This window comes from Mycolicibacterium chubuense (assembly GCF_001044255.1).
GTDB lineage: Bacteria > Actinomycetota > Actinomycetes > Mycobacteriales > Mycobacteriaceae > Mycobacterium > Mycobacterium chubuense.
Genome location: NZ_JYNX01000018.1, coordinates 1 through 56,792 on the forward strand (window position 1 = coordinate 1; position 56,792 = coordinate 56,792).

Consider the following 56,792-nt stretch of genomic DNA (forward strand, 5'->3'; position numbering starts at 1 on the left):
CATCCCGCGCAGCATGTCCTCGAGCATCCGGTCGCCGATCTTCCATTCCGCCAACGCGTCGATCTCGACGGGCATCCCGTCCTCGACGGCGTCGACGTCCCAGGGCAGCGTGTAATCGAGGGCCCGGAAGAAGCCCTTGACCGGATCCTTGAAGAAGGCGATGAGATCGTCGAGCACGACGTCGTCAGCCGGCGGCGTGGGCAGAGGTGCACCGATCAGTGGTGGCCTGGCGGTCCGCTCGGCGGTCGCGACCTTCGCGGCGGTCAGCGCGGTGGTGTCGAACGTGAACGGCTCGCCCGGCGGTGCGCCCAGCGCTCCCGGCGTGACGTTGCGAACATCGAACGGCTGCAACGGATGCCGGATGTGGACATGGTCGCGTACCGGTCTGGGTGTGGTGACGTCGAGGACGTCGAGCAGCTCGACGAGCGGCACCGCCGGCGGTTTGCGCTGCCCCGAGTACTCGTTGGCGCCGGTGTAGGTGATCACCAACCGCTCCGTGGCCGCGCCGATCGCGTCGAGCAGCAACTGGCGGTCCTCGGAGCGGCTGTCCCGTTCCCCGGTCATCGGATCGCGGGCGAGCGCGTCGTCGCCGTCGGACACGCCCTGGCGGGGGAACACCCCGTCGTCGAGCCCCACCAGGCACACCACCCGGTGGGGCACCGAGCGCATCGGCACCATCGTGCAGACGGTCAGCGTGCCGGTCCGGAAGTTGGCACGGGTGGGCCGGCCGGCGAGGTGACGGTCCAGCAGCGCCTTGACGTCGGCCAGGCGGAGCAGCGTCTCCGCCTGCGCGCCGGCGTCGGTGAGGATGTCGGCGAACTCCCGGTCGACCTGGGCGCCCTGCCACGCATCGGCGTCCGGGGCGGCGGTGAGCTGATCGAGCCCGGAGCGCAGCGCGGTCAGCCATGAACGCAGTGTCTTTGTGCCGCTGAGGTTCTCGACGCTGATGCGGAGAAGTTCGATGTACTCGGCCAGCCTGCCGGCCAGTTCCACCCGGTTGCTGCCGACGTCGTCGAGGGGCAGTGTGGTGTCCAGCCAGGCGTGCGCGTCTTCTGACATCGCGACCCCCACCAGCACCCGGTCGATGCCGAACCGCCAGGTGTTCTGCACGAAGTCGACGCCGTAGGGGTGCCGGTGCTCGCGGTCGAACCCCCAGCGGATGTTGGCCTCCCGCACCCAGTCTCCGATGGCGTCGAGGTCGTCGTCGGTGAAGCCGAACCGGAACCGGATCGGGGCCGCCTCGGCGAGGTTGAGCACTTCACTGGCGGTGGCGCGCCCACCGGCCAGCGCGAGCAACTGAGAGGCCACGCCCAGCAGCGGGTTGGTCTGGGTGAGCGCCCGGTCGGCCAGCTTGACGCGTAGCCGGTGGGCCGGATGCGCGCCCGTCACGACGTCGCCGAGACCGAAGCCCGCCACGATCAGCGGTGCGAAGGTCTCGATGTCGGGGCACATGACGAGGATGTCGCGCGGTTCGAGAGTGGGATCGTCGGTGAGCACACCGAGCAGTACCTCCCGCAGCACGTCGATCTGCCGCGCGGGACCGTGGCAGCTGTGCACCTGAACCGACCGATCGGCGCTGTCGAACGAACGACCCTGCGCGCGAACGGTGTTCGCGGCGATATCGGACTGCAGCCAGCCGAGCAGTGTCGCCGGACGATCGGCCGAGCCGAGAAACGTGTCCGATGCCGGGGCGGCCGGCAGTGCGCGCTGCAGTTCACGCAGATCGCGGCCCAGCGTCGCGAGCAGCGGGTGACCGACGGCGCGGTGCGACGTGTCGGTGCGCCGCGGCACCGGCCCGTGGCCTCCCCTCAGCGCCACCCACAGATCGTCGCTGGGGTGCGGCAGCCACAGGTGCAGCTCGTGGTGCGCGCCGAGCGCGTGCAGCAGTTCGATCTCGGTGAGCGGCAATCGGGTGTGACCGAACAGCGACAACCGGCTCGGCAGGTCGGTGGCGGAGTCCCGCAGCCGCGCAACGGCTTTGGCGTGCCGGACGGGCGGCGGGTCGGCGTCGACCCGAGCCAGCAGCGCGCGGTAGAGCTCCGGTTGCCACCTCAGGTCCGCGTCGAGCGCGTCGGTGCGGCCTTCGGCCCAGTCGACCAGCAGCTGCGGGCGCTGGCGGGCGTAGGAGGCGAACAGGCCGGCGATCCGGCGGGCGACGGCGTAGCGGCGGCCCTGACGCAGCTCCCTCTCCTCGCCCTGCTCGGTGTGGCCGAGGTGCGCGGCGAGCGTCGCGCACCACGGCTGGTCCAGCGAGCCGTCGATGACGTCGAGCAGCGGCCAGACCATGGCGTCGGGCGCCCAGGGGTCGTCGTCGGTGGTGTCGGTCAGTTCGGCGACCAGCGAGCGCGGGTGGCGGAACGTGATGCCGGCGCACACTCCGTCCTGACCGTCGCCGCGGCCCAGGATGTGGGAGAGCCGCTGACTCAGCCAGCGCTCGGTGCCGCGCGCCGAGACCAGCACGAGGTCCTCGGCGAACGGGTCGGGGGGTGGAACGGTCAGCATCGCGCCCAGGCCGTCGGCGAGGAGGTCGGTGCGATCGGCCCGATGGAGGTGTAGCGCCATCCCTGCACACACTAGTGCGTGGGTCGGATACCCGGGTGCGGGTCGGCACACCCGAGGGCGAGTGTGAAGTCTCGTTCACTGCAGCGCCCGCTGTCGGAGTATCGCCGTCGACGGCATGACGACACGTCGAAAGTTGAGAACCGGGCCCTGGGATGCACTGAGGCAGCCTGGCCAAAGACTACTTCGCGACGGTGAGCAACACGGCGCTGTCCTCGAGGGCTTCGAGACTGTGTCGGTGTGGGGGGATGATCACCAGGTCACCGGCGCGGCCCTCCCATGCGCTGTCGCCCGCACGGAGGAGCACCCGGCCGCTCAGCACGAACAGAGTCGCTTCGCCAGGGCTCTCGTGCTCGGACAGCGATGTGCCCGCGGTGAGGGCGAGGACCGTCTGGCGCAACGTCAATTCGTGACCGCCGTAGACGGTGCCGGCGCTGCGCCCGGTGGTTGCCGCTGCGGCCTTCTCGAGGTGTTCACGAGCGACGGCGTCCAGGGAGAGCTTGTGCATGGTGATCCTTCGGTCGGTGTCCGCTCGGGTCACGAGCGGGCGTGCCCCACCACTTTAACCAATACTGAGTTGGAGAAATCTTCCGCGTATCTAGTTTTCACAAGACATTGTTGTGTAAAATGGGGGCCATGACCTACGTGATCGGAAAGTCGTGTGTGGATGTGAAGGACCGCGCCTGCGTGGAAGAGTGCCCGGTGGACTGCATCTACGAAGGTGGCCGCGCGCTCTACATCCATCCGGACGAATGCGTGGACTGTGGAGCATGCGAACCAGTCTGCCCGGTGGAGGCGATCTACTACGAAGACGATCTGCCGGCCGACCAGCACGATCATCTGGTCGACAATGCGGCCTTCTTCTCCGACCCGCTGCCCGGACGCGAGGGCCCGCTCGGCTCGCCGGGAGGTGCGGCCAAGCTCGGCCCGTTGGCGGTGGATGCGCCGTTGGTCGCTGGGATGCCCCCGCAGGAGCAGTCGTGAGCGGGCGGCGCGCAGAGGTGCTGAAGGTGCTGCGGGCCGCCGACGGCCCGCTGAGTATCACCGCGATCGCCGGCGAGTTGGCGATACACCCCAATACCGTGCGCTTCCACCTCGATGCGCTGGCAGAAACCGGGCAGGTCGAGGCGGTCGAGGCCGGTCGCACCAAGCCCGGCCGCCCGCCCCTGATGTTCCGGGCGGTCGCGGGCATGGACCCGGCCGGACCCCGCGATTACCAGATGCTGGCGGGCATTCTCGCCGACGCGCTTGCCCGTCAGCCGCGGCCGTCGGCGCGGGCCATGGCGGCGGGGCGGGCCAGCGCCGAGCGTGTCGCAGAGCCCGCCCGCACGCGCAGTCGGCGCCAGGCCGTCGACCGACTCACCGGGCTGCTCGACCAACTGGGATTCGCCCCCGAAAAAGACTCAGCGGCAACGAAGTCCGATGAGATCCGGCTGCGCAACTGTCCGTTCCTGGAACTGGTCGACACCCGCAGAGATGTGATCTGCCCGATCCACCTGGGGATCATGCAGGGCGCACTCGAAGCGTGGGACGCGCCCATCACCGTCGACGCGCTCACTCCGTTCGCCGAGCCGGACCTGTGCGTCGCGCATCTCGTCTCGGCAGGCAGCGCGTCATGAGTACCGCGCACGCCGTTGCCGCCGCGGTCAGCTTCACGTGGCTGGGCATGGTCATCGCCATTTCGTTCATCGAAGCGCCGCTGAAGTTCCGCGCCCCCGGGGTGTCGCTGCAGATCGGCTTGGGTATCGGACGGTTGGTGTTCCGCGCCCTGAACACCGTCGAGGCCGTCCTGGCCGTGGTTCTGCTGATCGTCCTCGTGGCTGACCCGCCGTCGCCGACCGCCGCCGCCGCCGTATCGGTGGTCGTGGTGGCGTTGGCCGCGCAACTGTTGGTGGTGCGGCCGCGTCTGGCGCGGCGCTCCGATGTGGTCCTCGCCGGGCCGGCTGCTGCGCACGAGCCCGGCCAACCGACCCGCCGGTCGCGGGTCCACTACAGCTACGTCGGTTTGGAACTGGTGAAGATCGCCGCCTTGGTCATCAGCGGTGCCGCAGCGCTCGCAGGCGCCTGAACACCGAACAGCGCATGAGGAGAGAACCATGAAATCTTTTCCCCTTCGAGTGGTCACCAGCGTGGAGAGCGACCAGCCAAGCCCACACGGGCTGTGGGAGTCCGATCCCGACGCGATCGCCTGGGACTTCCTCGGATCCGAGTTCACCGGGCTCGCCTACGCCAACTGGCCGATCGAGCGCCGTGTGGGCGCCTATCTGACCCACAACGGCATGGCTCAGCTGTGGAACAACGGCGACGCTCATGCCGCCGTCCTGCACCGCGTGCTGGCGAACGTCGGCGCGGCCCTGCGCAATGGGACGCTGCCCACCGCCACCTGGGCGGGCTCGCGGTTGCACCCTCGGGCAGAGCGCATCGCGGTGTCCGGGTGAACTGCATGGCTGACGCGGCGTCGGCCGGCGCGGGTCGTCGCGATCTGGCCACCCGTAGGGACATCGAAGTGCTGCTGCGCCGCTTCTACAACGAAGCGTTCCGCGACGAGATTCTCGCCCCGCCGTTCGCCGAACTCGCTTCGCACGGGCTCGAACAACACCTTCCCGTCATGTGCGACTTCTGGGAGACCGTGCTGTTCCGGGCCGGGCTGTACCGGCGGAACGCGCTGACGGTCCATCGACGCATCCACGAGTGCACACCGCTGTCCGCGGTGCATTTCACGCGCTGGCTCGCCGTGTGGACCGCTACCGTCGACCAGATGTACCAGGGGCCTGTCGCCGAACACGCCAAGATCCACGCCGGCCGGATCGCCGCCGCCATGAACCGGCGCCTCACCGGTGTCGACGACCCGGGGCGGCCACATCGATCCCTTCGAACCGCAATCAAGGAGCAGCCATGCGCGTTCTAGTCGACCGTGATCGCTGTGAGGGCAATGCCGTCTGCGTGCGGATCGCACCGAAGATCTTTTCGCTCGACGACGACGATTACGCCGTGGTCAGCGCCGACCCACTGCCCGCCGACCAGGAGGCGCTCGTCGAGCAGGCCATCGCCGAGTGTCCGCGCGCGGCTCTGTCGCGCGCGGACTGAACCGGGTGCGCTGGATTCAGCCCCGTTCGATGACGTTGCCGGTGCCCGATTGCGAGGTCTGCGGGTCCCCGTTGCGGTAGGTCACCTTGTTGTCGAAGCCCGATGCGCCGATGGTGTCGGCCGATTCCACCGTGATCGTGTTGTCCATCCCCGATACCGTCACCGCCGCGCAGGAGCCCTGCACCTCGATGGTGTTGTTCATGCCGCTGATGCTCACGGTGCCCTGGTTGCAGACCACGGTCTGCTTCTTGTCGACACCGCCGATCGACAGCGAGCCACCGGCCTCCACGGTCAGCACCTCGTCGGAGGGGCCGACGCCCGGGATCGACGGCATGGACGGCATGGCCGGCAGCCCGGGGACGGACGGCATCGTGGGCATCGAGACCGGGCCGCCACCGCCGGACATACCGCCGGTCGAGGAGTTGCCCGCGAAGAAATAGACGACGACACCCACGATGCCCGCGACGACGACGACGCCGACGACGAGCGGGATCAGCCACAGCGCGGGCTGGTTGCGTTTGTGCACGACCTGCTGCGGCGGGGCGTAGTAGGGCGAGCCGTACTGGGGGTAGGGCGGGGCCTGGTAGGGGCCGGTGGGCGGGGCGCCGTACGGAGGAGGCGGAAGCGGCGCGGTCACGCCCATCTCGGTGGCACCGGCCTGCTCGGCGAGCGGTCGCTCCAGGTCGCGGATGCGGGCCTCAGGGTCCCCTGTTGGCTCCATGCGCCGATGCTCGCACACCGGGCGCGCGCGCTCAACGGATCTGACCAAACCCTGACCGGTTTGCTCCGCCCGCGGTTGGGGCGCTTCCGCACGTGGTACCCACAGGCCATGGTGGCACCGGGATTCCTCGCCATCGGCAGTGGTCCCGCCGGGGTCAGCGCGGCCGAGACGTTCCGCGCACGGCACCGGCACATCCCGGTGCGGATCCTGTCGACCGACCCGGCGCTGCCGTATGCCAAGCCGCCGCTGAGCAAACAGTATCTGTGCGGCCGGGCCGCCGAGCTCGACCTGCACAGCGCAGGATGGTTCGACCGCAACGACATCGACCTGATCCTCGGCGTCACGGTCGACCGCATCGACCTCGCGGCCCAGGAGGTCGTCACCGCCGGCGGGATGCGCTACCCGTACTGGCACCTGGTGCTGGCCTCCGGTTCCCGCGCGGTGCCGTTGACGGTGCCCGGTGCGGAGCGGGCGCTGCCGTTGCGGTCGTTCACCGACGCGGTCGCGCTGCGGATGGCGGCGCGGCACGCAGGCTCGGCGGTGGTGATCGGGGCCGGGTTGATCGGCTGCGAGGCGGCGGCCTGTCTGGCCGAATGCGGGGTCGACACCACGGTCGTCGCGCCGGAGTCGGTGCCGTTGGCCCGCCGCTTCGGCGTCGACGTCGGCGAGCGCGTGGTCAAGATGCTCTCCGATGCCGGGGTGCATTTCGTCGGGTCGGCGCCCGCTGCGGCGGTCGGGGACGGCGGGGTGACCCTCGCCTCCGGCGAGGAGGTCGAGGGCGAGCTCGTCGTCGCCGCGACAGGGGTCCGGCCCGACGTGCGGCTGGCCGTCGAGGCGGGCCTCGACACTCGCGAGGGCCGGGTCGTCGTCGACGAACACATGCACACCTCGGCGCAGAACGTCTTCGCCGCCGGAGACATCACGCTGGCACACAACGTCGCCGCCGGGCGCGCGGTGGCCGCCGAACACTGGCGCGACGCCGCCCAGCAGGGCCTGGTCGCGGGACTGACCGCCGCCGGCTACCCGGCGTCGTGGGACACGGTGCCCGGATTCTCCTGCACCATCGGCGCTTTCACGCTCAAGTACCGAGGCTGGGGAGCCGGCTGGGACGCGTGCTCGGTGTCCGAGCGGCGTCATGGGTTCACCGCCACGTACTCCGGTGCCGGCGCCGTCCTCGGAACACTGGACGCTACAGCCAGTCCCGCCGCTTGAACATCACGTACAGGACGAGCACCAGCACCACGATGATCGCCGAGCTGGTGAGGAATCCGGCGACGGTCTCGATACCGGGATAGTCGACGTTCTGGCCGTAGAACCCGGTGATCGCCGTCGGCACCGCGATGATGGCCGCCCAGCCGGTGAGTTTCTTCATCACGGTGTTCAGTCGCGCGTCCTGCAGCGACAGATTGGTCTCGAAGACGGTGGTGACCATGTCCCGCAACGACTCCGTCCACTCGGAGACCCGCAGCACGTGGTCGTACAGGTCGGCGTAGACGGGGTCCAACTCCGGTGCGGTCTTCGCGTCGAGCCTGCGATGCTGGATCGCCGAGACCACCTCGCGCATCGGCAGCACCACCCGGCGCAGCGCGACCAGATCCTTGCGCAACTGGAACGTCTTGCGCTGCAGTCCCTTCCGCGGAGTCTCTTCGGCGAACAGATCGTCTTCGAGGCTCTCGATCGCGTCGTCGAGCACCTGCACCGCGGTGAAGTGCCCGTCGACCACCACATCGAGCAGACCGTGGACCAGCGCGCCCACCCCGTACTCCTGGCCGCCGAGCTCGTCGAACCGGCGCGACACCTCGTCGATGTCGAAATGCGGTGACAGCCGGACGGTGATCAGCCCACGCGGCAGCACGAAACCCGAGATCCGTTGCACCTCAAGCAGCGACGGCGACGCGTCGCCGGGTGCGGTGTCGGGCGCCTCGGTCATCGTGACGCCGTACACGGTGAAGAACGTGTGGGTGCGGTAGACGACGGCCTTGGTGCGTTCGGCGTCGGCGAGCGCGTCTTCGACGGCCCACGCGTTCAGATGCAGTTCCTCGGCGAGGTCTTTGAGGATCGCGTGGTCGGGATCGTAGATGTCGCACCACACCAGGGTGTCCTCGGCGGCCAGGCAGTCGGAGATCGACGAGAACACGAAGTCGTCCTGGGGTTCGCCGTGTCGCCAGGTCCGGCCGCGCACGTGGGTCACGTGCCTACCCCAGGCTGAATTCGGTTGCCAGGCCGTCGATTCCGACCTGGATCGCGTCCAGGGCGGACTTGCGAGCCTTGAGCTTGGTGGCCAGGTGCGCTCCGGCGTGCAGCGTCGCCGCCGCCTCCGCAGCCACCTGCTGGGCGCGGGCGAGGACCTGGTCGGCCTCGACGATCTCGTCGAGCCAGCCGCCGGCGATCGCCTCGTCGCCCATGAATGTCGCGGCCAGTGCGGTGCCCCGCTCGAACGCCGCCGGGGTCAGCCGCATCCGCATGATCTCGATGGCCGAGATCGGGATCGTCATCCCGATGGCGACCTCGATGGCCTGGCAGCGCGACTTCGGCGCGCCGACGCGGTGATCAGCCGACAGCAGCAGGAACGATCCCATCGCGATCGCCGGTCCGGTGGCGGCGATGATCACCGGCACGGGGAACGTCAGCGTCCGCACCGACAGCCTGAACCCGCCCGCGAGCATGTCGTGCGCGGCGGCCGCGTCACCAGACTGGAACACCGCGAGGTCGAAGCCACCGCTGAACACCCGGGCGTTGCCCGCCAGCACGACGGCCCTGGCCTTGTCGGCCTCGGCCCGGTCCAGTGCCTCGTTGATGGCGCCCTGCATCGCCGGTCCCAGCACGTTGACCTTGCCGTCGTCCAGCGTGATGGTGGCGACGGAGTCGGCGAGTGCGTAGGAAACGGTGCTGGTCATGGTGGCTCCTGGGGGCGGTGGGTCGGGCGGATCGAAGGTAGCACCGGCGGGCAGGAGCGAAGCGACCCGGGAATAGCACCGGCGGGCAGGAGCGAAGCGACCCGGGAATATCACCGGCGGGAAAACCGGAAGCGACCCGGGAAACTACCCGCACGTGTAGGTGGCGGCGGCACGCGATGCACGTAGCCGACTACGCACGACTCCGGTCGTGCGCGTCCCTAGCGTTCCTGTCAGCGCGGCGGAACGAGGGGTCGCCGCGCTCCAGACGAAGGAGGACATCATGCGCGTCACCAGAAGGCAGTCGGCCGACGATCTCGGATCCGAGCGGCGCACCCGCCGCACGAGGAAGTCGAAGCGCCACGACGGCAACGGAATTCCGAAGCTCGGGCTCTGGGAGTGCGGGATCGGGTCGGGCTGGAAGTAGCGCTAGGACGCCGAGGCCAGTTCGGGTTGCGCGGCGGACGTCTCGATCGGCGATGGGGCAGCCATCAGACGTTCGCCGCGCGCCACCCAGTCCGGATCGGCCCACTCGATGCAGGCCGGGAGCCGGCGCCAGTACGACGGGTGCGCCCGCAGGTAGCAATCCACGCTGGCGTGCACGGCGGCGCCGGAGGGGATTCGGCGAAGGGAAACCGGGTGGGTGCTTCCGGCCAGTGCGTCGACGGCGCAGGGGGCAGGTGTCTGGTGACGGGCCGCGTCGGCGACCTCGAGCCCCGCGGCGACCGCGCCGTCGAGCACCCAGTCCAGCGCGATGTCCGCCAGCGGCGCGCAGGCGTGCCTGCCGCGGGTGATGTCGCAGTGCGCGCCGCGGAACCACACCTCCTCCACCTCGGGGAGGGTGTGGCCGAGCGGAACCGGGGCCACGCGCGCGTCGATGGCCAGCGCATGGCGCGCTGCGCCGACCCGGGAGAGCGGGTCGGGGCCGTTGCGGCGCGGAAGACCCGGCACGCCGACGGTGTCCCACAGCCCGAGGAATTCGACGCCGACCGACGCGTCGGCGCATCCGCTCAGCGCGGCGGCGAGTCGTCCGACGCGCTGCCAATCGGCCGGCTCCCGCGGGGTGCGGGGTACCGCGTAGGTGGCGAGCACGTACTCGCGCAGTTCGGGCGCCGGGGCGTCGGAGGTGGAGGACAGGACGCCGACGGTGCCCAGCAGTCGGGTGAGGGCCCGCGCGCAGTACCCGCCGCGACCGGCCCCGAAGACGAACACGCGGTCACCGGACTCCCAGTGCTCGGCGAGATATTCGTAGGCCTCCACCACGTGGGCACGTGCCACCTCGACCTCGCGGGCCCGTCGCCGGCGCAGGCTGCGCACGGGCGGTTGGTCGCCGGCGGTGCCGATCGACGACCAGACGATCTGTCGGTCGGAGCGGCAGAGCAACTCGCCGAGCGCCGCGGCGTTACCGCGATAGCCGGACTGGTCGAAGCACAGCGCGATGTTCTTCACGAGGACCCCCCGACGCGATCAAGCGGTGAGCGCTGTCTTAGGAGTTTGCCAGAATGGTGGCTCGTTGTCTTCGAATTGCCGCGTCAATCCCGCTGGTGGCCGCGGCATTCGCTCAGATCAGCTAAGTAAAGTGCGGGTCCTGCGCAATTGACGAATGCGTCAGGCACCCATCAGTGTGCGCCACTGCTCGAGGTTGCTGGCGCGGTAGACGTAGTTGGTGCGGCGCACGTCGGTCAGCGGCGCGCTGGGCTGCGTCGAATACCAGTGCCCCGGGAACACCGTCGGGTCGCCGGGCAACTGCGCGAGCGCCTCAAGACTGCGGAACATGTCGTCGACGTTGCCGCCCGGGAAGTCCGTCCGACCGCATCCGTCGAGGAACAGGGTGTCCCCGGCGACCAGCCGGCCGTCGAGCAGGAAGCACTGGCTGCCAGGGGTGTGTCCGGGGGTGTGCAGCAGTTCGATGTCGATGTCGCCGACGCTGACCGTGTCGCCGTGCCGATGCGCGGTCAGCTCGCTGCGGGCGATACCGGTGACGCGGGAGACCCACTCGGCTTCCTCGGTGTTGACGTGCACGGGCACACTGACCCGCTCCAGCAGCTCGGCGAGCCCCTTGAGCTCGAAGCCCATCATCGAACCGCCCACGTGGTCGGGATGATGATGGGTGACCAGCACCCCCGACAGCGTCATCCCGTCGGCCTCCAGCACGTCCACCAGATCCTGCGCGGCGTACGCCGGATCGACGACGACGGCGTCGCCGGTCTCCCGGTCCCCGATCAGGTAGGCGAAATTGCGCATCTGCTGGGCGATCATGTCGCCGGTGGCGAAATCGCGGCCCGAGAGCAGCTGTTTGAAGTAGAGGCGGTCGGAGTCGGCCATGCCGGTCAGCGTAGGCGGTCAGCCGCAGGGGCCGGTCGCAAGCCGACAGTGACCAGCCGTTTGGCGCCGCAATCGGTGAGAATGTACCCTCTTTAAGGCTCGTCGCTTGGCGATGCGCCGAGTACGCGAGACAGGCCCCCTTAGCTCAGTCGGTAGAGCGTTTCCATGGTAAGGAAAAGGTCAACGGTTCGATTCCGTTAGGGGGCTCGGTGGACCGCTGCACGGTCCGCGGGGCGGTGTAGCTCAGCTGGTTAGAGCGCACGACTCATAATCGTGAGGTCGGGGGATCGAGCCCCCCCACCGCTACAAGAACTAACGAGACGTAGAAGAAAGAGACGACTGCCGTGGCCTCCAGTACCGACGTACGGCCCAAGATCACCTTGGCGTGCGAGGTGTGCAAGCACCGCAACTACATCACCAAGAAGAACCGCCGCAACGATCCCGATCGCCTCGAGATCAAGAAGTTCTGCCCGAACTGCGGCAAGCACCAGGCCCACAAAGAGTCGCGCTAGGCGGCACGACCGGCCCGGGCGCCGTCGGATGCACGCCGCGCCGCGCCTGACTAGGTAGGTTCATCAGTCGTGTCTTTCTTGGACGAGTACGTCGGGTTGCACTACCGCCATCCCGACCATTACGTCGTCGGACGCGAGAAGATCCGCGAGTACGCCACCGCGGTCAAGAACGACGACCCGGCCTTCTTCGACGAGAAGGCCGCCGCCGATCTGGGCTACGACGGGCTGCTGGCGCCGCTGACCTTCATCTCGGTGTTCGGCTACCAGGCGCAGTCGGCGATGTTCGCCGCCGCCAACATCGGCATCACGGACGCGAAGATCGTCCAGGTCGACCAGGCATTGAAGTTCGTCCGTCCCATCAAGGCCGGCGACACCCTGCACTGCGACGTGTGGATCGAATCGGTCCGCACGGCCCACGGCACCGACATCATCGTCACCAAGAACATCGTCAGCAACAGCAACGGCGAGGTCGTACAGGAGTCCTACACCACCCTTGCGGGGCGGAGTGAAGAAGACGGAGAGAGTGGCTTTTCCCATGGCACTGCGTGAGTTCAGTTCGGTCAAGGTCGGCGATCAGTTGCCCGAGAAGGTCATCACGTTGACCCGGGCGGACCTGGTCAACTACGCCGGAGTCTCCGGTGACCTGAACCCGATCCACTGGGACGATGACATCGCCAAGCAGGTCGGCCTGGACACCGCGATCGCGCACGGCATGCTGACCATGGGTCTGGGTGGCGGGTACGTCACCTCCTGGGTGGGCGACCCGGCCGCCGTCACCGAGTACAACGTGCGCTTCACCGCCGTCGTCCCCGTCCCCAACGACGGCAAGGGCGCCGAGATCGTGTTCAACGGCCGAGTGAAATCCGTTGATCCCGAATCGAAGTCGGTGACCGTGGCGCTGAGCGCCACCGCCGGCGGCAAGAAGATCTTCGGCCGCGCCGTGGCCGTGGCCACGCTGGCGTAGGCGGGTCTGCACACATGGCACTCAAGATCGACATCAGGGGCATGGTCTGGAAGTACCCCGAGCCCTACGTGGTGGGGCACGAGCAGATCCGGCAGTACGCCAATGCGGTCAAGTCGTACGACGCGACGAGCCACAGCCTGGAGGCGGCGCGGGCGGCGGGTCACGAGGCGCTGATCGCGCCCCCGACGTTCATGTCCATCTTCGCGGTGATGATCCAACGGCACTTCTTCCAGCACAACGACCTCGGCTTCGAGACCCTGCAGATCGTTCAGGTGGACCAGAAGTTCGAGTTCCACCGGCCCATCAAGGCGGGCGACGAACTGGAGGGAACGCTGTACGTCGTCAGCGTCGACGAACGCTTCGGCGCGGACATCGTCACCACCCGCAACACGCTGATCGATCAGCACGGCGAGCTGGTCATGGAGTCGTTCACGACGCTGATGGGCCACAGCGGCGAGAATTCGATCTCAGCTGGGTGGGATCCCGAGACGGGTCAGGTGATGCGCAAGCCCGTCGTGCACGACATCGGTGACGACGTCGCCGACGAGCCCGCGCAGGCCGGAACGGATTAGTAACTCGGACCTGCGGCACGCTACACTCGGTCCTCGGGGTTTTCCCAGTTGAGCGCGCTGTCCGTCGGGGTTGTGTCACCGAACGGGGAGCGCGCGAATTGTGTGGGCCCTGCAGGGAACCCTCTAGGGGCGTAGCTCAACTGGCAGAGCAGCGGTCTCCAAAACCGCAGGTTGCAGGTTCAAGTCCTGTCGCCCCTGCTCAACTGAATACTCGACACGTGGGCCCGCTGGCCGGTTCTGGATACTGGACAGTGACCCACCAACCGGACGATCACGAGGGAGCACGCGGTGAGCGACGAGCGCGACGGTGCCAGCTCCGCAGGCACCGACAGCGGCGCGGAGACCGACGGCGGTGACGCGCGCGCGCAGACCGCGGTCGTGACGCGCCCGCTGCGACCCACTGGCAAGCGGTCGCGGCGCGGGGCGGTGGCCGAGGTCGACACCGAGGACACCGACACGGAGCCCGAGACCGACAGCTCCGGCGGCAAGGACGACGGCAAGGGCCCGAAGGCGAAGAAGAAGACCGCCAAGAAGCCCAAGGACGGCCCGTCCCGCAACCCGTTCGTCTTCATCTTCAATTACCTGAAGGAAGTCGTCGCCGAGCTGCGCAAGGTCATCTGGCCGAACCGCAAGCAGATGGTCAGCTACACCACGGTCGTGCTCGTCTTCCTGGTGTTCATGGTGGCGCTGATCGGCGGGGTCGACCTGGGCCTGGCCAAGCTCGTGACGCTGGTGTTCGGCTGACCTGAGTCGGCCCACGCCACGCAATGACATCTGAGAGAGGACTGACACGTGACTAGCTTCGACGGCGACACTGCCGCGAGCGTGTCCGAGGCGCGCGCCGAAGCGGCCGATCCGGCGGTCGTGATCGCTGACGAGGCCGCCGAGCACCTCGACGAGAGCACCGCGGCCGAAGCGGTCGAGGATGCGCCCCTGGACATCACCGACGAGGCCGCGGAGGCCGACGACGCCGCCGAGGCGCCGGCCCCCGAGTCCGACGAGGAAGAAGACCCGGCCGTCGCGCTCAAGAAGGAGCTGCGCCTCAAGCCGGGTGACTGGTACGTCATCCACTCCTACGCCGGCTACGAGAACAAGGTGAAGGCCAACCTCGAGACCCGCGTGCAGAACCTCGATGTCGGCGACTACATCTTCCAGGTGGAAGTGCCCACCGAAGAGGTCACCGAGATCAAGAACGGCCAGCGCAAGCAGGTCAACCGCAAGGTGCTGCCCGGCTACATCCTGGTCCGCATGGAGCTCAACGACGAGTCGTGGGGCGCGGTGCGCAACACCCCCGGCGTGACCGGTTTCGTCGGCGCGACCTCGCGGCCCTCGCCGCTGTCGCTCGACGACGTGGTGAAGTTCCTGCTGCCGCCCGCGGCCGCGAAGAAGCCCGCCAAGAGCACGGCCGGCGCGGCCGCGTCCTCCGAGGCGTCGATGGAGCGCCCCGAGATCCTGGTCGATTTCGAGGTCGGCGAGTCCGTCACCGTCATGGACGGCCCGTTCGCGACGCTGCCGGCCTCGATCAGCGAGGTCAACGCCGAACAGCAGAAGCTCAAGGTGCTGGTGTCGATCTTCGGCCGCGAGACGCCTGTCGAACTGACCTTCAACCAGGTCGCCAAGATTTAAGCCGGGCCCCTCGGCCGCGAGGAAGCCCACGAGAAAGAAGAAGGAACGCACGCAACCATGCCCCCGAAGAAGAAGGTCGCCGGGCTGATCAAGCTGCAGATCCAGGCCGGGCAGGCCAACCCCGCCCCGCCGGTCGGTCCCGCGCTCGGCCAGCACGGCGTGAACATCATGGAGTTCTGCAAGGCCTACAACGCGGCGACCGAGTCGCAGCGCGGCAACGTCATCCCCGTGGAGATCACGGTCTACGAAGACCGCACCTTCACGTTCGCGCTGAAGACGCCGCCTGCCGCGAAGCTGCTGCTCAAGGCCGCCGGAGTGCAGAAGGGTTCGGGTGAACCGCACAAGACCAAGGTCGCCAAGGTGACCTGGGATCAGGTGCGCGAGATCGCCGAGACCAAGAAGGAAGACCTGAACGCCAACGACATCGATCAGGCCGCCAAGATCATCGCCGGCACCGCCCGGTCGATGGGGATCACGGTCGAATAAGACGGCGTGATCTCACGTTGAGACTGCGGTGAGGGCAGCGGGATCCGGCGACGGACCGCCCTGAGCGCAGGATCGACGAAGTAATCCGTGGGAGAGCTGGCATCGGCTCGTCAACCACTGACTCTGAACACAGGAGAGAACAATGAGCAAGAACAGCAAGGCCTACAAGGAAGCCGCCGAGAAGGTCGACAAGACCCGGCTGTACACGCCGCTGGAAGCCGCGAAGCTGGCCAAGGAGACGGGCTCGAAGAAGCAGGACGCCACCGTCGAGGTCGCGATCCGGCTGGGCGTCGACCCGCGCAAGGCCGACCAGATGGTGCGCGGCACCGTGAACCTGCCGCACGGCACCGGCAAGACCGCCCGCGTCGCGGTGTTCGCCGTCGGTGACAAGGCCGAGCAGGCAGTGGCCGCCGGCGCCGACGTGGTCGGCAGCGACGACCTGATCGAGAAGATCCAGGGCGGGTTCCTCGACTTCGACGCCGCGATCGCCACGCCCGACCAGATGGCCAAGGTCGGCCGCATCGCCCGCATCCTCGGCCCCCGCGGCCTCATGCCGAACCCCAAGACCGGCACCGTGACCCCGGACGTCACCAAGGCCGTGAACGACATCAAGGGCGGCAAGATCAACTTCCGCGTCGACAAGCAGGCCAACCTGCACTTCATCATCGGCAAGGCGTCGTTCGACGAGAAGTCGCTGGTGGAGAACTACGGCGCCGCGCTCGACGAGATCCTGCGCGCCAAGCCGTCGTCGTCGAAGGGCCGCTACCTGAAGAAGGTCGTCGTCTCGACGACCACCGGACCGGGCATCCCGGTGGACCCGGCGGTGACCCGGAACTTCACGGAGGAGTAGGCGCCAGCCGGATCCGACCATTGGCGCGAGGAGTAGGCACGGAGGAATAGGCCTCCCAGGAGTGCTTCTCGACCACCGCAACCGTCCGGCCTGACCCGAACCGCCGCCCCCCACGAACGGGGGCTCAGGTGCGCGGGCCGGACTTCGGGGGTCGCATCCCCCAGTGAACCCCGAAGTGGTGGCCGAGAAGCACCCCCGCGCAGCAACGTAGCACCGCAGACCGCGCTCGGCGCGGTCAACGACGAAAACGCAGCTAACAAAAATCCCCCGGGCCGAGGCCCGGGGGATTTTTGTGCGTACAGGTCAGGCAGCGGCACCGGACTTCAGGTAGGTGACCAGGCTGACGTCGATCGACTCGTCGATGAAGTAGTACTGGCAACCCTTCAGGTACCGCATGTAGTGCTGGTAGTGCTCCTCGTCGGTGGCCGCGATGGCCGTCTCCTTGTTGCTCTCCAGCCGGTCGGCCCAGATGCCCAGGGTTTTGATGTAGTGGTTGCGCAGCGACAGCGTCTCGGGGACCACGAAGCCGGCCTTCTCGCCGTGCTCGACCATCATCTGCGTCGTGGGCAGACGGCCGCCGGGGAAGATCTCGGTGAGCATGAACTTGATGAACCGGGCCAGCTCGAAGGTGAGCTTCTTGCCGCGCGCGGCCAGGTCGTAGGGGTGGTACCCCACGCTGCTCTGGATCGTCATGCGGCCGTCCTCGGGGAGCACCTCGAAGCACATCTTGAAGAAGTCGTCGTAGCGCTCGAAGCCGAAGTGCTCGAACGCCTCGATGGACACGATCCGGTCGACGGGGGAGTGGAACTGCTCCCAGCCTTCGAGACGGACGTCGAAGGTGCGCTCGGTGTCGAGCTTGGCCAGCAGCTGGTCGCAATAGGCCTTCTGGTTCTTCGACAGGGTCAGGCCGATGACGTTGACGTCGTACTTCTCCATCGCCCGCTGCAGCGTCAGGCCCCAGCCGCAGCCGACCTCGAGCAGCGTCATGCCCGGCTTCAGGTCGAGCCGGTCGAGGTGCTGGTCGACGTTGGCGATCTGAGCTTCCGACAGCGTGACGTCAGGACCGGTGAAGAAGGCGCAGCTGTACTTGCGGGTCGGGTCCTGGAAGACGCCGAAGAAGTCGTCCGACAGGTCGTAGTGAGCCTGGATGTCCTCGAAATGAGGAGTCATATCCTTCGTGCCGGTGGATTGGTCAGACATGTCTCTCTACGTCCCTCTACTTCGTGTGCTTCATGAGATGGTGCGGTTGCGACGACCGTACCGAAGCGCGGCCCTGCCTTGCTGCAAACACGCTTCTCGGGCGACCAGCCTATCTGGTGGCCGGTCGCCCGATCCAATCCGCTCAGACGGGTTGTTTGACCAGGGTGAACTGGTTGACGTCGGTGTATCCCTTGCGGAACGAGTCCGCGCACCCGGTCAGGTAGTGCATGTACCGGTCGTAGACCTCTTCGGACTGGACGGCGATCGCCTCGTCCCGGTGTTCCTGCAGCGCGGCCGACCAGAGATCGAGCGTGCGCGCATAGTGGGGCTGCAGTGACTGTTCGCGGGTCAGCGTGAACCCGGCCTTGCCCGCGTGCTCGCCGACGAGCTCGATGGTCGGCAGGTATCCGCCGGGGAAGATCTCGGTGAGGATGAACTTGATGAACCGCGCCACGGAGAACGTCAGCGGAATGCCGCGTTCGATCATCTGCGGGATCGTCAGCGCGGTGATGGTGTGCAGCAGCATCACGCCGTCGTCGGGCAGCACCCGGTAGGCGGTGGCGAAGAAGTCGTCCCAGCGGTCCTTGCCGAAGTGCTCGAAGGCGCCGATCGAGACGATGCGGTCCACGGGCTGGTCGAAGTTCTCCCAACCCTCGAGCCGCACCTCCTTGGTCCGCGGGCTGTCGGACTCGGCGAAGATCCGCTCGACGTGCGCCTTCTGGTTCTCGCTCAGCGTCAGGCCGATGACGTTGACGTCGTAACGCTCGATCGCCCGCATCATCGTGTAGCCCCAGCCGCACCCGACGTCGAGCAGCGTCATGCCCGGCTCGAGACCGAGCTTGCCCAGCGCGAGGTCGACCTTGGCGCGCTGAGCCTCCTCGAGCGTCATGTCGTCGCGCTCGAAGTACGCGCAGCTGTACATCTGCGACGGGTCCAGGAACAGCCGGAAGAACTCGTCGGACAGGTCGTAATGCGCCTGGACGTCGTCGAAATGCGGCTTCAGTTGTTTTTTGGTCGAGGCCATGAGTGGCTCCTTGGGGACGCTGCCCGAAGAGGTTCTCCTGAAACGGCGGTCACGCGTGCCCGACAGGCATGCTACGTCTTTTCGGAAAACTGTGAATTGACGGAGACGCAGGTCACATGGCCTGGACAAACGTCGTCTCGAGTTCGCCGACGATGTCGTCCCACAGTGGTTCGGGAAGCTCGTGACCCATGCCGTCGAACAGCACCAGCCGGGCGCCGGGGATCGCGCGCGCGATGGCGCGCCCGCCCGAGGGCCGCATCAGCTTGTCCGCCTTGCCGTGGATGACGACGGTCGGCGCGGTGGTCTGCCGGTTGTAGCGGCGCAGACTGCCGCTGCCCAGGATCGCCGCGAACTGCCTGCCGACGCCGGCCGGGTAGTAGGACCGGTCATAGCCCTCGACGGCCTCGGCGCGGATCACGTCGTCAGGGCGGGGAAAGCCGGGGCTGCCGATGATCTTGGTGACCCGGACCGCATTGTCGACGATCGCGTCGCGGTCGCTGCCGGCCGGCTTGCCCAGCACCGCGAGCAGCTGCTGCGGGCCGGGCGGGGGCAGCGCCGCCTGGTTGTTGCTCGAGAAGATCACGCCGAGGCTCCTGGTGCGCGCGTGGTGGCGCGCCCCGAACACCTGGGCGATCATGCCGCCCATCGACGCACCGACCACATGCGCTCGGTCGATGTCGAGGTGGTCGAGCAGCGCGGCCGCGTCGTCGGCCATGTCCTCGAGCGTGTAGGCCGCCGGGCTGGCCAGCCCGACGAACGACCGCGCCATCCGCGGCAGCAGCGGCGCGCCGGAGTGGTGGCCGGGCAGCTTGCCGGACAGCCCGACGTCGCGGTTGTCGAAGCGGATGACCCGTAGGCCCCGGTTGACCAGCTTCTCGCAGAACCCGCTGCGCCAGAAGATCATCTGCGCGCCCAGGCCCATGATCAGCACGACCGCCGGGTCGCCCGGATCGCCCATGTCCTCGTAGTGGATGCCGATCTCGCCGGACGGGGCGGTACCGGTGCGGACCTGCATCAGGCGTCCAGCTCCTCGGTTGTCTGCTCCTCGCGCAAGCGCTCGTCGGCGGAATGTTCCCGGGACACTTCCACCATGAAGTTGGCGAAGTAGCCCGTCAGGGAGGGGTCGCTCATCATCTGCCACGAGGGTGCGAGCAGCTTCATGTAGCGCTCGACATAGAGGAACTGCTTGCCGATCAGCACCAGCTCCCGGGGCAGCTTGACGTCGTAGGCCTCGGCGAGCGCGGAGAGCTGCTTGCCGATCTCGGCGTAGCTCAGATCGCCGAGCGATGTCATCGTCAACGGGGTCGCGAACTTCTCCAGGTCCTTGGCGGCCTCCGCCTCCGGTTTGACGGTGCCCACAGCGCCCATCAGCACGACGATCTTGCCCGCGGCCGCGTGGTCCTTCTTGACCAGCAACGCGTACACCAGCTCACGCAGCAGCCAGCGGGTGCGGGGATCGATGCGGCCCATGATGCCGAAGTCGAAGAACACGATCTTGCCGTCGTCGTCGACATAGAGGTTGCCCGCGTGCAGGTCGCCGTGGAACAGGCCGTGCCGCAGCCCGCCCTCGAACAGGCTGAACAGCAGCGCCTTGACCAGCTCGGTGCCGTCGAAGCCCTTCTTGCGGATCGCCGCGACGTCGTCGATGCGGGTGCCCTGCACGCGTTCCATCGTCAGCACCCGCGCACTGGTCAGATCCCAGTACACCTGGGGCACCCGGATGTTGGCGCCCAGCGGGGACGCATGCATGTGGGCTACCCACGCGTCCATCGACTGCGCCTCGAGCCGGAAGTCGAGTTCCTCGGCGAGGTTGTCGGCGAAATCGGCGACCACATCCTGCGCGGACAGCCGCTGGCCCAGCTTGGCTAACTCGACCAGCCGCGCGCCGCGCTTGAGGATCTGCAAATCCGCGGCGACCCGGCGGCGGATGCCCGGCCGCTGGATCTTCACCACGACCTCCTCGCCGCTGTGCAGCGTCGCGTAGTGCACCTGCGCGATCGACGCCGAGGCGAACGGTGTCTCGTCGAACGTCTTGAACAGGTTGGCCGGGTCGTCGCCGAGGTCCTCGACGAACAGCTTGTGGATCTCCTTCGGGTCCGCGGGCGGCACCCGGTCGAGCAGGCTGCGGAACTCCCTGCTCAGCGGTTCGCCGAAGGCGCCCGGGCTGGACGCGATGATCTGCCCGAACTTCACGTAGGTGGGGCCCAGGTCGGCGAAGGTCTGCGGGATCTGCTTCACGATCTTCTGCTGCAGGGAGCCGCGACCGGTCAGTTTCGCGGCGACGCGCGCGCCGGTGCGGGTGATCTGCCACCCGGTGGCTCCGATGCGGGCCGCCTCGACCGGCAGCGGGACCCGGTCGAGTCTGGCAACCTCGCGATGTTGGCTGTTGTCGGCTTTCCGCGTGGTGCTCATATCAGCAGTGTCCCAAAAAGCCCCGGTCGGCGAAAAAATGTGTGCACCGGGTCACAGTGGCCCACTTGCCGCGGAAGCGCATTCCTGGTCGCGATTCCTGCGCTGCAGCAGCCAGGAACGCTATTCCGCGGGGGCTCAGGCGAACGCGTCCTCGAGTTCCTCGCGGGTGCGCACCGGGTCGGTGCCCGGCCGATAGGTCGGCAGGGTGTGCGGCACGGTCGTCCCCGCCGCGACCCGCGCCTTGGCCTGCTCGAACTCCGGCGCCGCACCCGCGGCGAGATGGACGCCGTTGATGATCGACCACACCAGCGCGCGCCGGGCGGTGCGCTCGACGATGTTCGGGTTGCTGTGCTGGATCAGCCCCTGCGCCCACGACGGCATGGTGTCGCGGACGGCCCAGTTCAGCGCCGCCTGCGGCAGCGGCAGATGCGGTCCCGTCGCCATCGCGGTGCCGTAGGTGACCGCGAGCTTGGGCAGATAGGACTTCAGGCAGTCCAGCGTCTCGGCCTTGGTGGTCGGCAGGTCGGTTCCGCCCAGCGCGTGCCCGACCCGCACGAACTCGCCGTAGTAACGATCGATCTTGTTGCCGCGCAACGGGTTCGGATGGTACAGCTCGTGCGCGGTGGCGATCCCCCACACCACGGTCGCGTAGTTCCAGCGCAGCCACTCGGGATCGTCGGCGTCATAGCGCGCGCCGTCGGGGCGGGTGCCCTTGATGGTGTGGTGCATCGAGCGCACCGCGGTGGCCAGCCGCTCGGCCGTCTCGGTGGAGCCGTACGCCGTCCCGATGAAGAACGCGACCGAATGTCCGAGCCGGGTCAGCGCGCCCTTCGGGTCGATCTGCGGCATCGGGTCGTCGCGGGTGTCGTCGCGAACGAGCCGGGAGTGGTGCACGCCCATCCAGTAGATCGACGGGTCGAGGCGCTCGAGGAAGGCCGCGCACTGCAGGCCGAAGATCAGCGCGTGCATGTGGGAGTGCACATGCCACACCGCGCTGCCCGGCCCGAACCAGCCGGGATCCCCGACGGGCGCGGCGAACTCCATGCCCTTGAAGAAGCGGCGCCGCACGTCCTGGTCGAAACGCTGATTGAGCATCTGGCCGACGAGCTGGTGCGGCAGGAACATCGCATCCTCCAATGTGGTCACAGGTGTGGCCAGAATACAGTTTGGCGACGGATGTGACCAGAACCGGGCCGGCGCGGCTTAGGCTGACCGGGTGTCGAGTCCCACCCGGTGGGCGGGCGTCCCGCTCACCGACCGCCGCGCGGAGCGGCGCGAGCTGCTGGTCGACGCCGCCTACCGGCTGTTCGGCGACGGCGGGGAGGCCGCGCTCGCCGTCCGCTCGGTGTGCCGGGAGAGCGGGCTGAACTCCCGCTACTTCTACGAGAGCTTCGCCGACCTCGACGACCTGCTCGGCGCGGTGTACGACCGCGTCAGCGCCGAACTCGCGCAGGCGGTCGGCGCGGCGATGGCCACGGCAGGGGAGTCGCTGCGGGCGCGCACCCGGGCCGGGATGGCTGCGGTGCTGGAGTTCAGCTCCGTCGATCCGCGGCGCGGGCGCGTCCTGTTCACCGACGCGCGCGCCAACCCGGTGCTGACCGCGCGCCGCGCCGCGACCCAGGACCTGCTGCGCGAAGCCGTGCTGACCGAGGGCTGGCGGCTGCATCCCGACACCGACCCCGTCGCCGCCATGGTCGGCGCCGCGATGTACACCGGCGCGATGGCCGAACTGGCCCAGCAGTGGCTCGCCGGACACCTCGGCGACGATCTCGACGTCGTCGTCGACTACGCGCTGCAGCTGGTGCTGCGCTGACTACGGCGTGACGGCCGGCGTCCACGGCTTGAGCCAGTCCGTCTCCGGCCAGCCCTCGACACCCGCGAGCAGCTCGTAGAGCGTGGCGCCGTCGATGCTCTCGCGGATGATGTCGCCGTGTCCGGCGTGGCGGGCCAGCTCCTCGATCATGTGGAAGAACACCCACCGCACCGACCACGCCGCCACGTCCCTGGGGAACCACGGCGCGTCCTGCGGCACCGGCACCGCCGCGCCGAGGTCGGCCGTCTCGACCAGCCGGATCGTCTCGGCATTCTGGGCGTCGAACGCCGCCAACACGTCGGCGAGCGTCTCGTCCTCGCGCATCCTGAACTCGTCCTCCCAGTCGGCGGCCCTCTCCTCCATCGGGCGGCTGTCGTCCGCGACGGCCTCGGGGGCGGCGGCGACGCGTTCCATCCACCCGCGCTGACACGTGGTGACGTGTTTGATCAGCCCGCCGATCGACAGCGCGCTCACCGACGGCGTGGCGCGGGCCTGTTCGTCGGTGAGCCCGAACGCGATCGCGTGGAACGCGTGCTGCTGCGCGGTGAGGTACTCCCGCAGACCGGCGCGTTCGTCGGCGATGGGTGGGGGCATGGCGGCCATGTCAGCTCTCCTTCGGGTGGGTGTGGGTGTAGAGGTCACGCAGCAGCGCGATCTCGGCTCCGTGGTGGATGACTTCGCGGGTGATGTGCAAGACGAGCGTGATCATCGGCGCCTGTGCCCACGGTCCCTCGGCGGGTCCGACCGGTTGCGCCAGCCGTGCCTCGTCCAGGCCCCGCACCCCCTCGATCCAGCGCCGGTAGGCGTCGTCGAGCTGAGTCAGAGCCGTGGTGGCGTCGGTGGCGTAGGACCAGCTCTGGTAGTCGGCCGGCGGTCCGCCGAAGTGCGCGTGGTTGCGCATTGCGAGTACGCCGACGATGACGTGCGCCATTCGCCACGCGATCGTGGTGACGGGCTCGGGTCGGGGCGCCGGGAACGCGAAATCGATGCCGCCGTCGCGGTGCACGGTCCAGCAGCCGGGCACCGGCGCCCAGAAGTACTCGTCGTCGGCGAGGCCGTCCAGGCGGGGCCGCAACTGGGACCGCCAGTGCAGATCGAGCTGTTCGGCCAGTTCGGACACCACATCGATGCTCATGGATGTCACTGTCGCACCCGATGCGGACAGTTTCTGTCCTCAATGTGGGGCAGGATGGCGGCATGTCGGAAACGACCGGCCGGGTGCTCCAGCTGCTCGGCCTGCTGCAGGCCCGCCGCGTGTGGAGCGGCGAGGAGCTGGCCGAGCGGCTCGGCGTCACCACCCGCAGCGTGCGCCGCGACGTCGACCGGCTGCGCGAGCTCGGCTATCCCGTGCACGCCAGCACCGGCGTCGGCGGCGGCTACCGGCTGGGCGCCGGGGCCGCGCTGCCCCCGCTGTTGCTCGACCCGGACGAAGCGGTCGCGATGGCGGTGTGCCTGCGCGTCGCCGCGGGCGGCAGCGTCGCCGGGGTGGGGGAGTCGGCGCTGCGCGCACTGTCCAAACTCGACCAGGTGATGCCCGCGCGGCTGCGCTCGCAGGTCGCGGCCGTGCACCAGACGACCGTGACGCTGGGCACCCCCACCGAGACCCCGGTCGAGCCGGACGTCCTGATGACCCTCGCCCGGGCCAGCCGCGACCACGAGCACGTCACCGCCGGCTACGTCGACCTGCACGGCAACGTCACGCACCGCCGTGTCGAGCCCTACCAGCTCGTGACGACGGGACGGCGCTGGTATCTGCTCTGCTACGACCGGGACCGGTCGGACTGGCGCAGCCTGCGGCTGGACCGGATGTCCGACGTGCGCGCCCACGGCACCACGTTCACCCCGCGCGAGGCGCCCGACGCCGCGTCCTACGTGCGCCGGGCGATCAGCTCCTCGCCCTACCCCTACGTGGCCCGGGTGCGTTATTCGGCACCGCATGACATTGTGGCGCAGTGCTTTTCGACGGCTTCGGTGCACATCGAGCCGGACGGTCCGGACGCATGCATCCTCACCGCCGGGGCCGACGACCCGCAGCGGATGGTGCCGTGGCTGGCGCTGCCCGGCTGCGACTTCGAGGTGCTGGAACCGCCCGAGGTCGTCGAGGCGGTGCGCGTCGTGGCCGAGCGGATCGCCCGGGCCGCGCGTCAGTCCCCGACGCCGCCGCGCACGACGTCGCCGACGAGCGGGACGCCGGGCCGGTAGGCCAGGTGGATGTAGGAGGGGGCGTCGAGGCGGACGAGGTCCGCGCGTTTCCCGGCGGCGAGCACGCCGATGTCGTCGCGTCGCAGAGCCCTGGCGCCCCCCGCGGTCGCCGCCCAGAGGGCCTCGGCGGGGGTGAAGCCCATGTCCCGCACGGCCACCGCGATGCAGAAGCCCATGCTCGTGGTGTACGAGCTACCCGGGTTGCAGTCGGTGGCCAGAGCCACCGTGACGCCCGCGTCCAGGAATCGGCGGGCATCGGGCCACGGTGCGCGCGTGGAGAATTCGGCACCCGGCAGCAGCGTGGCGACCGTGTCGCCGGCGGCCAGGGCGTCGATGTCGGCGTCGGTGGCGTAGGTGCAGTGGTCCACCGACGCCGCCCCGAGTTCGACGGCCAGCCGGATCCCGTCGCCGGGGCCCAGCTGGCTCGCGTGCAGGCGGGGCACCAGTCCGACGTCGACGCCTGCCTTCAGGATGAACCGGGCCTCGTCGACGTCGAATGCGCCGCGGTCACAGAACACGTCGATCCAGCGGGCATACTCCCGGCACGCCGCCAGCATGTCGCCCGCCACCAGCCGGACGTAGGCGTCGCGATCGTCGCGGTATTCGAGTGGGACCACATGGGCGCCGAGGAACGTGGTCTCGGTGGTGACCGACGTGGCCAGCTCGAGGCTGCGCTGCTCGTCGACGGTGGTCAAGCCGTAGCCGCTCTTGGTCTCGAACGTGGTGACGCCGCCGCGGCGCAATTCGGCCGCGAGCCTTGCCACATTCGCCGACAGTGCCCCGTTCGAGGCGCTGCGGGTGGCCGCGACCGTGGCGGCGATGCCCCCGCCGTCGTAGGGCCGGCCCGCCATGCGCGCGGCGAACTCGGCGGACCGGTCGCCGGCGAAGACGAGGTGGGCGTGGCTGTCGACGAAGCCGGGCATCACGCTCGTGCCGCCGCAGTCGACGCGTCGATCTGCGCCGGGCGCTTCATGTTTCGGTCCCACCCAGGCGATGCGGTCACCGTCGACCAGCAGCGCGGCCCCGGTGATGACGCCGAGGGGGCTGCCGTCCCCGGCGGCCGGGTCGTTGGTGACGAGCTCGCCGATGTCGTCGTACAGAACGGTCACGACCACATCTCCCCGATGATCTCTGCCAGGGCGCGCCCGGCATCGAGGCGGTGGCGCCGGTCGGTGACGACGGTACGCCCGTCGACGACGACGTCGGTGATGTCGGCGGCCGACGCGGCGAACACGACGTTCTCGGCGGTGGCGCCGCCGCCCGCCGTGCGCACCGACGCGAGGTCGACGGCCACCAGATCGGCTCGCGCGCCGGGCTCGAGCCGGCCCGCGGTCGTCCAGCCCAGCGCCTGCTGGCCGCCGACGGTCGCGGCGTCGAGCAGTCGAGCCGCGGGAATCGTGCCGCGGCGACGGCCGGCGAGCCGTTCGTCGAGTTCGACGGCCCGCGCCTCTTCGAGGAGGTCGATCATCGCGTGGCTGTCGGTGCCCAGGCTGAACGGGCCCGGTCCTTCGAGTAGTGCTGGGGCGGGCCCGATTCCGTCGCCCAGATCGCGCTCAGTGGTGGGGCAGAAGCAGGTGCCGGTGGAGGTGGCCCGCATATCGGCGATGTCCTGTCGGGTCAGGTGCGTCGCGTGCACCGCGGTCGTGCGCGTCCCCAACACGCCGTGCTCGCGCAGCAGCGCGGTCGGCGTGCAGCCGTACACGGCCAGGCACTGCTCGACCTCGGCGACCTGCTCGCTGGAATGCACGTGCAGCGGCGCGTCGTACGCCTGCGCCCACGACGCGACCCGCGCGAGCTGTTCGGCGGGCACGGCGCGGACGGAATGCACTGCCGCGCCGACGAATACGTGTGGTTCGTCCTCGGTGGCCGACCGTAGCGCATCAGCTCGCTGGGCCCACCGGTCGGCATCGCCGTCACCGAACCGCAGCTGCGGACCGTCGAGGGGCTCGCCGGCCGGTCCCGCCGTCAGATAACAGGTGTCGAGCAGCGTGAGCCGGACACCGGCGTCGGCGGCCGCGGAGATCAGCGCCCGGCCCATCTCGTTGGGGTCGGCGTAGGGCACGCCGCCGGGGCCGTGGTGCAGGTAGTGGAACTCGCCGACCGCGGTGATACCCGCCGATGCCATCTCGGTGTACACCGCGCGGGCCAGCTCCAGGTAGCTCTGCGGGGTGAGGCGGTCGGCGATGCGGTACATCGCCTCGCGCCACGTCCAGAACGAACCGCCGCCACGCTGGGTGTGGGCCCGCAACGCGCGGTGGAAGGCATGCGAATGCGCGTTGGCCAGACCGGGAATCACCAAGCCCTGCAGGCATGTACCGGTGGGAGCCCGATCGGTGTCGACGGCGTCGATCACGCCGTCGGTCGTCGTGACGAGCACACCATCGGCGACGCGACCGTCGACCCAGGCGTGCTCACACCACCACGCGCCGCTCACCCGGTCACCCAGTCGGCCATCACGTCGGCCAGGGCGTGGGCTCCCAGCCTGCAGTCGGCGATCTCGGCGTACTCGTCGGGGGAATGCGAGATCCCGGTCGGGTTGCGCACGAACAGCATCGCTGTCGGCACCGTCGCCGACAGCACCCCGGCGTCGTGCCCGGCCTGCGTCGGCAGCACGGGGACGTCGCCGAGCCCCACGAGCGCGCGCACGATGCGCTCCCGCGGCTGATCGGGAAAGACCACGGCCGGGCTGACGGATTCGACGTCGACCTCCATTGAGATCCGGTCGCCCTCGGCGAAAGCGGACGCGTCGGCGGCGATCGCCTCGACCATCGCGGCCAGTGTGTCCTCGTCGGCGGCCCGCGCGTCCAGCCAGGCCTCCAGCTGCGACGGAATCGCGTTGGCGCCGTTGGGCGTCACGGCGAGCTTGCCGAACGTCGCGACGGCATCGTGCACGGTGGCCCGGTCGCGGGCCGCCCGCACCGTCGAGGCGAATGCCAGCATCGGATCACGCCGGTCGACCAGTCGCGTGGTGCCCGCGTGGTTGCCCTCGCCGCGGAACCGGAAGCGCCATCGTCCGTGCGGCCAGATCGCCGAGGCCACGGCGACGGGGCGATCCATCAGATCCAGTGCGCGACCCTGCTCGACGTGCAACTCGACATAGACACCGACCCGCTCGACCAGCCGCGGGTCGACGCCGACGTGTTCGGGATCCCTGCCCGCGGCCCGCAGCGCCTCGGCCAGTGTGATGCCGTCCGCGTCGCGCAGGTTCAGCGCGCGCTCGGCCGTGACGGCACCGGTGGACAACTGGGATCCGACGCAGGCCACGCCGAACCGGCCGCCCTCCTCGTCGGAGAAGGCGACGACCGCCACCGGGATCCGCGGGCTGACCCCGCGACCGATGAGGTCGTCGATCGCGGCGAACGCCGACACGATGCCCAGCGGTCCGTCGAACGCGCCCCCACCCGGCACGGAGTCCAGATGGGAACCGGTGACGAAGGCGCCCACGGGATCGCCGATCCAGCCGGCCGGCATCCACCACGCCCAGACGTTGCCGTTGCGGTCCTCCTCGACCGTCATCCCGCGACGGGCCGCCTCGCCGGTGAACCATTCGCGCAGCGTCAGATCGGCGGTGGTCCAGGCGAACCGGCGGTAACCGCCGGCGGGGTCACGGCCAATGTCGAGAATCGAGTTCCACAGGCCGTCAAACGTCATCTCGGCTGTCCTGCATCGGGATTCGAACCCCTCGCTCCGCGGCGACCCGGGTGGCGTACTCGTAGCCCGCGTCCACGTGGCGGATGACGCCCATACCGGGATCGTTGGTCAGCACGCGCTCGAGCTTCTGGGCGGCGAGCGCGGATCCGTCGGCGACGCACACCTGGCCGGCGTGGATGGACCGACCCATGCCGACCCCGCCGCCGTGGTGGATCGACACCCACGAGGCTCCCGAGGCGGTGTTCACCAGGGCGTTGAGCAGTGGCCAGTCGGCGATGGCGTCGGACCCGTCGAGCATCGCCTCGGTCTCGCGGTACGGGGACGCCACCGACCCCGAGTCCAGGTGGTCCCGGCCGATCACGATCGGCGCGGACACCGCCCCCGACGCCACCAGCTCGTTGAACTTGAGGCCCGCGCGGTGGCGTTCGCCGTAGCCGAGCCAGCAGATGCGTGCGGGCAGGCCCTGATACGCCACCTTCTCCCCGGCCATGGTGAGCCAGCGGCGCAGGTGCTCGTTGTCCGGGAACAGCTCCATCACGGCGCGATCGGTGACCTCGATGTCCTTCGGATCACCGGAGAGCGCCACCCAGCGGAACGGGCCGAGCCCCTCCTCGAACTGCGGACGGATGTAGGCCGGCACGAAGCCGGGGAAGTCGAAGGCCCTGTCGTAGCCGGCCTTGCGGGCTTCGTCACGGATCGAGTTGCCGTAGTCGAAGACCTCCGCGCCCTTGTCCTGGAAGCCCACCATCGCCGCGACGTGCGTGGCCATCGAGGCCTGCGCCTGCTCGGTGAACCAGGCCGCGTCCTTGTCGGCCATCGTCTTCATGTCCTCGAACGCGACCCCGATCGGCAGGTAGGACAACGGGTCGTGCGCCGAGGTCTGATCGGTGACGATGTCAATGGGCGCGCCCCGGTCGAGGAATTCGGGAAAGATCTCCGCGGCGTTGCCGAGCAGTCCGATCGACAGCGGCCGCCCCGCGTCGCGGGCCTCGACGGCCAGGCGCAGCGCGTCGTCGATCGACTCGGCGCTGGTGTCGAGGTAGCGCTGTTCGATGCGGCGCCGGATCCGACTCGGGTCGCAGTCGACGCAGATCGCGACGCCGGAGTTCATCGTGACGGCCAGCGGCTGCGCGCCGCCCATACCGCCGAGGCCGGCGGTCAGCGTGATCGTGCCGGCGAGTGTGCCGTCGAACCGCTTGCGCGCGACGGCGCCGAACGTCTCGTAGGTGCCCTGCAGGATGCCCTGGGTGCCGATGTAGATCCACGACCCCGCGGTCATCTGACCGTACATCATGAGCCCGGCCGCCTCGAGCTCGCGGAACTTCTCCCAGTTCGCCCAGTCGCCAACGAGATTGGAGTTGGCGATCAACACCCGCGGCGACCACTCGTGGGTGCGGAACACGCCGACCGGCTTACCGGACTGCACCAGCATGGTTTCGTCGTCCTCGAGTGTGCGCAGCGTGGCGACGATCGCGTCGAACGCCTCCCAGCTGCGCACGGCGCGCCCGGTGCCGCCGTAGACGACGAGTTCGTCGGGATGCTCGGCGACCTCCGGATCGAGGTTGTTCATCAGCATCCGCAACACGGCCTCCTGTTGCCAGCCCTTGCAGGTGATCTCGCTACCCCGCGGCGCACGCACGGGGCGCGGCGATGACGACGTCGTGGTTCCCATGGCGTCCAGCACACCCGACCGCGCACCATTGCTCCAGAGCATTCCAGCGGCTAGTGTCTCGTATCCGAGACGTGGAGGGGCCGCCGATGTCGAGCACCTCACCCGCCGTCGGCCGAGCCCTGGACGTGCTGCTGTACCTCGCGGGTAAGCCCGGTCCGGTGTCCGGTGCCGCGGTGGCCCGCGACCTCAGGATCCCGCGCTCGTCGACCTACCACCTGCTCGACGTGCTGATCGCGCGCGGATTCGTCGTGCATTTCCCCGACCGGCGCACCTACGGGCTGGGCATGGCCGCCTTCGAGATCGGGTCGGCCTACCTGCGCCACGAGCCGCTGGAGCTCCTCGCCCGCCCGGTGCTGCGGCGCCTGGTCGCCCAGGTCGGCGAGACCGCGCACCTCGGCGTCCTGCACGGCGCCGAAAGCCTGTACCTGCTCAAGGAGCAACCCGCCGTGGCCCGGATTCCGGTCACGCTGGTCACCGACGTCGGCGTCCGACTGCCCGCGCACCTCACCGCCAACGGGCGCTCCCTGCTGGCGCACCTGTCGGCGGCGCAGGTGCGGGCGCTGTTCCCGTCGACACGCGGGTTCGTCGACCGCACCGGCCAGGGCCCGGCCACGCTGCCCGAGCTCCGGCGGGTGCTCGCCGCGGAGCGACGGCAGCGGTGGTCCGAGGAGATCGGGCTCGTCACCGCGGGGCTGCAGTCCGTGGCGGCCTGCGCCTTCGATCATTCGGGCCGCCCCTGTGCCGCGATCAGCGTGACGTGGCGCCAGGACCACACCCGGGCATCGCACCCGGATCTGGTGCACGCGGTCCGCACGGCCGCGAGCGAGCTGACCGCGGCGTTGTCCGGGCACGGCCCGGAGGGCTGGTTCGACGCGCCGGGTGTCTGAGATCCGAGACACTAACTCCCCGGGGGCCGGTCCGGAACCGGGGCCGCACGCCCTAGGTTTGCGCACATGACAGTCACCGTCGGCATCGGTCCCGTCAGCTTCGACGACGTCGTCGCGGTCGCCCGGGCCGACGCTCCCGTCGTGCTCGCCGACGACGCGGTCACCGCGATCGAGCAGAGCCGCCGCCACATCGAGGCGCTGGCCGCCGATCCGACGCCGGTGTACGGGGTCTCGACCGGGTTCGGGGCACTCGCCACCCGGCACATTCCGCTGGACATGCGGACGGCCCTGCAGCGCAGTCTGATTCGCTCGCACGCCGCGGGCTCGGGCGCCGAGGTGGAACGCGAGGTGGTGCGCGCGATGATGCTGTTGCGGCTTTCGACACTCGCCAGCGGGCGTACCGGGGTGCGTCGCGAGACAGCCCAGGCTTACGCCAACCTGTTGTCCGCCGGGCTGACCCCGGTGGTGTACGAGTACGGAAGTCTGGGCTGCTCCGGCGATCTCGCTCCGCTGGCACACGTCGCACTCGCGGTCATGGGGGAGGGGCACGTCCGTGATCGGGACGGTGCGCTGCAGCCCAGCGCCGGCGCGCTGGTCTCCCACGGCCTGGAACCCGTCGTCTTCGCCGAGAAGGAAGGGCTCGCGCTCATCAACGGCACCGACGGCATGCTCGGACAGCTGATCCTCGCGCTCGCAGACCTGGACAACCTGTTCCGCGTCGCCGACATCGCCGCGGCGATGAGCGTCGAGGGTCAACTGGGCACCGACCGGGTGTTCGCCGAGGACCTGCAGCAGCTGCGGCCGCACCCCGGGCAGGCCGCGTCGGCGGCGAACATCCGGGCGCTGCTGGCCGACTCGGCGATCGTCGCCAGCCATCAGACCCCCGACTGCACATACGTGCAGGATGCGTATTCGCTGCGCTGCGCACCGCAGGTGGCCGGGGCGGGTCGGGACACCGCCGCGCATGCGCTAGCCGTCGCGGAGCGCGAAATGGCCAGTGTCATCGACAATCCCGTCGTCACCCCGGACGGCCGGGTCGAGTCCAACGGCAATTTTCACGGCGCACCGGTGGCCTACGTGCTCGACTTCCTCGCCATCGCCGTGGCCGATCTGGCGAGCATCAGCGAGCGCCGTACCGACCGCTTCCTGGACGTGGCCCGCAATCACGGGCTCAACGCGTTCCTGGCCCACGACCCCGGCGTCGACAGCGGCCACATGATCGCCCAGTACACGCAGGCCGGGATCGTCTCGGAGCTCAAGCGGCTGGCGGCACCGGCGAGCGCCGACTCGATCCCGTCCTCGGCGATGCAGGAGGACCACGTGTCGATGGGGTGGTCCGCGGCGCGCAAGCTGCGCCGCGCGATCGACGGTCTCGGTCGCGTACTGGCCGTGGAGGTGCTCACCGCGGCGCGCGGCATCGACATGCGCAGCCCGCTGACCCCCTCGCCCGCCACCGGTGCCGTGGTCGCGCTGCTGCGTCGGCACGTCGCCGGTCCCGGCCCCGACCGCTACCTGGCGCCGGAGCTGACGGCTGCCGTGGCGCTGGTGCAGTCCGGCGCGGTGGTGGCCGCCGCCGAAGGGGCGGCGGGGCCACTGCAGTAGGGGCGGAGACACTACGCCGAACGCGGGGGATCGGTGCGTGCGCGCCCGTAGGGTGTGGTGGTGCACGTCACCTCCGCGGAGTCGACGGATCTGTTCTCCGGCCCGCCCGACGCCGCGGTGCAGTTGGTCCGGGTCGCGTACCGCGCAGGGACCTCGCGAACTCCCGTGCAGGTGGAGGGACCCGGGCTGACGACGGTCGCCGAGGTCACCACCGGGCCAGGTGACGGCTTCGTCGAGGTCGCCGTGCGCGTCACCGATCCGGTGACCGGGCAGCGCCGTCCGGCGCGGGTGATCGCCGGCGACAGTTCCCTCGAGTTCGACTTCGTCGTCGCCGAGCCCGGCTGGACCATGTTCATGATCAGCCACTTCCACTACGACCCGGTGTGGTGGAACACCCAGGCCGCCTACACCAGTCTGTGGACCGAGGATCCGCCCGGCCGCTGCCGGCAGACCAACGGGTTCGACCTCGTCCGCGCACACCTCGAGATGGCCCGGCAGGACCCGGTGTACAAGTTCGTGCTCGCCGAGGTCGACTACCTCAAACCGTTCTGGGACACCCACCCCGAGGAGCGGGCCGACCTGCGCAGGTTCCTCGCCGAGGGCCGGGTCGAGATCATGGGCGGCACCTACAACGAACCCAACACCAACCTCACCGGTCCGGAGACCGCGATCCGGAACTTCGTACACGGCATCGGTTTTCAGCGCGACGTGCTGGGAGCCTCGCCGACGACCGCCTGGCAGCTCGACGTCTTCGGCCACGATCCCCAGTTCCCGGGCATGGCCGCCGACGCCGGCCTGACGTCGAGCTCCTGGGCCCGCGGGCCGCACCACCAGTGGGGACCGATGGCCACCGAGAACGGGCGGGCCGGTGACCCCGAACGCATGCAGTTCGCCAGCGAATTCGAGTGGATGGCGCCCTCGGGCCGCGGGCTGCTCACCCACTACATGCCCGCCCACTACGCGGCGGGGTGGTGGATGGACTCCGCACCGACGCTGGCCGAGGCCGAGGCGGCGACCTACGAGTTGTTCCGCCAGCTGAAGAAGGTCGCGCTGACCCGCAACGTACTGCTGCCCGTCGGCACCGACTACACCCCGCCCAACAAGTGGGTCACCGACATCCACCGCGACTGGAACGCCCGCTACACCTGGCCGCGGTTCGTGTGCGCGGTGCCGGGGGAGTTCTTCGCCGCGGTGCGTGCCGACGCCGCCGAGCGGGGCGTGACGCCCGCGCCGCAGACCCGCGACATGAACCCGATCTACACCGGCAAGGACGTCTCCTACATCGACACCAAGCAGGCCAACCGCGCCGCCGAGAACGCCGTGCTGACCGGCGAGCGGTTCGCGGTGTTCGCGGGCGCGCTGACCGGCGCCGCCTATCCGGAGGCGGCGCTGGCGAAGGCCTGGGTGCAACTTGCCTACGGCGCCCACCACGACGCGATCACCGGTTCGGAGTCCGACCAGGTGTACCTGGACCTGCTCACCGGGTGGCGGGATGCGTGGCAGCTCGGCCGCGGAATCACCGACCGTGCGCTGACACTGCTCTCCGACGCCGTCGACGCCACGGTGGTGGTCTGGAACCCGTTGGCACACAATCGGACCGATGTCGTCACCGTCTATCTCGACGAGCCGTGGCACGGCCGTGTCGTCGACGCCGACGGCGCGGCAGTCGCCGTGGTCGCCGAGCGCGACGGCCATGCGCTGACCTGGCTGGCCCGCGACGTCCCGTCGCTGGGCTGGCGGTCCTACCGGCTGGAGCCGGGCGACGCCGCACAAGACTGGAAAGCGCTGCCGGGCACCATCATCGCGAACGACATCCTCACGGTCGCGGTGGACGCGTCCCGTGGCGGGGGCGTCAGCTCCCTGGTGGCGGGCGGTCGCGAACTCCTGGCCGCGGGCCGTGTCGGCAACGAAATCGCCGTCTACGACGAGTATCCCGCGCACCCGACCGCCGGAGAGGGGCCGTGGCACCTGCTGCCGCGAGGCCCGGTCGTCACGTCGGCGCAGTCGCCGGCAGCGACGGTGACCCGGTACCGCTGCGACATCGGCGAGCGTCTGGTCGTCACCGGGGAGATCCCCGGGGTGCTGCGCTACACCCAGACGTTGACGCTGTGGCACGGCGTCGACCGCCTGGACTGCCGCACCACCGTCGACGACTTCATCGGCGAGGACCGACTGCTGCGGCTGCGGTGGCCCTGCCCGGTGCCGGGCGCCATGCCGGTCAGCGAGGTGGGCAACGCCGTGATCGGGCGCGGCTTCGCGCTGCTGCACGAACCGGGCTCGGCCGAGTCGGTCGACACGGCCGTTCACCCGTACACGCTCGACAACCCGGCCCACGGCTGGTTCGGCCTGTCTGCGACGGCGCGGATCCGGTTCCGCGGCACCGCGGCACGCGCGATCGCGGTCGCCGAGGTGGTGGTCCCGGCCGCCGCCGATGCGCCGCTGCTCGCCGCGGTCCGCGAGCTGATGGCCGCGCTCGGCCGCGCCGGCGTGACCGCGACCTGCAGCAGCGCCGACGCTCCCCGCTACGGTGACCTGTCGGTCGACTCGAACCTGCCCGACATCCGCATCAGCATCGGCGACAACGCCTTCACTGCAACGGTTCTGGACGCGCCAGCGGCGGCTGCCCGGGTGTGGGTGCCCGCCTCAGCGCCGCTGCGTGACGTTTGGGTGCCCGGCGCTGACCTGCGTGCGCCACGGGCGCTACCGGTTCTGGTGGTGGGCGCGGACGGGGACACCGTGGCCGCAGTCGCCGCACTGGTCGCCGACCTGGCCGATGGCGAGATCGGCGTCGACCAGGATGTGGCGCAGGAGTGCGCATCCCACACGGTCGCCATCGTCAACCGCGGGATCCCGGGCTTCGCCGTCGACACCGACGGCACGCTGCACCTGTCGCTGATGCGGTCCTGCACGGGCTGGCCGTCGGGCACCTGGATCGACCCGCCGCGCCGCACCGCCCCCGACGGCTCCGGCTTCGGGCTGCAGCACTGGACGCACACCTTCGACTACGCCGTGGTCACCGGAGCCGGTGACTGGCGCGACCTCGGAATGCCGGCGCGCAGCGCGGAATTCAACAACGAGCTGATCGCCGTCCGCGCGCACCACGATCCGCGCGGCGGAGGCCTGCCCGCGTGGGGGTCGCTGCTCGAGGTGCACCCCGCCGGCGACGTCGCGGTGGGTGCGATCAAGAGGGTGGGTAACCCCACCGCGCAGGGGAGTGCCCGGCGGGTCGGCCCGACCGACGACATCGCGATCCGGTTGGTCGAGACGCTGGGCCGCGGCGCGCAGGTGACGCTGCAATCCGGGCTGCGCACCGTCTCGGGGGCGGAGCGCCTCGATCTGAACGAAGAACCCGTCCAGGCGTCCACTGATGCGCTGCAGTTGGGCGGCTACGAGATCGCCACGCTGCGAACGCCGTTGAACCTGTCCCGGGTGCTCGACGCCGACGGTGCGCCGCTCGGGCCCGATGCCGAACCGGCCCAGCCGCTCTACAGCCGCTACTGGCTGCACAACCGCGGGCCCGCCCCGCTCGGCGGACTGCCCGCGGTCGCCCACCTGCATCCCCACCGACTCGTGCTCGATCACGCCGGACCGGTGTCGCTGCGGCTGACCGTCGCCAGCGACGCCACCGACGCCGCGCTGCACGGCAGGGTGCGCATCGTCGCGCCGCCGGACTGGACTCCCGACGGCGTCGAACTGCCTTTCGTCCTGCCGCCCGGTGAACACCTCGAGTCCGTCGTCGACCTGGACGTCCCCGCGACCGCCCCGCCCGGCTGGTACCCCGTGCGCGCCGAACTCGCGGCGACCGGCGCCGCGATCCCCGCGGCCTGGCACCAGACCGTCGAGGACGTGTGTCTGGTGTCGCTGGGGCGCCACGACGATCAGGTGCTGCGCATCGTGGCAGAGCCCGCTCCCGTGACGCTCGCGCCGGGCCAGACCGCACCGTTGCGGGTGACCGTCGCCACCGATGCCCACACCGACCTCGCCGTCGAGGCGCACCTGATCTCGCCGTGGGGGACCTGGGAGTGGTTGACGCCCAACGTCATCGGCGACGTCCTTCCGGCGCGGGGCTCGGTGGACCTGCGGTTCGACGTCACGCCGCCGCGGTGGGCGCAGTCCGGGCGCTGGTGGGCGCTGATCCGCGTGGCCTGCGCCGGCGAGATCGTCTACACCCCCGCGGTGTCGGTCGAGGTGACGCGGTGAGGGCAGACGTGGCGGCCACGGTCGCCGGCGAACCGGTGACGGTCGCCGAGGTGGACGCCCGCGAACGAGCGGTGCGCGCCCGCGCCCCCGAACACGCACTGCCCCGGCCGGGCACCCGGGAAGCACGGCAGCTGCGGCGCTGGCTCACCCAGGTGCTGGTGGCCGAGCGGGTGGTCGCCCACGAGGCCGGGACGCTGCGCGACGCCGACGCGCCGCCACACGCCGAACTGCTGCCCGACACCCTGGCGCACATGGAGATCGGCAGCGTCGCCGCGGCCACGCTCGCCGACCCGGTCGGGCGCGCGGTGTTCGCCGACGTCACGGCCGGGGTGGTCGTAAACACCGACGCGGTGGCCGACTACCACGCCCGAAACCCCGGCCGCATGCCGGAAAGCGCTGTCGTCGAACATCTCTGCGCGTCGGCGCGGCGACGCGCCTACCGTCGCTGGCTGGACGCCCGCTGCGCCGAACTGGTGCAGCTCGCGCCCGGCTACGAGCATCCCGGTGATCCGCGGCAGCCCGACCACACCCACAGCCACTGATGACCGCACCGATCCTGGCCCTCGACATCGGCGGAACGAAGATCGCCGCCGGTCTGGTCGACGCCGACGGCACCCTCACCCACCACGAACAGCGCCCCACCCCGCACGGTGACGCGGAGAGCGTGTGGGCGGCCGTCGCCGCGCTCCTCGCCGACGTCCGCGCCGCCTCCGGTACCGACGTGACCGCCGTCGGCGTCGGATCGGCAGGCCCCATCGACGTGCCCGCCGGCACTGTCAGCCCGATCAACATCCCGCAGTGGCGGGGCTTCCCCCTCGTCGCACGGGTGGCCGAGGCGACCGGGCTGCCGGTGCGCCTCGGCGGTGACGGCCTGTGCATGGCCATGGGGGAGTGGTGGCGCGGCGCCGGCCGCGACGCCCGCTTCCTGCTCGGCATGGTGGTGTCCACCGGCATCGGCGGCGGCCTGGTGCTCGACGGCACGCCGTACCACGGCCGCTCCGGCAACGCGGGTCACGTCGGGCACGTCGTCGTCGAACCCGGCGGCGACCCGTGCACCTGCGGAGGCCGCGGCTGCGCCGAGACCGTCGCATCCGGCCCGCACCTGGCCCGCTGGGCCCGCGACCACGGATGGCAGGCGCCGCCGGAAGCCGATGCGAAGGAACTCGCCGACGACGCGCTGCGCGGCCACCCGGTGGCGTTGCAGGCCTTCGCGCGCGGAGCCGACGCGCTGGCCCGGATGATCGCTTCGGTGGCCGCGGTCTGCGACCTGGACCTGGTCGTCATCGGCGGCGGCGTCGCGAAATCCGGCGCGTTGCTGTTCGACCCGCTGCGCGCGGCGCTGACGACGTACGCCGGGCTGGACTTCCTCGCCGGCCTGACCGTGGTGCCGGCCCGTCTCGGCGGCGACGCGGGACTGGTCGGCGCCGCCGCCCTCGGCCGTTTTGGCTGATCGGGCGGGGGCAGGCTATCCTGGCACGGTTCCACCGAAGACCGTCGGTCACCGAGCAATCGGTCGAAGGTCCGGACGTATCCGTTGTTCTTCGCGCAAGCGGCTCATCAGATACCCGGCGGCCCACGCAGGAGGACGAGGCTAGTACGTCTACGTGTGCGCCCCGACCTGTCTGCGTCGGGGCGTTGTGCTTTCCCGGGTCGGTCGAGGTGGAACGACCGAAATCAACCACGAGGAGGCATGCATGGCCAAGGCTGACAAGGCCACCGCGGTTGCCGACATCGCCGAGCAGTTCAAGGAGGCTTCGGCGACGCTCGTCACCGAGTACCGCGGACTGACCGTCGCCAACCTCAAGGACCTGCGCCGTTCGCTCGGTGATTCCGCCACCTACTCCGTCGCCAAGAACACGCTGGTCAAGCGTGCCGCGGCGGAGGCGGGCATCGAGGGCCTCGACGAGCTGTTCGTCGGGCCCACCGCGATCGCGTTCGTCAAGGGCGAGGCCGTCGACGCCGCCAAGGCGATCAAGACGTTCGCCAAGGACAACAAGGCGCTGGTCATCAAGGGCGGCTACATGGACGGCCGCGCGCTGTCCGTCGACGAGGTCAACCGCATCGCGGACCTCGAGTCGCGCGAGGTGCTGCTGGCCAAGATGGCCGGCGCGATGAAGGCGAATCTGGCCAAGGCCGCCGGTCTGTTCAACGCTCCGGCGTCGCAGGTCGCACGTCTGGCCGCCGCGCTGCAAGAGAAGAAGGCCGCTGAGGAAGCCGAGTAGCGGCTTCCGCACCTAGTTCACCACCCACTAGCTCAGAAGTAACCAAGGAAGGACCATCATGGCCAAGCTGTCCACCGACGACCTGCTCGAGGCATTCAAGGAGCTCACGCTGCTCGAGCTGTCGGAGTTCGTCAAGAAGTTCGAGGAGACCTTCGAGGTCACCGCCGCGGCGCCGGTCGCCGTCGCCGCTGCCGGCCCCGCCGCCGGTGCCCCCGCCGAGGCCGCCGAGGAGCAGTCGGAGTTCGACGTCATCCTCGAGGGTGCCGGCGAGAAGAAGATCGGCGTCATCAAGGTCGTCCGCGAGATCGTGTCCGGCCTGGGCCTCAAGGAGGCCAAGGATCTGGTCGACAGCGCGCCCAAGCCGCTGCTCGAGAAGGTCACCAAGGAGGCCGCCGAGGACGCCAAGGCCAAGCTCGAGGCTGCCGGCGCGTCGGTCACCGTCAAGTAGTTCCCGTCGCCGTTCCCGACACCGGGACGTGTTGACGACAACGTCAGCCGTGGGGCTGGTCTGGCAAACAGACCAGCCCCACGCTACGTTGTGGGCTCGGTGGCTGCGGAGCGTTCCCGGCAGCTTGACCGACCCTGTGCTGCGGCGTGACCGGGTAGGTTACAGTGACTCAAGCCACAGGCGGGGAGCCTGTGACGAGCATGTCTGAGACTGGCGAGAGGAATTCGCGTGGGCATTGGCATTCAGGTTGAGGGATTGACCAAGTCCTTCGGCTCACAGCGAATCTGGGAAGACGTCACGTTCGACCTGCCTGCCGGTGAGGTGAGCGTGCTGCTCGGCCCGTCGGGTACCGGTAAGTCGGTGTTCCTGAAGTCGCTGATCGGATTGCTGCGCCCGGAGCGGGGCAAGATCATCGTCGACGGCACGAACATCATCGAGTGCTCGGCCAAGGAGCTCTACGAGATCCGCACGCTGTTCGGTGTCATGTTCCAGGACGGTGCGCTGTTCGGTTCGATGAGCCTGTACGACAACACCGCGTTCCCGCTTCGTGAGCACACGAAGAAGAAGGAATCCGAGATCCGTCAGATCGTGATGGAGAAGCTGGATCTGGTCGGTCTGGGCGGGGACGAGGACAAGTTCCCCGGGGAGATCTCCGGCGGTATGCGCAAGCGCGCCGGGCTGGCCCGGTCGTTGGTGCTGGACCCGCAGATCATCCTGTGCGACGAGCCCGACTCGGGTCTGGATCCGGTGCGTACCGCCTATCTGTCGCAGCTGCTGATCGACATCAACGCCCAGATCGACTGCACCATCCTGATCGTCACGCACAACATCAACATCGCCCGCACGGTGCCCGACAACATGGGCATGTTGTTCCGCAAGCACCTGGTGATGTTCGGTCCCCGCGAGGTGCTGTTGACCTCCGACGAGCCGGTGGTCAAGCAGTTCCTCAACGGTCGCCGTATCGGGCCGATCGGGATGTCGGAGGAGAAGGATGAGTCGACGATGGCCGAAGAGCAGGCCATGGTCGATGCCGGGCACCACGACGGTGGCACCGAGGAGATCGAAGGCGTGCCGCCGCAGGTGATGGCCACCCCGGGCATGCCCGAACGCAAGGCCGTCGCCCGCCGCCAGGCCCGGGTGCGCGAGATCATGCACACCCTGCCGCCGGCCGCGCAGGAAGCCATCCGCGCCGACCTCGACGGCACGAACCAGTACCCGACGCGCGACTACGACAACGAGCGTGCCGAGGACGACGCGCCCACCGGGCGCATCCCGGTCGCCGGCGACCGCTGACCCCCGCCCGGGCGACCGGGCTCTCACGATCCTGCATGGTGCCGTGACGCGTCGGTGTGCGCCGATTCCAGCAATCAACTCCGAGTTTGACGTGCGCCGGCGGCGTCTGTGACGTGACGTCGGGCCGCGGTTGCTGAATCCGCACGCCGGGGACGTCCCGGCGGCGCACAGCCCGAAACCGGCCCTGACCACGATCTTGATCATCGGCGGCAAAGCCCGGTAGCGCGCGTGAATTGGCGAGTACTGAACAGCGCGTCAAATTTCGCGGGTCGGCTCTTGCGGACCTGTTCTGCTGGCCTATACAGTTTGCCAGAATCGCATGTTCGTGCACGAAAGTGCACGTGCGGCGTGGAAGCGTCGTTGCTGCGCGATTTCTGACAACAGGAGAGCAATGGTCGACCGCTATCGGGTCTGGTTGGGGGCAGGCGTACTGACGGGGGGAGTGTCGGCAGCAATGCTGGCAGGTGCGGGAGTCGCCGCGGCCGACGACGGAACATCGTCCGGCGGGCAATCCCGGGCGTCATCGAATGCTGGCGGCACCGACGACGCGGGCACGCCCGCACCGGACAAGAAATCGGACACCGCTTCCGAGACGAAAACGGATACGACCTCGGGCGGCAAGGACGATCCGAAGTCCGACCCGAAAAACGAGGACGCCGGGTCGACGGCATCGGAGGAGTCCGAGCAGGAGTCCGAGCATGAGGACACGGAGACGCCGCCGACGAAGGCGTCGTCGAGTGGAGGCAAGCATCGCGCCCCCGAGGCCGAGGCGCCTGAGAGCGAGGCCCCCGACACCGAGACGGAGTCCGAGGCGCCCTCGACCGAGCAGCAGGCGACCGACGAGGACGCCCCGCAGCCCGCGGCCCAGCCGTCCGGACGGCACGCCGTTCGGCCCGCGCAGCCGAGCACCTACGCGCTCAGTGTCGACACCGATCTCGGGTCGCCGGACGGCGCGGCGGTCATGCGCCTCGCCGCGGCGCAGGCCCCGCCCGTGACGCCCAAGCCGACGCTGCTCGAGGTGCTCAACAACATCAGCACGAAGTTCTACGACTTCTACACCGACGCCATGCAGTTCTTCGCCGGCCCGGTCCGGGCCCCGTTCGGCAGCACGGTCCGGGTGGAGTCCTCGACGCTGACCATCGGCGGCCACAAGGACGTCCCCGCCGATTGGTACTTCCCCGACACCGACACCCCGGCCGGCCTGATCTACCTGCAGCACGGCTTCCTGGCCAACGCGTCGTTCTACAGCGCCACCGCGGCGTACCTCGCGGAGAAGACCAGCAGCGTCGTCGTCGTGCCGACGCTCACGTGGAACTTCTTCGACGTCGACAACTACCCGCTGGAATGGCCGACCACCGGCCGCGCGATCGCCGAGCTGTTCACCGGCGACCGGGCCGCGCTGACCGCCAGCGCCCGGGCCGCCGGCTACGACGGTGAGCTGCCGACGAAGCTCGTGCTCGCCGGGCACTCGGCCGGCGGCGGACTGATCGCGATGGTCGGGCGCTACATGGCCGAGGCGGGCAACATCGACGACCTGGCCGGGCTGGTGATGTTCGACGGCGTCGGCACGCTGAGCTTCCTGTCCCAGGACCTGGCCAAGATCCCGCTGTCGGTGCCGGTCTACAACATCGCGGCCGACCCGAGCCGCTGGAACTGGTACGGCGACACCAACCGCAAGCTCGACCTCGTGCGGCCCGGCATGTTCACCGGGGTGACGATCAGGGGTGGGCACCACGCCGACGGCATGCAGACCACCGCCCCGATCGTGCAGTACTTCGCCTACCTCGCGATGGGCCACTCGTCGCCGGTCGACGTCATGGCGAACAGGGTTCTGGCCGCGGGCTGGATCAACGACATGCTCGAGGGCACCCGCACCGCCGGGCTCTACAACGACAACGCCTCGACGTGGGACATCGTCACCGGCTGGTGGTGGGGGCAGATGACCAAGGCGACGAACCGGCGCCCGCACGCGCTCGCCGTCTGATCGCTTCTCTCGCGAAATCTCCGCAGATCTCTGCGACCAAACACCGCGTTATCTCTTGACGGAAGGACGAAAGCGGGCCAATCTATTGGCCAGCATGTTTGCACGGGATGAGGACGCCAGCCAGCGACCCCGCCTTCGTCGCATGTGGTCTGTCGCTGGGTGTTGAGGAATTCGCCGTCCTGCGCTATTGTTGGACGTTGCGCTGGCTGCATCCTGCCCATCTCGGTTTCCACGCCGCACCCACCACGTGGTTCTAGCCTGAGCCCTGCTCAGAGATCTAGACGCGTGCCGTGCGTCCGTCCGGGAGGCTCGTGAAGCCAGCCGAACCGACGCAGAATCGCGGCATGACGGTCCGGTGTCCACCGGCAACCACGGTCGCATGAGGTGCTGGAAGGATGCATCTTGGCAGGGTCCCGCCAGATCGAGTCAGTAGCTACCAACAACTCCGTTCCCGGAGCACCAAACAGGATTTCTTTCGCAAAACTCCGTGAGCCCCTCGAGGTTCCCGGGCTTCTCGACGTCCAAACCGAATCGTTCGAGTGGCTGATCGGCGCGGAGAGCTGGTTCCAGCGCGCCGTCGACCGCGGCGATGTGGACCCCAAGGGTGGTCTGCAGGAAGTGCTCGAAGAGCTCTCGCCGATCGAGGACTTCTCGGGCTCGATGTCGCTGTCCTTCTCCGACCCGCGCTTCGACGAGGTCAAGGCACCCGTCGACGAGTGCAAAGACAAGGACATGACGTACGCGGCACCGCTGTTCGTCACGGCCGAGTTCATCAACAACAACACCGGTGAGATCAAGAGCCAGACGGTCTTCATGGGTGACTTCCCGATGATGACCGAGAAGGGCACCTTCATCATCAACGGCACCGAGCGTGTCGTGGTGAGCCAGCTGGTCCGCTCGCCCGGTGTGTACTTCGACGAGACCATCGACAAGTCCACCGAGAAGACGCTGCACAGCGTCAAGGTGATCCCCGGCCGCGGTGCGTGGCTGGAGTTCGACGTCGACAAGCGCGACACCGTCGGTGTGCGCATCGACCGCAAGCGCCGCCAGCCCGTCACCGTGCTGCTCAAGGCGCTCGGCTGGACCAACGAGCAGATCGTGGAGCGCTTCGGCTTCTCCGAGATCATGATGGGCACGCTCGAGAAGGACAACACCGCGGGCACCGACGAGGCGCTGCTGGACATCTACCGGAAGCTGCGCCCGGGCGAGCCGCCGACCAAGGAGTCGGCGCAGACCCTGCTGGAGAACCTGTTCTTCAAGGAGAAGCGCTACGACCTGGCCCGCGTGGGTCGCTACAAGGTCAACAAGAAGCTCGGTCTCAACGTCGGTCAGCCGATCACGAGCTCGACGCTGACCGAAGAGGACGTCGTCGCGACCATCGAGTACCTGGTGCGTCTGCACGACGGCCAGACCTCGATGACGGTGCCCGGCGGTGTCGAGGTGCCGGTCGAGGTGGACGACATCGACCACTTCGGCAACCGTCGCCTGCGCACCGTCGGCGAGCTGATCCAGAACCAGATCCGGGTCGGCCTCTCGCGGATGGAGCGCGTCGTGCGTGAGCGCATGACGACCCAGGACGTCGAGGCGATCACGCCGCAGACCCTGATCAACATCCGTCCCGTCGTGGCGGCGATCAAGGAGTTCTTCGGCACCAGCCAGCTGTCGCAGTTCATGGACCAGAACAACCCGCTGTCGGGCCTGACCCACAAGCGCCGCCTGTCGGCGCTGGGCCCCGGTGGTCTGTCCCGTGAGCGCGCCGGCCTCGAGGTCCGCGACGTGCACTCCAGCCACTACGGCCGCATGTGCCCGATCGAGACGCCGGAAGGCCCGAACATCGGTCTGATCGGCTCGCTGTCGGTGTACGCGCGAGTGAACCCGTTCGGCTTCATCGAGACGCCGTACCGCAAGGTCATCGACGGCAAGGTCAGCGACCAGATCGACTACCTGACCGCCGACGAGGAGGACCGCCACGTCGTGGCGCAGGCCAACTCGCCGCTCGACGGTGACGGCCGCTTCGAGGAGGACCGCATCCTGGTCCGACGCAAGGGCGGCGAGGTCGAGTTCGTCTCGGCCTCCGAGGTCGACTACATGGACGTTTCCCCGCGCCAGATGGTGTCGGTCGCGACGGCGATGATCCCGTTCCTCGAGCACGACGACGCCAACCGTGCCCTGATGGGTGCCAACATGCAGCGCCAGGCGGTTCCGCTGGTGCGCAGCGAGGCCCCGCTGGTCGGTACCGGGATGGAGCTGCGCGCCGCGATCGACGCCGGCGACGTCGTCGTCGCCGAGAAGGCGGGCGTCATCGAGGAGGTCTCGGCCGACTACATCACCGTGATGGCCGACGACGGCACCCGGCACACCTACCGGATGCGCAAGTTCGCCCGGTCCAACCACGGCACGTGCGCCAACCAGCGTCCGATCGTGGACGCCGGGCAGCGCGTCGAGTCGGGCCAGGTTCTCGCTGATGGTCCGTGCACCGAGAACGGCGAGATGGCGCTGGGCAAGAACCTGCTCGTCGCGGTCATGCCGTGGGAGGGGCACAACTACGAGGACGCGATCATCCTCTCCAACCGTCTGGTCGAAGAGGACGTGCTCACCTCGATCCACATCGAGGAGCACGAGATCGATGCCCGCGACACCAAGCTGGGCGCCGAGGAGATCACCCGGGACATCCCGAACGTCTCCGATGAGGTGCTGGCCGATCTCGACGAGCGCGGCATCATCCGCATCGGCGCCGAGGTCCGCGACGGCGACATCCTGGTCGGCAAGGTCACCCCGAAGGGCGAGACCGAGCTGACCCCGGAGGAGCGGCTGCTTCGCGCGATCTTCGGCGAGAAGGCCCGCGAGGTCCGCGACACGTCGCTCAAGGTGCCGCACGGTGAGTCCGGCAAGGTCATCGGCATCCGGGTGTTCTCCCGCGAGGACGACGACGAACTGCCCGCCGGCGTCAACGAGCTGGTCCGCGTCTACGTGGCCCAGAAGCGCAAGATCTCCGACGGCGACAAGCTCGCCGGACGTCACGGCAACAAGGGCGTCATCGGCAAGATCCTGCCCGTCGAGGACATGCCGTTCATGCCGGACGGCACCCCGGTGGACATCATCCTGAACACCCACGGTGTGCCCCGTCGTATGAACATCGGTCAGATCCTGGAAACCCACCTCGGGTGGGTCGCCAAGGCCGGCTGGAACATCGAGGGCAGCCCGGAATGGGCGGCCAACCTGCCGGAGGACCTGAAGTCCGCACCCGCCGACAGCATCGTCGCCACCCCGGTGTTCGACGGTGCCCGCGAGGGCGAGCTGGAGGGTCTGCTGGGCTCGACGCTGCCGAACCGCGACGGTGACGTCATGGTGAACGCCGAGGGCAAGTCCCAGTTATTCGACGGCCGCAGTGGCGAACCGTTCCCGTACCCGGTGACGGTGGGCTACATGTACATCCTGAAGCTGCACCACCTGGTCGACGACAAGATCCACGCCCGTTCGACCGGTCCGTACTCGATGATCACCCAGCAGCCGCTGGGCGGTAAGGCGCAGTTCGGTGGTCAGCGTTTCGGTGAGATGGAGTGCTGGGCCATGCAGGCCTACGGCGCGGCGTACACGCTGCAGGAGCTCTTGACGATCAAGTCCGACGACACCGTCGGCCGCGTCAAGGTCTACGAGGCGATCGTCAAGGGCGAGAACATCCCCGAGCCGGGCATCCCCGAGTCGTTCAAGGTGCTCCTCAAGGAGCTGCAGTCGCTGTGCTTGAACGTGGAGGTGCTGTCTTCGGACGGTGCGGCGATCGAGATGCGTGACGGCGACGACGAGGACCTGGAGCGCGCTGCTGCGAACCTGGGAATCAACTTGTCGCGCAACGAATCTGCGTCCGTTGAGGATCTGGCCTAATCAGTATTTCTAGTCCCGAAAGGGGAAAGGGAGTTACGTGTTAGACGTCAACTTCTTCGATGAACTCCGCATCGGTCTTGCCACCGCGGACGACATCCGCAACTGGTCCTACGGCGAGGTCAAGAAGCCGGAGACCATCAACACCGCACGCTCAAGCCCGAGAAGGACGGCCTGTTCTGCGAGAAGATCTTCGGACCGACTCGCGACTGGGAGTGCTACTGCGGTAAGTACAAGCGCGTCCGCTTCAAGGGCATCATCTGCGAGCGCTGCGGCGTCGAGGTGACCCGCGCCAAGGTGCGTCGTGAGCGGATGGGCCACATCGAGCTGGCCGCGCCCGTCACGCACATCTGGTACTTCAAGGGCGTGCCGTCGCGGTTGGGCTACCTGCTCGACCTGGCGCCGAAGGATCTCGAGAAGATCATCTACTTCGCGGCCTACGTCATCACGGCGGTCGACGACGAGATGCGGCACAACGAGCTGTCCACCCTCGAAGCGGAGATGGCCGTCGAGCGCAAGGCGATCGAGGATCAGCGCGACGCCGACCTCGAGGCGCGGGCGCAGAAGCTCGAAGCCGACATGAAGGAGCTCGAGGACGAGGGCGCCAAGTCCGACGTCAAGCGCAAGGTCCGCGACGGCGGCGAGCGCGAGATGCGTCAGCTCCGGGACCGCGCCCAGCGCGAGCTCGACCGGCTCGACGAGATCTGGACGACGTTCACCAAGCTGGCTCCCAAGCAGCTGATCGTCGACGAGCTGCTCTACCGCGAGCTGCAGGACCGCTACGGTGAGTACTTCACCGGTGCCATGGGCGCGGAGTCGATCAAGAAGCTCATCGAGACCTTCGACATCGACGCCGAGGCCGAGTCGCTGCGCGACACCATCAAGAACGGCAAGGGGCAGAAGAAGCTGCGGGCGCTGAAGCGACTGAAGGTCGTCGCGGCGTTCCAGACGAACGCCAACTCGCCGATGGGCATGGTGCTCGACGCGGTTCCGGTGATCCCGCCGGAGCTGCGGCCGATGGTGCAGCTCGACGGTGGCCGGTTCGCCACGTCGGACCTCAACGACCTGTACCGCCGCGTCATCAACCGCAACAACCGCCTCAAGAGGCTGATCGACCTCGGCGCGCCCGAGATCATCGTCAACAACGAGAAGCGGATGCTGCAGGAGTCGGTCGACGCGCTGTTCGACAACGGTCGCCGCGGTCGTCCGGTCACCGGACCGGGCAACCGTCCGCTGAAGTCGCTGTCCGATCTGCTCAAAGGCAAGCAGGGCCGCTTCCGCCAGAACCTGCTCGGCAAGCGTGTCGACTACTCGGGCCGTTCGGTCATCGTGGTCGGCCCGCAGCTCAAGCTGCACCAGTGCGGTCTGCCGAAGCTGATGGCCCTCGAGCTGTTCAAGCCGTTCGTGATGAAGCGTCTGGTCGACCTGAACCACGCGCAGAACATCAAGAGCGCCAAGCGGATGGTGGAGCGTCAGCGTCCGCAGGTGTGGGACGTCCTCGAAGAGGTCATCGGCGAGCACCCCGTGCTGCTCAACCGTGCGCCCACGCTGCACCGCCTGGGTATCCAGGCCTTCGAGCCGCAGCTGGTGGAGGGCAAGGCCATCCAGCTGCACCCGCTGGTCTGCGAGGCGTTCAACGCCGACTTCGACGGTGACCAGATGGCCGTGCACCTTCCGCTGAGCGCGGAGGCGCAGGCCGAGGCCCGCATCCTGATGCTGTCCTCGAACAACATCCTGTCTCCCGCGTCGGGCCGCCCGCTGGCCATGCCGCGTCTGGACATGGTGACCGGTCTGTACTTCCTGACCACCGAGATCGAGGGCGACCTGGGCCAGTACACGCCGGCCGCCAAGGATCAGCCGGAGGTGGGCGTGTACTCCTCGCCGGCCGAGGCGATCATGGCCCTGGACCGCGGCGCGCTGTCGGTGCGGGCGAAGATCCGGGTCCGGTTGACGCAGCAGCGTCCGCCGGCCGACCTCGAGGCTGAACTTTTCGGCTCCTCCGAGAACGGTGGCTGGACCCCGGGTGACGCCTGGATCGCCGACACCACGCTGGGCCGTGTGCTGTTCAACGAGCTGCTGCCGAAGGGCTATCCGTTCGTCAACGAGCAGATGCACAAGAAGGTGCAGGCCCGGATCATCAACGATCTGGCCGAGCGCTACCCGATGATCGTCGTCGCGCAGACCGTCGACAAGCTCAAGGACGCCGGTTTCCACTGGGCCACGCGTTCCGGGGTGACGGTCTCGATGGCCGACGTGCTGGTGCCGCCGCAGAAGCAGGAGATCCTCGACCGGTACGAGAAGGAAGCCGACGGGATCGAGAAGAAGTACCAGCGCGGCGCGCTCAACCACGACGAGCGCAACGAGGCCCTGGTCAAGATCTGGCAGGACGCGACCGAAGAGGTCGGTAAGGCGCTGGAGGAGTACTACCCCGAGGACAACCCGATCATCACGATCGTGAAGTCCGGCGCGACGGGCAACCTCACCCAGACCCGCACCCTGGCCGGCATGAAGGGCCTGGTGACGAACCCGAAGGGTGAGTTCATCCCGCGTCCGATCAAGTCCTCGTTCCGCGAGGGCCTGACGGTGCTGGAGTACTTCATCAACACCCACGGTGCCCGTAAGGGTCTGGCCGACACCGCGCTGCGTACCGCCGACTCGGGTTACCTGACCCGCCGTCTGGTGGACGTGTCGCAGGACGTCATCGTCCGCGAGAACGACTGCGAGACCGAGCGCGGCATCAATGTCACGCTGGCCGAGAAGCAGGACGACGGCACCTTGGTGCGCGATCAGCACATCGAGACCTCGGCCTACGCCCGCACCCTGGCGACCGACGCGGTCGACGCCGACGGCAACGTCGTCGTCGAGCGTGGTCACGACCTGGGTGACCCGGCCATCGATGCGCTGTTGGCCGCGGGGATCACCGAGGTCAAGGTCCGTTCGGTGCTGACCTGCACGACGGGCACCGGTGTGTGCGCGATGTGCTACGGCCGTTCGATGGCGACCGGCAAGCTGGTCGACATCGGCGAGGCCGTCGGCATCGTGGCCGCGCAGTCGATCGGTGAGCCCGGCACGCAGCTGACGATGCGTACCTTCCACCAGGGTGGTGTCACCGGTGGTCAGGACATCGTCGGTGGTCTGCCCCGTGTGCAGGAGCTGTTCGAGGCCCGCGTGCCCCGCAACCGCGCCCCGATCGCCGACGTCACCGGGCGGATCCGCCTGGAGGAGAGCGACAAGTTCTACAAGATCACCATCGTTCCCGACGACGGGGGCGAGGAGGTCGTGTACGACAAGCTCTCCCGTCGTCAGCGCCTGAAGGTGTTCAAGCACGAGGACGGCTCCGAGCGACTGCTGACCGACGGCGACCACGTCGAGGTGGGCCAGCAGCTGATGGAAGGCTCGGCCGACCCGCACGAGGTGCTGCGCGTCCAGGGTCCCCGCGAGGTGCAGATCCACCTCGTCAAGGAGGTCCAGGAGGTGTACCGCGCCCAGGGTGTGTCGATCCACGACAAGCACATCGAGGTCATCGTCCGGCAGATGCTGCGTCGCGTCACGATCATCGATTCGGGTGCGACGGAGTTCCTGCCCGGCTCGCTGACCGAGCGCGGCGAGTTCGAGACGGAGAACCGTCGCGTGGTCGCCGAGGGCAACGAGCCCGCGGCGGGACGTCCGGTGCTGATGGGTATCACCAAGGCGTCGCTGGCCACCGATTCGTGGCTGTCGGCGGCGTCGTTCCAGGAGACCACCCGCGTGCTGACCGATGCGGCGATCAACTGCCGCAGCGACAAGCTGCAGGGTCTGAAGGAGAACGTGATCATCGGCAAGCTGATCCCGGCCGGTACCGGCATCAACCGGTACCGCAACATCCAGGTTCAGCCGACCGAGGAAGCCCGTGCTGCGGCGTACACGATCCCGTCCTACGAGGATCAGTACTACAGCCCGGACTTCGGTCAGGCCACCGGCGCTGCGGTGCCGCTGGACGATTACGGCTACAGCGATTACCGGTAAGACCTACCGCTAGTTCGTACGGAAGAACCCCCGCTCCCGCTTTCGGGAGTGGGGGTTCTTTCTATCTCCGGAACTCGTCGACCGCGCGCAGTTTGTTGGTGGCGTCCAGCGCCGCGACCTTGTAGGCCTCGGAGAACGTCGGATAGTTGAGCACCGCGTCGACGAGGTAGTCGACGGTGCCGCCACATCCCATCACCGCCTGCCCGATGTGGATGAGCTCGGTGGCGTTGGTGCCGAAGATGTGCACCCCGAGCAGCGTGCGGTCCTCGGTCGACACCAGCAGCTTGAGCATGCCGTGGGAGTCGCCGGCGATCTGGCCGCGCGCCAGTTCACGGTAGCGGGCCACCCCGAACTCGTAGGGCACCGACTGCTCGGTCAGTTCGGCCTCCGTGGCGCCGACGTAGGAGACCTCGGGGATGGTGTAGATCCCGATCGGTTGCAGGGCGGTCATGTCGTTCGCCGGTTCGTCGAACGCGTGGTAGGCGGCGAGCCGGCCCTGATCCATCGAGGTGGCGGCCAGCGCAGGGAATCCGATGACGTCGCCGACGGCGAAGATGTGGTCGACGCTGGTGCGGAAATCGTCACCGACGTCCAGTCGTCCCCGCTTGTCGGCTTCCAGTCCTGCCGCCTTCAGATCCAGCGTCTCGGTGAGGCCTTGGCGGCCGGCCGAATACATCACGGTGTCGGCGGCGATCCGTTTCCCGGAGGCCAGCGTCGTCAACGTCGTCTCGTCGCCGATCTCCACGCCCGTCACCTCCTCGCCGAACCGGAACGTGACTGCCAGATCGCGCAGGTGGAAGGTCAGGGCTTCGACGATCTCCGAGTCGACGAAGTCGAGCATGGAGGGCCGCTTCTCGACGACGGTGACCTTCGTGCCGAGCGCGGCGAAGATCGACGCGTATTCGATGCCGACGACGCCCGCTCCGACGACGACCATCGACGTCGGCACCTTCTTCAATCCGAGGATCCCGTCGGAGTCGAGCACGTGCTCGTCGTCGAACTCGATGCCGTCCGGCCGGGCGGGCTTCGTGCCGGTGGCGATCACGATGTGCTCGCCGCTGACGGTGGTGTGCTCACTGTCGTTCTCGTTCTCGACGACCACGGTGTGCGGGTCGACGAAGCGGCCGTGACCGGTGAACAGGTCGATCTTGTTGCGGATCAACTGCGAGCGGACCACGTCGATCTCGCGCGTGATGACGTGGGAGGTGCGCATGTGCAGATCCTCGGTGGTGATGTTGTCCTTGACCCGGTAACTCGTGCCGTACAGCTCGCGCTGGTTCATCCCGGTCAGGTAGATCACCGCCTCGCGCAGCGTCTTCGACGGGATCGTGCCGGTGTTGACGCAGACGCCGCCCAGCATCCAGCCCCGTTCGATGACGGCGACCGACTTGCCGAGCTTGGACGCGGCCACGGCCGCCTTCTGCCCGCCCGGTCCCGAGCCGATGACCACCAGGTCGTACTCCGTCTGCGACGCCATGACTGTTCCTTACCCCTTTCGGGCCGTCGCACCCCACACTCGGTGAGGTGCGGGCAACGTCGCGGGGCTTCGGCATCCACTACACCGTCGACGGTGACGGCCCGCCGCTCGTCCTCGTCCCCGGGACGCTGCTCGCGGCCCGGCACTGGACGGACTTCGGATACGCCGACGCCCTGTCCCGCGACTGGCGGGTGATCGCCATCGACCCGCTCGGACACGGTCGCAGCGACCGACCCCATGAGTCGGGCGCCTACCGTCCCGCGGACGTCACGGCGGACCTGGTCGCCGTGCTCGACGCCGAGGGCGTACCTCGGGCCACCGTGTGGGGCTACTCCCGGGGCGGCTGGCTGGCCGTCAATCTGGCCGCCCGGTATCCGCAGCGGGTCGAACGCCTCGTGGTCGGCGCCTACGCGATGCACGCGCACGAGGAGGAGGTGGATCGCATCCTGGTTCGGTTCGCCGAGATGCTGAGCGACGGCGACTGGGCCGCGGTCTGGGAGGCGTTCGGTATCACCGACACCGCAGTGAGAGCAATGCTCGAAGAAGGCAACGATCCGCGCGCGGTGGCGGCGGCGGTCACCGGGTCGATGTGCCCAACCAGATACGTCGACCCGGCGTCCATCGCCTGCCCCGCCACCTATTACGTCGGCTCCTTGGAGTGGATCCTGCCGCACGTTCGCGCTGACGTCGCCGTGCTGAGCACCCACGGGACGACGCTCGACGTGATCGCGGGCCAGACGCATTTCGGGGTGTTCCTCGCCTCCGCGCCATCGGTGCTCGCCGCCGTCACCGCGCGGCTGCGCGAGTGACCCCGCGCCACTCGTGATGTCCGACGCCGCGCCTAAACTGGCGGCGTGCTGATCGGATCGCATGTCCACGGTGATGACCCTCTGGCCGCGGCGCAGGCCGACGGCGCCGACGTCGTGCAGTTCTTCCTGGGCAACCCGCAGAGTTGGAAGAAGCCGAAGCCGCGGGAGGACGCCGACGTGCTGAAGGCCTCGTCGACCCCCATCTACGTGCACGCGCCGTACCTGATCAACGTGGCCTCGGCCAACAACCGGGTGCGCATTCCGTCGCGCAAGATCCTGCAGGACACCTGCGACGCGGCAGCCGAGGTCGGCGCCACCGCGGTGATCGTGCACGGCGGCCACGCCGACGACAACGACATGCAGGCCGGTTTCGAGCGGTGGGCCAAGGCGTTGGACTACCTCGAGACCGACGTGCCGGTCTACCTGGAGAACACCGCGGGCGGTGACCACGCGATGGCGCGGCACTTCGACACGATCGCGCGGCTTTGGGACCACATCGGTGACAAGGGCATCGGATTCTGCCTGGACACCTGCCACGCGTGGGCGGCGGGAGAGGCGCTGATCGACGCGGTCGAGCGGATCAAGGCGATCACCGGGCGCATCGACCTGGTGCACTGCAACGACTCCCGCGACGCGGCCGGGTCCGGCGCCGACCGGCACGCCAACTTCGGCACCGGCCAGATCGATCCGCAGCTGCTGGTGGCCGTGGTCTCGGCGGCCGATGCGCCGGTGATCTGCGAGACGGCCGACGAGGGCCGCAAGGACGACATCGCGTTCCTGCGCGAGCATCTGCGCTGACCACGGTCGTCTTCGACGGTCACACTTTCGTAGCCGAACCGGTGTTGAACGGCGGGTGGCTGAGCGGTTAATTAGGCTTACGCCGGGAATCCTCCCCTTTCCCCGCGTCGAGAGGCTTACGTGTCCGCAATTGACCAGTCGTCGATTGCGCCGACGCGCGATACCGACCTCCCGTCGCCGGCGAGGCGGGCGAGCCGGTTGCGGATCGCACGCTGGGTCGCCGTCACGATCTGGGCGACGGTGGTGGTCTGGCGCACCGTCACCGACGGGTTCGCGTTCAACCGGGAACTGCTGCTGGTCTACATCTGCACCGGGCTGATCGCGGCGAGCATCGGGCAGGGCCGGCGCGTGTTCTATGTAGTCCGGGACTGGCTGCCGTTCGCGCTGGTGCTGATCGCCTACGACCTGAGCAGGGGAGCGGCTGACCTGATCGGCCGGCCCACCCTGTGGCACTGGCAGGCCGATGCCGACCGTGCGATGTTTTTCGGCGCGATGCCGACCGTCTGGTTGCAGGAACGACTGAAGCTGCCGTCGCCGCCCTGGTGGGAGGTGGTGATCAGCAGTGTCTACATGTCGTTCTTCATCCTCCCGTACGTGATCGCCGGCGTGCTGTGGCTGCGCGACCGCGAGGAGTGGAAGGCGTTCGTCCGGCTGTTCGTCGGCCTGAACCTCGCCGCGCTGCTGATCTATGCGCTGCTGCCCGCGGCTCCTCCCTGGGCGGCGGCGCGGTGCACTGCAGGTGACGTGACCGGCGGGCCGTCGGGTCCGCGGTGCATGTTCCGGTCGGCACGGGGTGTGCCCGACGGGGGGCTGCTCGGGTCGATGCAGGTCACCCAGGACGGCGCCCATGACTGGGTGGAGCGCATCGTCGGGCGCGGGTGGGGCAAATTGAACCTGCATTCCGCGACAGCCCTGCTCGACCAGGGGCAGGCCAGCGTGAACCTGGTGGCGGCCATCCCGTCGCTGCACGCGGGGATGTCCGCGGCCCTGGCAGCGTTCCTGTGGACCCGCGTGCAGCGCTGGTGGCGCCCGCTGCTGGTGGCCTATCCGGTGGTGATGGCCTTCACCCTGGTCTACAGCGCCGAGCACTATGTGGTCGATCTTCTGTTGGGCTGGGCGCTGGCCGCGGTGGTGATCCTCGCCCTGAGTCGGTTCGAGGCACGCCGCCGCCGCGCGGCCGACACCATCTAGACGCCGTTCCGTTCCCGACCGGCCGTTTGCTCGTCACTGGTGCGTCGCATTGCTCCGACCAGAAGTCGGGACCAAAGGCCCTTGCCGTCGTCGACGCACGGTTTTCCGCTGGTGTCGTCGGCGGCAGGCAAAGTAGCCACGGCCGTAACGCTGCGAGCAAATCCGACGACAGATCGTGGTACGACACACGCGAAATTTACTTGTAACAGAGGACAGTGCGTGTAGTCAGGCATGCCTAAATTGACGTCGGCGGGAACTGTCCACTCGCAGCGCTGTGACCGGCGATAACAATCCGGATCTGCGGTTTTTGTTCCCGAGTTATTTGCATTGAGAAAGTTCCGGAAATTGCTTCGGATCGCAAATACCCCGTCCAAAATTTGCGTGCGCAACAACCGATTTTTTAGAGCCAGCAAAAGTCGCTGGAGGCATCTTTTTGCGTGCTAATTTCCGTCGGTCTGCGTCTGCAGGCTCCGATCGGGTTCTAGTAGGGGGTTGTTCGCCTTGTCCAATCGACGTAAGCAAAAGTCTGGCGGTCCGCGGAAGTCGGTTCGCCCTGTAATCACCACCGGCCTTGCCGGTGCAGCCATGGTGGGAGCCGGGATGATGTTCCTGGCGCCTCCCGGTGGCCCGGGACCGGTGACAGCGGCCATTCAGCTGACGTCGACCGAGAAGTCGACTTCGACCTCGACTCTGCCGTGGTGGTGGCTCACGAGCTTCGGTGACAGCGCCGCACCCACGCCGAATGCGCTGGCGGCTGCGGCAGTCAATCTCGACCGCCCCTGCGGACTCGTCTGCAACGGTGCCGATGGCACCGCGGAGCATCCCGACGGCCAGGACGGCGGCATCTTCGGCGGCAACGGCGGCAACGGCTGGGACAGCACCATCGCTGGTGTGGCCGGCGGTGACGGCGGTAAGGGCCGCGTCGGCGGCGACGGCGGCGACGGCGGCGCCGGCGCTGACGGTGGCAACGGCGGCAACGGCAAGGGCCTCTTCGGCGTCGGTGGCAACGGTGGCAACGGCGGCTTCGGTGCCACCGGTGCGACCGGCGCCTTCGGCACTCCGGGTGTCGCGGGCGCCGCGGGCGCCACAGGTACCCAAAGCCTCGTGACCGGCGGCTACGGGACCGACAACTCGGGCAAGTACGGCACCCCCGGCTCGGTGGGCGGTTTCGGCACCGCCGGTAACGCCGGAGCGGCAGGTTCGGCGGGCGCGGCGGGTACGGCCGGCGGCAACGGCGCGGCCGGCAACTTCGGCGTGTCCGGCAGCACCGGCTCTGCCGGTGGGCCCGGCACCCAGGGGAGCGCAGGTACCGAAGGGTCCGCTGGCTCTGTCGGCGCGACCGGCACCATCGGCGGCGTCGGCAAGGGCGGCCCGGGTGGCATCGGCGGACCCGGCGGCGTCGGCGGTACGGGCACCGCGGGCGGTGC

Annotated in this window: 51 protein-coding genes, 3 tRNA genes and 1 pseudogene; 36 read left to right on the top strand and 19 right to left on the bottom strand. The window is 68.8% G+C overall.

Annotation, left to right across the window (positions count from 1 at the left end; all coding sequences use genetic code 11):
- The coding region (recC, locus tag MCHUDSM44219_RS03940; protein ID WP_048416934.1) for an exodeoxyribonuclease V subunit gamma at positions 1-2,562 on the bottom strand (2,562 nt) is incomplete at its 3' end.
- A 178-nt stretch (positions 2,563-2,740) separates the two neighbouring features.
- Positions 2,741-3,067 carry a cupin domain-containing protein gene (locus tag MCHUDSM44219_RS03945; protein WP_048416935.1) on the bottom strand — a complete coding sequence of 109 codons (327 nt, stop codon included), beginning with the start codon at positions 3,065-3,067 and terminating at the stop codon, positions 2,741-2,743.
- A gap of 128 nt (positions 3,068-3,195) precedes the next feature.
- On the opposite strand from MCHUDSM44219_RS03945, the gene fdxA reads away from it, so the two are divergent.
- The 6 genes from fdxA to MCHUDSM44219_RS03975 are packed head-to-tail and all read left to right on the top strand — an operon-like array spanning position 3,196 to position 5,646.
- Positions 3,196-3,543 carry a ferredoxin gene (gene fdxA, locus MCHUDSM44219_RS03950; RefSeq protein WP_048416936.1) on the top strand — a complete coding sequence of 116 codons (348 nt, stop codon included), beginning with the start codon at positions 3,196-3,198 and terminating at the stop codon, positions 3,541-3,543.
- Positions 3,540-4,178, top strand: coding sequence for a helix-turn-helix transcriptional regulator (locus tag MCHUDSM44219_RS03955; protein WP_048416937.1), 639 nt, complete (start codon positions 3,540-3,542; stop codon positions 4,176-4,178). Before fdxA ends, MCHUDSM44219_RS03955 begins: the two co-directional genes overlap by 4 nt.
- Entirely contained in the window at positions 4,175-4,627 is a 453-nt protein-coding gene (locus MCHUDSM44219_RS03960; RefSeq protein WP_048416938.1) for a hypothetical protein, read from the top strand. Before MCHUDSM44219_RS03955 ends, MCHUDSM44219_RS03960 begins: the two co-directional genes overlap by 4 nt.
- A 28-nt stretch (positions 4,628-4,655) precedes the next feature.
- Positions 4,656-4,997, top strand: coding sequence for a hypothetical protein (locus MCHUDSM44219_RS03965; RefSeq protein ID WP_174894755.1), 342 nt, complete (start codon positions 4,656-4,658; stop codon positions 4,995-4,997).
- 5 nt (positions 4,998-5,002) lie between these two features.
- The gene (locus MCHUDSM44219_RS03970) at positions 5,003-5,467 is read left to right on the top strand and encodes a group III truncated hemoglobin (RefSeq protein WP_048416975.1); all 465 of its coding nucleotides are present in this window, start codon (positions 5,003-5,005) and stop codon (positions 5,465-5,467) included.
- A complete protein-coding gene (locus MCHUDSM44219_RS03975; RefSeq protein ID WP_048416939.1) occupies positions 5,455-5,646 on the top strand; it encodes a ferredoxin in 192 nt (63 codons plus the stop codon). Before MCHUDSM44219_RS03970 ends, MCHUDSM44219_RS03975 begins: the two co-directional genes overlap by 13 nt.
- A gap of 16 nt (positions 5,647-5,662) precedes the next feature.
- Here MCHUDSM44219_RS03975 and MCHUDSM44219_RS03980 read toward each other — a convergent pair whose 3' ends face one another.
- Positions 5,663-6,367 carry a DUF3060 domain-containing protein gene (locus MCHUDSM44219_RS03980; protein WP_048416940.1) on the bottom strand — a complete coding sequence of 235 codons (705 nt, stop codon included), beginning with the start codon at positions 6,365-6,367 and terminating at the stop codon, positions 5,663-5,665.
- A 108-nt stretch (positions 6,368-6,475) separates the two neighbouring features.
- Between MCHUDSM44219_RS03980 and MCHUDSM44219_RS03985 the strand changes: the two genes are divergently transcribed.
- Positions 6,476-7,579 carry an NAD(P)/FAD-dependent oxidoreductase gene (locus MCHUDSM44219_RS03985; RefSeq protein WP_048416976.1) on the top strand — a complete coding sequence of 368 codons (1,104 nt, stop codon included), beginning with the start codon at positions 6,476-6,478 and terminating at the stop codon, positions 7,577-7,579.
- On the opposite strand, the gene MCHUDSM44219_RS03990 is transcribed toward MCHUDSM44219_RS03985, so the two are convergent.
- Both MCHUDSM44219_RS03990 and MCHUDSM44219_RS03995 read right to left on the bottom strand, forming a co-directional pair.
- Positions 7,557-8,558 carry a magnesium transporter CorA family protein gene (locus tag MCHUDSM44219_RS03990; RefSeq protein WP_048416941.1) on the bottom strand — a complete coding sequence of 334 codons (1,002 nt, stop codon included), beginning with the start codon at positions 8,556-8,558 and terminating at the stop codon, positions 7,557-7,559. The two genes, MCHUDSM44219_RS03985 and MCHUDSM44219_RS03990, sit on opposite strands and share 23 nt — an antisense overlap.
- Before the next feature lie 4 nt (positions 8,559-8,562).
- A complete protein-coding gene (locus MCHUDSM44219_RS03995) occupies positions 8,563-9,264 on the bottom strand; it encodes a crotonase/enoyl-CoA hydratase family protein (protein ID WP_048416942.1) in 702 nt (233 codons plus the stop codon).
- A 280-nt stretch (positions 9,265-9,544) separates the two neighbouring features.
- Between MCHUDSM44219_RS03995 and MCHUDSM44219_RS29920 the strand changes: the two genes are divergently transcribed.
- Complete coding sequence (locus MCHUDSM44219_RS29920; protein ID WP_157868746.1) at positions 9,545-9,688, top strand: hypothetical protein; 144 nt, start codon at positions 9,545-9,547, stop codon at positions 9,686-9,688.
- Between the two features lie 2 nt (positions 9,689-9,690).
- Here the strand turns inward: MCHUDSM44219_RS29920 and MCHUDSM44219_RS04005 are convergent, their stop codons facing one another.
- Positions 9,691-10,710 carry a phospholipase effector Tle1 domain-containing protein gene (locus MCHUDSM44219_RS04005; RefSeq protein ID WP_048416944.1) on the bottom strand — a complete coding sequence of 340 codons (1,020 nt, stop codon included), beginning with the start codon at positions 10,708-10,710 and terminating at the stop codon, positions 9,691-9,693.
- A gap of 159 nt (positions 10,711-10,869) precedes the next feature.
- Positions 10,870-11,586 (bottom strand): MBL fold metallo-hydrolase, encoded by a 717-nt coding sequence (locus MCHUDSM44219_RS04010; RefSeq protein ID WP_048416945.1) that lies wholly within the window; start codon positions 11,584-11,586, stop codon positions 10,870-10,872.
- Positions 11,587-11,720: 134 nt separating this feature from the next.
- Between MCHUDSM44219_RS04010 and MCHUDSM44219_RS04015 the strand changes: the two genes are divergently transcribed.
- The 11 genes from MCHUDSM44219_RS04015 to rplA all read left to right on the top strand — a co-directional run bounded on the left by MCHUDSM44219_RS04015 (position 11,721) and on the right by rplA (position 16,596).
- A tRNA-Thr gene (locus MCHUDSM44219_RS04015) sits at positions 11,721-11,793 on the top strand.
- Positions 11,794-11,818: 25 nt separating this feature from the next.
- Positions 11,819-11,892, top strand: a tRNA-Met gene (locus MCHUDSM44219_RS04020).
- A gap of 38 nt (positions 11,893-11,930) precedes the next feature.
- Positions 11,931-12,098, top strand: a complete 168-nt coding sequence (gene rpmG, locus MCHUDSM44219_RS04025; protein ID WP_003929651.1) for a 50S ribosomal protein L33 — start codon at positions 11,931-11,933, stop codon at positions 12,096-12,098.
- A 69-nt stretch (positions 12,099-12,167) separates the two neighbouring features.
- Positions 12,168-12,647 (top strand): (3R)-hydroxyacyl-ACP dehydratase subunit HadA, encoded by a 480-nt coding sequence (hadA, locus tag MCHUDSM44219_RS04030; RefSeq protein ID WP_048416946.1) that lies wholly within the window; start codon positions 12,168-12,170, stop codon positions 12,645-12,647.
- The gene (hadB, locus tag MCHUDSM44219_RS04035) at positions 12,634-13,062 is read left to right on the top strand and encodes a (3R)-hydroxyacyl-ACP dehydratase subunit HadB (protein WP_048416947.1); all 429 of its coding nucleotides are present in this window, start codon (positions 12,634-12,636) and stop codon (positions 13,060-13,062) included. The genes hadA and hadB overlap by 14 nt, the downstream gene beginning before the upstream one ends.
- 14 nt (positions 13,063-13,076) lie before the next feature.
- Complete coding sequence (gene hadC, locus MCHUDSM44219_RS04040; protein ID WP_048416948.1) at positions 13,077-13,634, top strand: (3R)-hydroxyacyl-ACP dehydratase subunit HadC; 558 nt, start codon at positions 13,077-13,079, stop codon at positions 13,632-13,634.
- A 125-nt stretch (positions 13,635-13,759) separates the two neighbouring features.
- Positions 13,760-13,832, top strand: a tRNA-Trp gene (locus MCHUDSM44219_RS04045).
- A 90-nt stretch (positions 13,833-13,922) separates the two neighbouring features.
- Positions 13,923-14,378 carry a preprotein translocase subunit SecE gene (gene secE, locus MCHUDSM44219_RS04050; protein ID WP_048416949.1) on the top strand — a complete coding sequence of 152 codons (456 nt, stop codon included), beginning with the start codon at positions 13,923-13,925 and terminating at the stop codon, positions 14,376-14,378.
- Between the two features lie 48 nt (positions 14,379-14,426).
- Positions 14,427-15,260 (top strand): transcription termination/antitermination protein NusG, encoded by an 834-nt coding sequence (gene nusG, locus MCHUDSM44219_RS04055; RefSeq protein WP_048416950.1) that lies wholly within the window; start codon positions 14,427-14,429, stop codon positions 15,258-15,260.
- Positions 15,261-15,317: 57 nt separating this feature from the next.
- Positions 15,318-15,746, top strand: coding sequence for a 50S ribosomal protein L11 (gene rplK, locus MCHUDSM44219_RS04060; protein WP_043405614.1), 429 nt, complete (start codon positions 15,318-15,320; stop codon positions 15,744-15,746).
- A gap of 142 nt (positions 15,747-15,888) precedes the next feature.
- Entirely contained in the window at positions 15,889-16,596 is a 708-nt protein-coding gene (rplA, locus tag MCHUDSM44219_RS04065) for a 50S ribosomal protein L1 (RefSeq protein WP_048416951.1), read from the top strand.
- 303 nt (positions 16,597-16,899) lie between these two features.
- Here the strand turns inward: rplA and MCHUDSM44219_RS04070 are convergent, their stop codons facing one another.
- The 5 genes from MCHUDSM44219_RS04070 to MCHUDSM44219_RS04090 form a co-directional block, all read right to left on the bottom strand.
- Positions 16,900-17,796: a cyclopropane mycolic acid synthase family methyltransferase gene (locus MCHUDSM44219_RS04070; protein WP_048416952.1), complete on the bottom strand. Its 897-nt coding sequence runs from the start codon at positions 17,794-17,796 to the stop codon at positions 16,900-16,902.
- 142 nt (positions 17,797-17,938) lie between these two features.
- Entirely contained in the window at positions 17,939-18,820 is an 882-nt protein-coding gene (locus tag MCHUDSM44219_RS04075) for a cyclopropane mycolic acid synthase family methyltransferase (RefSeq protein WP_048416953.1), read from the bottom strand.
- Between the two features lie 112 nt (positions 18,821-18,932).
- Entirely contained in the window at positions 18,933-19,835 is a 903-nt protein-coding gene (locus MCHUDSM44219_RS04080) for an alpha/beta fold hydrolase (protein ID WP_048416954.1), read from the bottom strand.
- Entirely contained in the window at positions 19,835-21,232 is a 1,398-nt protein-coding gene (locus MCHUDSM44219_RS04085) for an ABC1 kinase family protein (RefSeq protein WP_048416955.1), read from the bottom strand. The genes MCHUDSM44219_RS04080 and MCHUDSM44219_RS04085 overlap by 1 nt, the downstream gene beginning before the upstream one ends.
- 135 nt (positions 21,233-21,367) lie before the next feature.
- Positions 21,368-22,357 (bottom strand): oxygenase MpaB family protein, encoded by a 990-nt coding sequence (locus MCHUDSM44219_RS04090; protein WP_048416956.1) that lies wholly within the window; start codon positions 22,355-22,357, stop codon positions 21,368-21,370.
- A gap of 91 nt (positions 22,358-22,448) precedes the next feature.
- Here MCHUDSM44219_RS04090 and MCHUDSM44219_RS04095 point away from each other — a divergent pair, with 91 nt between their 5' ends.
- On the top strand, positions 22,449-23,045 hold the full coding sequence (locus tag MCHUDSM44219_RS04095; RefSeq protein ID WP_048416957.1) for a TetR/AcrR family transcriptional regulator: 597 nt from the start codon (positions 22,449-22,451) through the stop codon (positions 23,043-23,045).
- On the opposite strand, the gene MCHUDSM44219_RS04100 is transcribed toward MCHUDSM44219_RS04095, so the two are convergent.
- On the bottom strand, positions 23,046-23,648 hold the full coding sequence (locus tag MCHUDSM44219_RS04100; RefSeq protein ID WP_048416958.1) for a DinB family protein: 603 nt from the start codon (positions 23,646-23,648) through the stop codon (positions 23,046-23,048). It lies immediately after the preceding gene.
- Position 23,649: 1 nt separating this feature from the next.
- The gene (locus MCHUDSM44219_RS04105) at positions 23,650-24,180 is read right to left on the bottom strand and encodes a DinB family protein (protein WP_048416959.1); all 531 of its coding nucleotides are present in this window, start codon (positions 24,178-24,180) and stop codon (positions 23,650-23,652) included.
- A 62-nt stretch (positions 24,181-24,242) separates the two neighbouring features.
- Between MCHUDSM44219_RS04105 and MCHUDSM44219_RS04110 the strand changes: the two genes are divergently transcribed.
- Positions 24,243-25,247, top strand: coding sequence for a helix-turn-helix transcriptional regulator (locus tag MCHUDSM44219_RS04110; RefSeq protein ID WP_048416960.1), 1,005 nt, complete (start codon positions 24,243-24,245; stop codon positions 25,245-25,247).
- Here the strand turns inward: MCHUDSM44219_RS04110 and hutI are convergent.
- From hutI to hutU, 4 genes are read right to left on the bottom strand one after another with little or no spacing between them, the layout of a single operon-like run.
- Positions 25,190-26,362, bottom strand: coding sequence for an imidazolonepropionase (hutI, locus tag MCHUDSM44219_RS04115; RefSeq protein ID WP_236695342.1), 1,173 nt, complete (start codon positions 26,360-26,362; stop codon positions 25,190-25,192). The two genes, MCHUDSM44219_RS04110 and hutI, sit on opposite strands and share 58 nt — an antisense overlap.
- On the bottom strand, positions 26,353-27,681 hold the full coding sequence (locus MCHUDSM44219_RS04120; protein WP_082162032.1) for a formimidoylglutamate deiminase: 1,329 nt from the start codon (positions 27,679-27,681) through the stop codon (positions 26,353-26,355). The genes hutI and MCHUDSM44219_RS04120 overlap by 10 nt, the downstream gene beginning before the upstream one ends.
- Positions 27,678-28,898: an allantoate amidohydrolase gene (locus MCHUDSM44219_RS04125; protein ID WP_048416962.1), complete on the bottom strand. Its 1,221-nt coding sequence runs from the start codon at positions 28,896-28,898 to the stop codon at positions 27,678-27,680. Before MCHUDSM44219_RS04125 ends, MCHUDSM44219_RS04120 begins: the two co-directional genes overlap by 4 nt.
- Entirely contained in the window at positions 28,888-30,570 is a 1,683-nt protein-coding gene (gene hutU / locus MCHUDSM44219_RS04130) for a urocanate hydratase (RefSeq protein ID WP_048416978.1), read from the bottom strand. Before hutU ends, MCHUDSM44219_RS04125 begins: the two co-directional genes overlap by 11 nt.
- Before the next feature lie 86 nt (positions 30,571-30,656).
- On the opposite strand from hutU, the gene MCHUDSM44219_RS04135 reads away from it, so the two are divergent.
- The 11 genes and pseudogenes from MCHUDSM44219_RS04135 to MCHUDSM44219_RS04185 all read left to right on the top strand — a co-directional run bounded on the left by MCHUDSM44219_RS04135 (position 30,657) and on the right by MCHUDSM44219_RS04185 (position 51,090).
- On the top strand, positions 30,657-31,457 hold the full coding sequence (locus tag MCHUDSM44219_RS04135) for an IclR family transcriptional regulator (RefSeq protein ID WP_048416963.1): 801 nt from the start codon (positions 30,657-30,659) through the stop codon (positions 31,455-31,457).
- A gap of 66 nt (positions 31,458-31,523) precedes the next feature.
- Positions 31,524-33,059 carry a histidine ammonia-lyase gene (gene hutH, locus MCHUDSM44219_RS04140; RefSeq protein WP_048416964.1) on the top strand — a complete coding sequence of 512 codons (1,536 nt, stop codon included), beginning with the start codon at positions 31,524-31,526 and terminating at the stop codon, positions 33,057-33,059.
- A 60-nt stretch (positions 33,060-33,119) separates the two neighbouring features.
- Complete coding sequence (locus tag MCHUDSM44219_RS04145; RefSeq protein WP_048416979.1) at positions 33,120-37,259, top strand: glycoside hydrolase family 38 N-terminal domain-containing protein; 4,140 nt, start codon at positions 33,120-33,122, stop codon at positions 37,257-37,259.
- Positions 37,256-37,801 carry a DUF7158 domain-containing protein gene (locus tag MCHUDSM44219_RS04150; RefSeq protein WP_109777582.1) on the top strand — a complete coding sequence of 182 codons (546 nt, stop codon included), beginning with the start codon at positions 37,256-37,258 and terminating at the stop codon, positions 37,799-37,801. Before MCHUDSM44219_RS04145 ends, MCHUDSM44219_RS04150 begins: the two co-directional genes overlap by 4 nt.
- Complete coding sequence (locus MCHUDSM44219_RS04155) at positions 37,801-38,709, top strand: ROK family protein (protein ID WP_048416966.1); 909 nt, start codon at positions 37,801-37,803, stop codon at positions 38,707-38,709. Before MCHUDSM44219_RS04150 ends, MCHUDSM44219_RS04155 begins: the two co-directional genes overlap by 1 nt.
- A gap of 244 nt (positions 38,710-38,953) precedes the next feature.
- A complete protein-coding gene (gene rplJ / locus MCHUDSM44219_RS04160; RefSeq protein WP_048416967.1) occupies positions 38,954-39,481 on the top strand; it encodes a 50S ribosomal protein L10 in 528 nt (175 codons plus the stop codon).
- A gap of 58 nt (positions 39,482-39,539) precedes the next feature.
- Complete coding sequence (gene rplL, locus MCHUDSM44219_RS04165) at positions 39,540-39,929, top strand: 50S ribosomal protein L7/L12 (protein ID WP_048416968.1); 390 nt, start codon at positions 39,540-39,542, stop codon at positions 39,927-39,929.
- Between the two features lie 228 nt (positions 39,930-40,157).
- Entirely contained in the window at positions 40,158-41,222 is a 1,065-nt protein-coding gene (locus MCHUDSM44219_RS04170; RefSeq protein WP_048416969.1) for an ABC transporter ATP-binding protein, read from the top strand.
- Between the two features lie 454 nt (positions 41,223-41,676).
- Complete coding sequence (locus tag MCHUDSM44219_RS04175) at positions 41,677-43,206, top strand: alpha/beta hydrolase (RefSeq protein WP_053081176.1); 1,530 nt, start codon at positions 41,677-41,679, stop codon at positions 43,204-43,206.
- Positions 43,207-43,590: 384 nt separating this feature from the next.
- The gene (gene rpoB, locus MCHUDSM44219_RS04180; protein WP_048416970.1) at positions 43,591-47,088 is read left to right on the top strand and encodes a DNA-directed RNA polymerase subunit beta; all 3,498 of its coding nucleotides are present in this window, start codon (positions 43,591-43,593) and stop codon (positions 47,086-47,088) included.
- 37 nt (positions 47,089-47,125) lie between these two features.
- Positions 47,126-51,090, top strand: a pseudogene (locus tag MCHUDSM44219_RS04185) (DNA-directed RNA polymerase subunit beta').
- Positions 51,091-51,151: 61 nt separating this feature from the next.
- On the opposite strand, the gene sthA reads toward MCHUDSM44219_RS04185, so the two are convergent.
- Positions 51,152-52,567, bottom strand: coding sequence for a Si-specific NAD(P)(+) transhydrogenase (sthA, locus tag MCHUDSM44219_RS04190; RefSeq protein WP_048416971.1), 1,416 nt, complete (start codon positions 52,565-52,567; stop codon positions 51,152-51,154).
- A gap of 47 nt (positions 52,568-52,614) precedes the next feature.
- On the opposite strand from sthA, the gene MCHUDSM44219_RS28355 reads away from it, so the two are divergent.
- The 4 genes from MCHUDSM44219_RS28355 to MCHUDSM44219_RS04210 form a co-directional block, all read left to right on the top strand.
- Positions 52,615-53,376, top strand: coding sequence for an alpha/beta fold hydrolase (locus MCHUDSM44219_RS28355; RefSeq protein ID WP_053081177.1), 762 nt, complete (start codon positions 52,615-52,617; stop codon positions 53,374-53,376).
- A 45-nt stretch (positions 53,377-53,421) separates the two neighbouring features.
- Positions 53,422-54,174, top strand: coding sequence for a deoxyribonuclease IV (locus MCHUDSM44219_RS04200; RefSeq protein WP_048416972.1), 753 nt, complete (start codon positions 53,422-53,424; stop codon positions 54,172-54,174).
- Between the two features lie 120 nt (positions 54,175-54,294).
- Positions 54,295-55,365 (top strand): phosphatase PAP2 family protein, encoded by a 1,071-nt coding sequence (locus MCHUDSM44219_RS04205; RefSeq protein ID WP_048416973.1) that lies wholly within the window; start codon positions 54,295-54,297, stop codon positions 55,363-55,365.
- A gap of 585 nt (positions 55,366-55,950) precedes the next feature.
- Positions 55,951-56,792, top strand: an 842-nt coding sequence (locus MCHUDSM44219_RS04210; protein WP_413783577.1) for a PGRS repeat-containing protein, incomplete at its 3' end; no start/stop codon positions are given.

Coding starts and splice junctions, on each gene's coding strand:
- MCHUDSM44219_RS03945 (WP_048416935.1), bottom strand. CDS start 3,067: ATGCACAAGCTCTCCCTGGACGCCGTCGCTCGTGAACACCTCGAGAAG.
- fdxA (WP_048416936.1), top strand. CDS start 3,196: ATGACCTACGTGATCGGAAAGTCGTGTGTGGATGTGAAGGACCGCGCC.
- MCHUDSM44219_RS03960 (WP_048416938.1), top strand. CDS start 4,175: ATGAGTACCGCGCACGCCGTTGCCGCCGCGGTCAGCTTCACGTGGCTG.
- MCHUDSM44219_RS03965 (WP_174894755.1), top strand. CDS start 4,656: ATGAAATCTTTTCCCCTTCGAGTGGTCACCAGCGTGGAGAGCGACCAG.
- MCHUDSM44219_RS03970 (WP_048416975.1), top strand. CDS start 5,003: ATGGCTGACGCGGCGTCGGCCGGCGCGGGTCGTCGCGATCTGGCCACC.
- MCHUDSM44219_RS03975 (WP_048416939.1), top strand. CDS start 5,455: ATGCGCGTTCTAGTCGACCGTGATCGCTGTGAGGGCAATGCCGTCTGC.
- MCHUDSM44219_RS03980 (WP_048416940.1), bottom strand. CDS start 6,367: ATGGAGCCAACAGGGGACCCTGAGGCCCGCATCCGCGACCTGGAGCGA.
- MCHUDSM44219_RS03985 (WP_048416976.1), top strand. CDS start 6,476: ATGGTGGCACCGGGATTCCTCGCCATCGGCAGTGGTCCCGCCGGGGTC.
- MCHUDSM44219_RS03995 (WP_048416942.1), bottom strand. CDS start 9,264: ATGACCAGCACCGTTTCCTACGCACTCGCCGACTCCGTCGCCACCATC.
- MCHUDSM44219_RS29920 (WP_157868746.1), top strand. CDS start 9,545: ATGCGCGTCACCAGAAGGCAGTCGGCCGACGATCTCGGATCCGAGCGG.
- MCHUDSM44219_RS04010 (WP_048416945.1), bottom strand. CDS start 11,586: ATGGCCGACTCCGACCGCCTCTACTTCAAACAGCTGCTCTCGGGCCGC.
- hadB (WP_048416947.1), top strand. CDS start 12,634: ATGGCACTGCGTGAGTTCAGTTCGGTCAAGGTCGGCGATCAGTTGCCC.
- hadC (WP_048416948.1), top strand. CDS start 13,077: ATGGCACTCAAGATCGACATCAGGGGCATGGTCTGGAAGTACCCCGAG.
- rplK (WP_043405614.1), top strand. CDS start 15,318: ATGCCCCCGAAGAAGAAGGTCGCCGGGCTGATCAAGCTGCAGATCCAG.
- rplA (WP_048416951.1), top strand. CDS start 15,889: ATGAGCAAGAACAGCAAGGCCTACAAGGAAGCCGCCGAGAAGGTCGAC.
- MCHUDSM44219_RS04070 (WP_048416952.1), bottom strand. CDS start 17,796: ATGTCTGACCAATCCACCGGCACGAAGGATATGACTCCTCATTTCGAG.
- MCHUDSM44219_RS04075 (WP_048416953.1), bottom strand. CDS start 18,820: ATGGCCTCGACCAAAAAACAACTGAAGCCGCATTTCGACGACGTCCAG.
- MCHUDSM44219_RS04080 (WP_048416954.1), bottom strand. CDS start 19,835: ATGCAGGTCCGCACCGGTACCGCCCCGTCCGGCGAGATCGGCATCCAC.
- MCHUDSM44219_RS04085 (WP_048416955.1), bottom strand. CDS start 21,232: ATGAGCACCACGCGGAAAGCCGACAACAGCCAACATCGCGAGGTTGCC.
- MCHUDSM44219_RS04090 (WP_048416956.1), bottom strand. CDS start 22,357: ATGTTCCTGCCGCACCAGCTCGTCGGCCAGATGCTCAATCAGCGTTTC.
- MCHUDSM44219_RS04100 (WP_048416958.1), bottom strand. CDS start 23,648: ATGGCCGCCATGCCCCCACCCATCGCCGACGAACGCGCCGGTCTGCGG.
- MCHUDSM44219_RS04105 (WP_048416959.1), bottom strand. CDS start 24,180: ATGAGCATCGATGTGGTGTCCGAACTGGCCGAACAGCTCGATCTGCAC.
- MCHUDSM44219_RS04110 (WP_048416960.1), top strand. CDS start 24,243: ATGTCGGAAACGACCGGCCGGGTGCTCCAGCTGCTCGGCCTGCTGCAG.
- MCHUDSM44219_RS04125 (WP_048416962.1), bottom strand. CDS start 28,898: ATGACGTTTGACGGCCTGTGGAACTCGATTCTCGACATTGGCCGTGAC.
- hutU (WP_048416978.1), bottom strand. CDS start 30,570: ATGGGAACCACGACGTCGTCATCGCCGCGCCCCGTGCGTGCGCCGCGG.
- MCHUDSM44219_RS04135 (WP_048416963.1), top strand. CDS start 30,657: ATGTCGAGCACCTCACCCGCCGTCGGCCGAGCCCTGGACGTGCTGCTG.
- hutH (WP_048416964.1), top strand. CDS start 31,524: ATGACAGTCACCGTCGGCATCGGTCCCGTCAGCTTCGACGACGTCGTC.
- MCHUDSM44219_RS04155 (WP_048416966.1), top strand. CDS start 37,801: ATGACCGCACCGATCCTGGCCCTCGACATCGGCGGAACGAAGATCGCC.
- rplJ (WP_048416967.1), top strand. CDS start 38,954: ATGGCCAAGGCTGACAAGGCCACCGCGGTTGCCGACATCGCCGAGCAG.
- rplL (WP_048416968.1), top strand. CDS start 39,540: ATGGCCAAGCTGTCCACCGACGACCTGCTCGAGGCATTCAAGGAGCTC.
- MCHUDSM44219_RS04175 (WP_053081176.1), top strand. CDS start 41,677: ATGCTGGCAGGTGCGGGAGTCGCCGCGGCCGACGACGGAACATCGTCC.
- sthA (WP_048416971.1), bottom strand. CDS start 52,567: ATGGCGTCGCAGACGGAGTACGACCTGGTGGTCATCGGCTCGGGACCG.